Origin of the sequence: Kitasatospora sp. NPDC059827, assembly GCF_042731675.1 — a bacterium.
Classification (GTDB): domain Bacteria; phylum Actinomycetota; class Actinomycetes; order Streptomycetales; family Streptomycetaceae; genus Kitasatospora.
The window spans coordinates 1-51,222 of record NZ_JBHWIV010000061.1; the positions used below are offsets into that span (position 1 = coordinate 1).

Below are 51,222 nucleotides of genomic sequence, written 5' to 3' on the forward strand. Positions count from 1 at the left end.
CCTTCGAGGTCCGGGGCCGCCCCGGCTTCGTCGGGGGGCGGGGACGGTTCCGGACGGTGTCGTGACCGGCTTCGTCGGGGGTCGGGGGCGGCTTCGAAGGGGGTCGGGAGCGGTCCGGCTTCGTCGGGGTCCGGTGCGCTGCGAGGATGTGAGTTCAGGAAGTTCAGCCGGCCGAAGCGGGCCGGCCGGGGCCGCGGGGGACTACACCTGTATGGCGCCCCGGGAGAAGCAAGGGAGGAAGAACACGATGGTGGTCACGCTCGCCAAGGGCGGGAACGTCTCGCTCACCAAGGCCGCGCCGAACCTGACGCAGGTCCAGATCGGCCTCGGCTGGTCCGCCCGTTCGACCACGGGCGCACCGTTCGACCTCGACGCGAGCGCCCTGCTCTGCGGTGGCGGACGGGTGCTCGGTGACGAGTACTTCGTCTTCTACAACAACCTCAAGAGCCCCGAGGGCTCGGTGGAGCACCAGGGCGACAACCTCGTGGGCGGCGACGACGCGGGTGACGACGAGCTGATCCTGGTCAACCTGGAGCTGGTCCCGGCCCAGGCGGACAAGGTGGTCTTCGCGGTCTCGATCTACGAGGCCGAGGCCCGGCTGCAGAACTTCGGACAGGTGCGCAACGCCTACATCCGGGTCGTCAACTCCGTCGGCGGCGAGGAGATCGCGCGCTACGACCTGTCCGAGGACGCGTCCAGCGAGACCGCGATGATCTTCGGCGAGCTGTACCGGTACGCGGGTGAGTGGAAGTTCCGCGCGGTGGGCCAGGGGTACGCCTCCGGCCTGCGCGGGATCGCGCTCGACTTCGGCGTCAACGTACAGTGAGGGCGTAAAACGGACTTATCGCACCGATCGACGATCAGATGATCACCGATCAAACGATCAAGAGAACAGAGGGCAGTGCGGGGGTGACCTGACCGGGCCCGGCCCGGTCAGGCGTCTCGGGGCCAGGCCGCCCCCGACACGGCCAGAACCCGAAAGGTAGCCAACTCCCGTGTTCCTCCGCACATTCGGCTGGTCGTTCGCGATCACCGCCCTGGGCCTGATCGCGGCCGGACTGCTCTGGGGAGCCCAAGGCTTCGGCATCGTGCTGATCCTCTCCATCCTGGAGATCTCCCTGTCCTTCGACAACGCGGTGGTCAATGCCACGGTGTTGAAGCGGATGAACCCGTACTGGCAGAAGATCTTCCTGACGGTCGGTGTGCTGATCGCCGTCTTCGGGATGCGACTGGTCTTCCCGCTGCTGGTCGTCGGCCTCACCGCGAAGCTCAACCCCGCGACGGTGATCGACCTCGCCCTGCACTCCAACGCGACCCACGACGGCCTCACGTACGGCCAGTACCTGGAGGCGGCCAACCCGGCCATCGCGGCCTTCGGCGGCGTCTTCCTGTTGATGATCTTCCTCGACTTCGTGTTCGACGAGAAGGAGCACAACTGGCTCGGCTGGCTGGAGCGCCCGCTGGAGAAGGTCGGCAAGCTGGACGCCCTGTCCAGCGTCGTCGCCCTCGTCGCGCTGGTGCTGGCCTCGCGCTTCTTCGCGGCGGAGCACGCCGAAACCGTTCTGCTGGCCGGTGTGCTCGGCCTGGTCACCTACCTCGTCGTCGGCGGCCTCTCCTCGATCTTCGAATCGGGCCTGGAGGAGGAGGCCGAGCGCGAGGAGGAGGCGGAGAAGTCCGGCAAGTCCGTCGTCCAGGTGGCCGGCAAGGCCGCGTTCTTCCTCTTCCTCTACCTGGAGGTCCTGGACGCGTCGTTCTCCTTCGACGGCGTGGTCGGCGCCTTCGCGATCTCCAACGACATCTTCCAGATCACCCTGGGCCTCGGCATCGGCGCGATGTACATCCGCTCGCTGACCGTCTTCCTGGTCCGCAAGGGAACCCTGGACGACTACGTCTACCTGGAGCACGGCGCCCACTACGCGATCGGCGCGCTGGCGGTGATCCTGCTGGTCGGGATCAAGTACCACATCCCGGAGATCGTCACCGGCCTGATCGGCGTCGCCTTCATCGGGCTGGCCCTCCTCTCCTCGATGCTGCGCAACCGGCGCGAGGCGGCGGAGGGGGAGAAGGAACTCGTGGGCAGCGGGCAGTAGTCCGCCGCCCGCCACCCCCTCTCCGGCCGTAGGGCCGTAGGGCCGGGGAACGCGAACGGCCGCCTCCGGGGATCCGGGGGCGGCCGTTCGCGTTGTTCCTGCGCTGCTCCTGCGGGGTGCCGGGCGGGGCGTCAGCCCAGCTGCTGCTCGATCGCGCGCAGCTTGCGCTCCAGCGAGTCCAGCTTCGGCATCGACAGGGTGTCGTCGTCGGCCGTCAGGTCGATGGTCGAGCTGCGGTAGGACGAGGACGACACCGAGCTGCCGACCGAGCTTCCGGTGGAGCCGCTCGTGGCGGAGGCGTAGGACGACCCGACGGCGGCACGCGGGCGGCGGCCGGCGTCCAGGGCGGAGCGGTCCAGCGCGCTCGCCGAGAGGGACGGGGTGGGGGAGAGGTACGGGTCGTGCGCGGTAGGGGCGGTGCGGTCGCTCTCGGCGGCTAGGGCAGGCTCCGTAGCGGTCTGGCCGTCTCCGGCCGCCGTGAGCGCGGGCACCTGACGCCCGCCGCGGGCCCGGGCGAGCATGCCGCCCTGGCGGGAGATCGCCTTCAACTCGGCCCGCTCGCGCCGGTCGGCGGAACGGGCGCGCACCTTGGCGTCCAGCTTCGCCTGGCGCTCCTCGCGCACCTCCTCGACCGCCTCGTCCAGGCTGCGGACGTTCTCCAGCAGCATCAGCGACCAGGCCGCGTAGGTCTCGCGCGGGGCGCGCAGCCAGCGGACGATGCGGATCTGCGGCAGCGGACGCGGCACCAGGCCCTGCTCGCGCAGCGCGGCCTTGCGGGTCTGCTTGAGCGCCCGGTCGAACAGGATCGCCGCCGAGATCGACATGCCGGAGAAGAACTGCGGGGCGCCGGCGTGGCCCAGGCCGCGCGGGGCGTGCACCCAGTTGAACCAGGCCGAGGCGATCGCGAACACCCAGACCAGCAGGCGGGAACCGAGCGCGGCGTCACCGTGGCTGGCCTCGCGGACGGCGAGCACCGAGCAGAACATCGCGGCGCCGTCCAGGCCGAACGGGACGAGGTACTCCCAGCCGTTGGACAGGCCCAGGTTCTCGATGCCGAAGCCCACCAGGCCGTGGAAGGAGAGCGCGGCCGCGACGCCGGCGCAGCAGAACAGCAGGGTGTACGAGGAGATGCCGTAGATCATCTCCTTGCGGCGGCGGCGCTCCTCGCTGCGCTCCCAGGAATCGCCGGCCTCGTCGTGCTTCGTGCTCTTGAATCGCAGTGTCGCCATCAGGATGGCGATGAACAGCAGGGCTGCGCCGCCGACGACGGTCCAGACCAGCTGTATGGAGGTCAGGTTCATTGCGGGTCGGGCCTCGGGTTTCCGCAGGGGACAGGTTCACAGCGCGACACAGGTGGTCAGCTCCCGCGGGGCGGGTACCGCCTGACGGTTCGTTCGTCGCCGCACGACGTGCCCACCGCGCCCGCGCAGGGGCGGACGGGACACCTGTGCGGCTAGACGATATCGCGTCCGAAGGGGCGGCATGTTACGGGAGGGCGGCTTCCCCGGGCCAATCGACCCACCGGTTCGGGTCACGGGTTCGCGCCGCGGGTTCACGCCACGGGTACGCGCCACGGGTGGGCGTCAACGGCCGGGCGGGGTAGGGAAAGGAGGAGTTCGGGTATCCGTCGGCCCGGTCGATGCCCGATCATGGACCGGCGGATCGTCCATGGATCGGCGGATCGTCAGACCGCCGCACGGAGGCAGGGGGAGAGGACTGGATGGTCTCGATCTGGGAGTACCTGCGCGGGGACAAGAGCTACACCTTCGACAACCCGGGCGGGCAGCACAAGGTCACGCTCACCAAGTCGGCGCCGCAGCACGCGATCACCGGCTCGGCCGCCACCACCGGCTACCTCTACGTCAACCTGCACTGGACCATGCGCTCGGGCGCCGTCCGGCCGAGCACCCGGGACACCCTCAAACGGTTCTTCAGCCCGCGGATCCTCAGCCCGCTGGAGCCCGACTCGCCGGGCGGCAACGAGCAGCTGAACGTCGACCTCGACCTCGCCTGCATGTACGAACTCTCCGACGGCACCCGGGGCGTGGTGCAGCCGCTCGGTGAACTCTTCGGCGACCTGCGGGAACCGCCGTTCATCAAGCTCAGCGGCGACGACCAGTACGGGGCGCCCTCCGGCGAGACGATGTACGTCAACCTGGAGAAGAAGGACAAGTTCAAGCGGCTGCTGATCTTCGTCTACATCTACGACGGCACCCCGGCCTTCGAGCAGACCCACGCGGTGATAACGATCGTGCCGCAGACCGGGCCGCGGATCGAGATCAAGCTGGACGAACGGGCCCGGGCCGCCCGCTCCTGCGCGGTGGTGCTGATCGAGAACGCCGGGGACAACCAGCTGACCGTGCGCCGCGAGGTGCGGTACGTGAACGGGTTCCAGGCGGACATCGACCGGCTGTACGGCTTCGGGATGCAGTGGCAGCGGGGGTACAAGGGGCAGCAGCCGAGCGGGGGCGGGGACTGAGTCCCTGGCGGGGGGCGTGGTGTTGCCCGGGGCGGCGGCGGTGCTGCCCCGGGGCGGCCCCGCCGGGCGTCGGGCTCGGCGGGGCGGTGCGGGGTGCGCGCTGTGCGGTGGTTCCGGTGGGGGCGGCGCAGTGGGTCGGTGGGTCAGTGGGGCTGGAACTGCGGGCCCTGCGGGGGCAGTGCGAACTCCTCGGCGGGCGGGGCCTGGGTCGGTGCTGGTGCTGGTGCCGGTGCCGGTGCCTGGGGCTGCGGGTAGCCGTACCCGGTGCCGGGCTGGTGCTGGGGGTAGCCGTAGCCGCCGGAGTGGGTGCCCGGCTGGGGCTGCTGCGGCGGGTACGGCTGGTTGGGCTGCGGGTAGCCGTAGCCGGTCGCGGGCTGGTGCTGGGGGTAGCCGTACCCGGTGCCGGGCTGGTGCTGCGGGTAGCCGTAGCCGCCCGACTGGGTGCCCGGCTGGTGGGTCGGCGGCTGGTGGTTCGGCGGCACGGGCGGGGCCGGCGGGACGTTCGGGGGCACGGTGGGCGGGGCCACCGGCGGGGGCGGGGTGGCCGGGCCGTTCGCGGTGGCGGCGGCCGGGGCCGGGGCCGGGGTGGCCGGAGCGGCCGGGGGCTGGGCCGGAGGTTGGGGCGGGGACTGGGGGACGGCCGGGCTCAGGGTGAAGGTGCCGGGCTCGGGCCGGGCCCCGGAGCGCGGGTCGGGCAGCGGGGTGGCCCGCGGGTCGACCGCGCCGGTGGCGGTGGAGCCGGGAGCCGGGGTCGACCGGGCTGCGGCCGCGGCCGCAGCCGCGGCGGCGGCCTCCGCCTCGTCGTCGACCGTGATGCCGAAGTCGGTGGCCAGGCCGATCAGCCCCGACGTGTACCCCTGGCCGATCGCCCGGAACTTCCACGAGCCGTTGCGCCGGTACAGCTCACCCGCGACCAGCGCGGACACGTTCTCGGCGTCCACGATCGCGAACTCGGCGAGCGGAACCGCGCCGTCACCCGTGGCGGCGTCGAACAGCAGCAGCCGCAGTCCCGGGACGGCGCGGAACGAGCCGCCCTCGGAGGAACCGGCCAGCACCACCCGGTCCACCTCGACCGGCAGCTTGGCCAGTTCGACCTCGACCGTGTCGATGATCTCGGCGCCGCCCGCGGTGTGCTGCTTGGGCAGGTGGCGGACCAGGCCGGAGGGGTGGCGGGGCTGGTTGTAGAAGACGAAGTCGGCGTCCGAACGGACCTTGCCGTCGGCACCGAGCAGCAGCGCGGACGCGTCCACGTCCGGCGCACCGGGCGTGGCGCTCCAGCGCAGCACGGCGCGGACCGCCGCCGCCGGCAGTGCGATGTTGGCGCCCTTGGCCATCACGTGCGTCATAGCGGACCATCCTGCCCGTTCGCCACCCCTTCGGACAACGTGACCGGGACGGTCGGCGTGGGGACGGACTTTGCCAAGACTTGCGTCGGATCGAGGTTTGCGGCGGGCCTTCCCTGACCGGCGAGTGCTCCGCTCGCGCCGGGCCGCTGCCCGCCGGATGATCGTTCCGGATGGGTCGGGTGCCCACCGGATGTTCCGGGAGTTCAGTGCCCCGATGCCGGGAACGGCCGGAAATCGTCCGTACGATGGGCCTTCGAACAGGCCCCCGGAGGCCGGTGGAGGGGAGTCCGCCGGCGGTGCGTCCAGGCGGAAACCGCGGGCCGGAGGCCGTCCGTCCGGTCGGCGAGCCCGCCGTCCAGCCCCGAGGAGAGCACCATGCGACATTTCGGCCACCTCGCCGACGACGTCCGTGCCCGGCTGTTCCTGGAGCAGCCGCGGACGTTCACCGCGGGGAGCGAGCCTGCGGTGCTCGCCACCGCCCTCGGCGGCACCCTCTACAGCCCTGCGACCAGGCCCGCACTGGCCGCCGACATCCGCAAGCTGGCCGGGCAGGGCGTGGTGTCGATGGTGCTCTGCCTGGAGGACGCGATCGCCGACCACGAGGTGGACGCGGGCGAACGCAACCTGGTCGAGCAGCTGTCGGACCTGGTCAATGATTTCACCGATTGTGCACAGGATCATCCGCTTCTCTTCATCAGGGTCCGCACCGCCGAGCAGATCCTCGACCTGGCCGAGCGGCTCGGCCCGGCCGTCGGGCTGCTGAGCGGCTTCGTCCTGCCCAAGTTCACCCCGCGGACGGGCGGTGCCTACCTGGCAGCGCTCGCCGCCGCCGAGGCCGCCACCGGGCGGCGGCTGTTCGCCATGCCCGTCCTGGAAACGCCCGAGCTCGCCCACCTGGAGACCAGGCGCGAGCAGCTCTTCGGCATCGCCGACCTGCTCGCCGAGCACCGCGAACGGGTGCTCGCCGTCCGGCTCGGTGTCACCGACCTGTGCTCCGCCTACGGGCTGCGGCGCTCACCCGACCTCACCGCCTACGACGTGGCCCTGGTCGCGGCCGTGATCGGCGACGTGGTCAATGTGCTCGGCCGGGCGGACGGCACCGGGTACACCGTGACCGGGCCGGTCTGGGAGTACTTCCCGGTGCAGGAGCGGATGTTCAAGCCGCAGCTGCGCCGCACCCCGTTCGCCGCGACGGCCGGCACCGCCCGGGCCTCCGGCGAGGAGGTCCGTCGGAGGATCATCGAGCACGACCTGGACGGGCTCATCCGCGAGGTCGAACTCGACCGCGCCAACGGCCTGTTGGGCAAGACCTGCATCCATCCCAGTCACGTCCCCGCCGTGCACGCGCTGTCCGTGGTCACACACGAGGAGTACTGCGACGCGCGCGACATCCTGCGACAGGAGCAGGACGGCGGCGGGGTACTCCGCTCGGCGTACACGAACAAGATGAACGAGGCCCGGCCGCACCGCGCCTGGGCGGAGCGGGTGCTGCTGCGGGCGGAGGTCTTCGGGGTGGCCCGGGAGGACGTGAGCTTCGCGGAGCTGCTGTCCGCCTGCCTGTGCGGCTGACCCCGGCCCCTCGACCCGACTCGACATGACCCGACCGGACATGACCCGGCCCGAGCGGACACGACCGACACGGCCCGACACGACACGCGCGAACCGATCGATCAGCACCACCGAAGGCGGGACCAGCAGTGAAGAGAGCAGAGACAGCGGCGGTGGCGGCGGAGGGCGGCTGGACCGGGCGCTGGGTCGCCGAGCGGGCCGGGATCGCGCTGACCGGATCGGAGCGCCTGCCCGAACTGGTCGGCCTGGCCCTGCGGTCCGGCAACCCCAAGCGGGCCCACCTGCTGGTCTCCAGCGTGCTCGGCAAGCACGTCCCGCAGCGGCCCGCCGTGGTGCACGGCGCCGGCCTCGAACTCGGCCGCCGGGTCCGGGAGCTGCTCGGCCCCGCGGAAGCCGGCCGGGCCGTCGTGCTCGGCTACGCGGAGACCGCCACCGGCCTCGGCCACAGCGTCGCCGACGGGCTCGACGCGCCCTGCCTGCACTCCACCCGCCGCCCCGTCCCCGGGGTGCCCCCGCTCGGCGGCTTCGAGGAGGAGCACTCCCACGCCACCGGCCACCTGCTCCTCCCGGCCGACCCCGAACTCCTCACGGGTGACGGCCCGTTGGTGCTCGTGGACGACGAGCTCTCGACCGGCCGGACCGTCCTCAACACCATCCGCGAACTGCACCACCGCCACCCGCGCGGCCACTACGTGGTGGTCGCCCTGGTCGACCTGCGCTCCGCCGAGGACCGGCACCGGCTCGCCGCAGCCGCCGCCGAACTCGGCGCCCGGCTCGACGTGGTGGCCACCGCGAGCGGTGGCGTCGACCTGCCCGAGGACATCGTGGCCCGGGCCGAGCGGCTGATCGCCGCCGCCCCCCCGGCCGCCCCGCCGCCGGCCGTCGAGCCCGCCCCGCTGGTCCGGGTCGAGCTGGACTGGCCCGCCGGGCTGCCGGACGGTGGGCGGCACGGCTTCACGGCGCACGACCGCGAGCGGCTGGACGCCGTACTGCCCGCACTGGCGGGGCAGCTGGCGCAGGCGCTGGGGGCGGGCGCCGGGCCGGTGGACGGTGCGGCGGTGGGTACCGGCGCGGTGGTCGGTACGGATGCGGCGGTGGGTACCGGTGCGGCGGTGGACGGTGCTGAGCGGCAGCGGGTCCTGGTGCTCGGCTTCGAGGAGCTGATGTATGCGCCGCTGCGGCTCGCCGAGGCGCTCGCCCAGCGGTTCGGCGGCGACCGCATCCGCTACTCCACCACCACCCGCTCGCCCGTCCTCGCCGTGGACGACCCCGGCTACGCCATCCGCACCCGGCTGGTCTTCCCGGCCCACGACGACCCGCAGGACGGCGGCTCGCGCGAACGCTACGTCTACAACGTCGCCCCCGGTGCGGACGGGGCCCGCCGCTTCGACGCCGTGGTGCTGGTGGTGGACGACGTAGCCGATACCCCGGCCCTGCACCTGGGGGAGTACGCGCTGCTGCGCCAGCTGCGGCAGGTGACGGACCGGGTGGTCCTCGCGGTACTCCCCTCGTACCGCCCGATGCTGCCCTCCGTGTCGTCCTCCCCGCTGCCGGCTGCGCTGTCGACTCCGCTGCCTGCCGGGATGCCCGCCGCGCTGCCGACTCCGCTGTACGGGCCGGAGTTCTCCTCCTACCGCCCGGAGGAGGTCGCCTGGCTGCTCAAGGACCTCTCCGACGTCCCGCTGGAGGCCCCCACCGAGGAGCGGGAGGAGGCCGTCCAGCACGGCGGCGCCCACTACGCCGAGTCGCTGCCGGTCGAGTACTGCCCCAGCCCCGAGTACCAGGAGCTGTTCCACCAGGCGCTGCGCGGCTCGGCCCGCCGGATGGCGCTCGCCGTCGGCACCGTCGCCGAGACCCTGCTGCGCGAGCGGGGGCCCGGCCTGGTGCTCGCCTCGCTGGCCCGGGCCGGCACGCCGGTCGGCATCCTGGTCCGCCGCTGGCTGGCCTTCGCCCACGGCCTGTCCGTGCCGCACTACGCGGTGTCCATCGTCCGCGGCCGCGGCATCGACCAGGTCGCGCTGCGCTATCTGGCGGCCCACCACCGGGCGTCCGACGTGGTGTTCGTGGACGGCTGGACCGGAAAGGGCGCGATCACCCGCGAACTCACCGACGCGCTGGCCGGCACCGGCTTCGACCCGGACCTCGCGGTGCTCGCCGACCCGGGCCGCTGCGTCCGGACGTACGGCACCCGGGAGGACTTCCTGATCCCCTCCGCCTGCCTCAACTCCACGGTGTCCGGGCTGGTTTCACGCACCGTACTGCGCGCCGGACTGATCGGCCCCGGGGACTTCCACGGCGCCAAGCACTACGCCGAACTCGCGGGCGGGGATGTCTCGGAGACCTTCCTGACCGCGGTGGCCGACCACTTCGGGGAGGTCCGCGCCCTCGCGGTCGAGGCGGCCGGACGGCTCGCCGCCGACCCGGACCGCACGCCCGACTGGGCCGGCTGGGCCGCCGTCGAGCGGATCAGCGCCGAGTACGGCATCGACAACATCAACCTGGTGAAGCCCGGCGTCGGCGAGACCACCCGGGTGCTGCTGCGCCGGGTGCCCTGGCGGGTGCTGGCCCGGCGCGGCGCGGGTACCGACCTCGACCACGTACGGCTGCTCGCCGCCCAACGCGGCGTCCCGGTCGAGGAGGTGGACGGGCTGCCGTACAGCTGCGTGGGCCTCATCCACCCCCGCTACAGTCGGGGCGCGACGGGGGAGAGCGGCCGGGCCGTGACGGGGAGGGAGTCCTGATGGGTGCCGTGGACGGTGCGGGGGGCAGCGCGGGTGGTCCGGGCGGTGCGGGTGGTCCGGGCGGTGACGAGGGTGGCGTGCTGGTGGCCAGCGATCTCGACCGTACGCTCATCTACTCCGAGCGGGCCCTGGCCCTGGACGGCCCCGACCGGCTCGCGCCGCGGCTGCTCTGTGTCGAGGTGCTGGACGGCCGCCCGCTGTCCTTCCTGACCGAACGGGCCGGCGCCCTGCTGGTCGAACTGGGCCGCCGGGCCCGCTTCGTACCCGCCACCACCCGGACCGTCGAACAGTACCGGCGGGTCAACCTGCCCGGACCGACGCCCACTTACGCGATCTGCGCGAACGGCGGGCAGCTGCTGGTGGACGGCGAGCCGGACCGCGACTGGCGCCGCGAGATCACCGCGCGGATCGCCGCCGGCGCCGCTCCGCTGGACGAGGTGGTGCGCCAACTCGCCCTGAGCGCCGACCCGGAGTGGACGCGCAAACGGCGGGTCGCCGACGAGCAGTTCGCCTACCTGGTCGTCGAACGCGACCGGCTGCCCGACGGCTGGCTGCCCGAACTCACCGGCTGGTGCGCCGAACGCGGCTGGCGGGTCTCGCTGCAGGGCCGCAAGGTGTACGCCGTGCCGCAGCCGCTCACCAAGAGCGCCGCGCTCGCCGAGGCCGTCCGCCGCAGCGGCGCGCACACCGTCCTGGCGGCCGGCGACTCCCTGCTGGACGCCGACCTGCTGCTCGCCGCCGACGCCGGGTGGCGGCCCGGGCACGGCGAACTGGCCGACGGCGGATGGACGGCCCCCGGCGTCACCGCCCTGGCGGAGGTGGGGGTGGCGGCGGGGGAGGAGATCGCCCGCCGGTTCCTGGCGGCGGCCACCGCCTCGGTCATGCCCACCATGCCCGTCGGTCCTCTTGGCCCCGCCGACCCCGTCGTCGCCGGTTAGCCGCCTGTCCGCTCCGGTCAGCCGCAGCACCCGCCGCCGCAGCAGCCGCCCCCGCCTCCGCTCGGGGCCTGCTGCGGCGCGCCGCCCGCCGCGCCGGTGACGGCGACGGTGGACAGCAGCTTCACGGTGTCCGGGTGGCCCTGCGGGCAGACGGCGGGGTCGTTGGCCTGCGCCATCGCGCGGCGGAGCTCGAAGGTGGCGCCGCAGGAGCGGCAGCGGAAGTCGTAGCGTGGCATACCGGCAGGGTACCGACCGCGCTCAGCGGTGCGGGCCCAGATCGCCGCGGATCATGCCGATCACCCGCGCCGCCGTCTCCCGCACCGCCGCCAGCTCGGTCAGGAAGTGCCAGTAGTCGGGGTGCCGGCCCGAGGCCTGGAGGGTCTCCAGCGCCCGGTCCAGCCGGGCCACCGCCTCGTCCAGCGGGCCGGCGTGCCGCGGGTCCGGCGCGGTGCGGCCCGCCATCGCCAGCCGCTGGGCGTCCCGGACGGCGAAGCGGGCGCGCTCCACCTCCCGGTTCGGGTCGTGCTGCACCTCGTTCAGCTGCCGCAGCCGGTCGTTCACGGCCTGCACCGAGCCGTCCGCGGTCTCCAGCAGCGCGCGGACCGTACCGATCGCGGCCGTGGCGTCCGCCCACCGCTGCTCGTCCCGGGCCCGGGCGGCCTCGGCGAGCTTGCGCCCGGCGGCCCGGCCCGCCTCGGCGACCTGCTCGGGCACCCGCTGGAGGTCCTGCCAGCAGGCCGTGCTGAACCGGCGGCGCAGCTCGCTCAGTGCCGGATCGACCGTCTCCGCCTTGGTCTCCAGCGCCTGGATCCGGGTCCGCAGGCTGGACACCCGGCGGTCCAGCTCCCGGGCCCGCTCGGGCAGCTGGGCGGCGTCGGCGGTGATCGCCTCCGCCCGCCGCCGCACCTCCTCGGCCCGCTGCAGGGTGGCTGCCACACCGTGCCGCGCCGCCCCCTCGTTCAGCCGCCCCAACTCCGGCGCCAGCTCGGCCAGCCGGGCCGCCAGGTCGTCCGCCCGCAGCCCGGCGCCGCGCACCTCGTCCAGCGTGGTGGTCGCCCGCAGCAGTGCGTGCTTGGCCTGCTCCACGGCCGGTGTGACCCGCATCAGCTGCTGTTCGGCGTGGAGCAGGGTCGGCTGGAGACGGCGCAGGAAGTCGGTCAGCTCGGCGCGGGCCGAGCGGAGCTGGCCCTGCACGTCCACCAGCAGCCGCCGGGCCTGGGCCACCGAACCGGCGTCCAGGTCCTCCCGGTCCAGGTCATGGGCGTCGAGCGCGGCCAGGTAGTTCACCGTGACCTGCTCGACCCGGCCGGAGATCGCCGGCAGCTCGGCCAGCACCCGCTGCGCCGCCGCACCCTCCTCGACCGCCCGGACGGTCTCCACCGCCAACCGGAGCTCGCGCTGCGTCTCGTCCAGCTCGTAGAACGCCTCCTGCGCCGCGGCCCGCGCCTCCCGCGCCTCCGCCCGCACACCGTCCCCGGCACCCCGCCGCCCCCACCAGCCGCCACTGCCCGCCGACGCCAGCCCGACCGCCCCCAACGCACCCGCCAGCACCACCGGCAACACCAGCGCGTCGCCCAGCGCACTCCCCGCCCGACGCCGCCCCCGCCGCCCGCTCCCGCCGGCCACCGCCACTGCCCGCTCCCTGCTCCGACCCGCTGATCCGCGCCCATTCTCCCCGATCCCCCCGCACCACGGGCAGCCCCCTCCCACCACCCCACCCCGCCCGCACCACACCACCCCGCCGGACCAGGTACCCTAGGCACTCGTCGTACGCCCGAAGGGCCACGACCGGGGGCGCGTAGCTCAGTGGTAGAGCGCTGCTCTTACAAAGCAGATGTCGGCGGTTCGAAACCGTCCGCGCCCACCCCGTGAACAGCTGAGGCGCACACTGCGGCCCAGGTCAGGAGCATGATTCCGACCTGGGCCGCAGGCGTTCCGGCAGGCTGACAGCAGTCTTGGACAGTTTCGATGCACGAGTCCGACGCCCAGATTCCTCCTGAACGATCTTGGGGAGTCGGGGGGCGTTGTCGGCTCGGGCAGGGAGGCGCTCCCGGTCGTCGGTGCGAGGTGAGGGGCTCCACCTGGGGGTGGACGGGGGTGGAGCGGGGGTGGCTCCACCCGGGGGTGGTGGTGGGGTGGTGGGGTGGGGCGGAGGCTTGCGGGATGGGAGCTCTGCGATCGGCAATGGGTGTGTTGACCGGGACGTGCGTGGCGATCTTCTGCGTGGCCTGGGTCGCGGGTGTCGTCTACTTCGCTGTGGTGGGGAGGTCCGGGTTCCGGGGGTGGTTGGGCGGGTTGCGCCGTTCGCTGCTTCGGCGGGTCCTGTTGGCCGTGGGGGTGTACGTGGTGCTGGCGCTGGTGGACCGAACCCTGGGGTTCTGGCGGCAGTTGCGTTACTGGCAGCCGGAACTGGCGCTGCTGGGTGGGGTGTTGGTAGTGGCCTCGACGGCTTTGCTGCTGTGGGCCCGGTGGGTGCTGGGCACGATGTGGGCAAGTGTGCCGGCCGTTCAGGAGCGGCACGAGTTGCGGACCGACGGGCCGTACGGGCTGGTGCGGCACCCCATCTACACCGGGTTGCTCGGGTTGGTCGGCGGGGGCATGTTGGCCTGCGGCTTCGGGGTGTGGATCGCCTATCTGCTGGTCGTCGTCCCGTGGTTGCTGCTGAGGGTGCGGGCTGAGGACGGGATGATGGCCGGCCTGTTCGGGGCGGAGTACGAGGGCTACCGAGCCCGGGTGCCGGCGCTGGTTCCGCGGGGGTGGCACCGTCCGGGGCCGTCCGGGAGTTGAGGGCCCCCCGGGGTGCCGGGGCCGGGGGCCTGCTGTGGTAGGAGAAAAGGGTGACTACCAGGGCTTTCGACGCGGTGCTGTGTGATGTGGACGGTGTGATCCGGTTCTTCGACGGGGCCGGGGTGGCCGCGCTGGAGCGGGCCGCCGGGGTGGAGGAGGGGAGTACGGCGGCGGTCGGGTTCGCGCCGGTGAACGACCTGCCCTTGTTGTTGGGGCGGATCGGCCGGGCGGAGTGGGTGGATTCGATCGCGCGCGGGCTGGCCGGCCGGGTGTCGGAGGAGGCGGCCCGGGGCCTGGCGGAGGCGTTCGCGCACTCGCCGTTCTGGGCGGACGAGGTCGTGGTGGAACTGCTGCGGCGGGTGCGGGAGCACTGTCGGGTGGTGCTGGTGACCAATGCGACGGTGTGGCTGGACGAGGACCTGGCGCGCCTGGGGCTGACGGACCTGGCGGACGAGGTGGTGAACAGCTCCCGGGTGGGCAGCGCGAAGCCGGACCGCCGGATCTACGAGATCGCCGCCGGGCGGGCCGGGGCGAGGCCGGAGCGGTGCCTGTTCGTCGACGATCGGCAGGAGAACGTGGACGCGGCGGTGGCACTGGGGATGGCCGGGGTGCTCTACCGGGGCCTGGAGGACCTGCGGCGGGCGCTGGCACCGCTCCTGGGGTGACGGGTGACGGGTGACGGGTAGTGGGTGGTGGGTGGCGGGGCCGCAGGTGGCGGGCGAGGATCGGGGGGATCGTACGGACCCCTGAGGGCGGTGGGCGCGGATGGCGGAGCGGACGGGGGAACGGACGGGGGAGGCGGGGGAGACCCGGGCGGAGCTGTCGGCGCGGTTGAACTGGTTGCGGGCCGCCGTGCTGGGCGCCAATGACGGTGTGGTCTCGACGGCCGGGATCGTGACCGGTGTGGCGGGCGCGGCCGGGTCCCGCGCCGCGCTGTTGGCGGCGGGGGTGGCCGGGCTGCTGGCGGGGGCGATGTCGATGGTGGCCGGCGAGTACGTCTCGGTCAGCACCCAACGGGACACCGAGCGGGCCGCGTTGGCGAAGGAGCGGCGCGAGCTGGCGGAGGACCCGGAGGGGGAGCTCGACGAACTGACCGACTACTACCGGGACAGCGGGCTGGCCGACGGGTTGGCCCGGGAGGTGGCCACGGCGCTGACCGAGCGGGACGCGCTGGCGGCCCACGCGCAGACCGAACTCGGCATCGACCCCGAGGCGTTGACCAATCCCTGGGAGGCGGCGCTGGCGAGTGCGGCCGCGTTCACGCTGGGTGCGCTGGTGCCGCTGCTGGCGGTGCTGCTGCCGCCGGAGTCCTGGCGGCTGGGGGTGACGGTGGCCGCGGTGGTGCTGGCGCTGACGGCCTCGGGCTGGACGAGTGCCCGGCTCGGCGGGGCGGGGGCTGGGCGGGCGGTGGCGCGCAACGTGGTGGGCGGGCTGCTGGCGATGGCGGTGACGTACAGCGGCGGGGTGCTGCTGGACCACCTCACCGGCTGAGGCGCCTGTCGGCTGCCGCGCCTGTCGGCTGCCCCGCCTGTCGGCTGCCCCGCCCGTCGGCTGCCGCGCTCGACGGGCAGGCTCCGGCGGCCTGTGTTTGTGTGGCTGCAAACCGCTTGGGAGAGGTGAACCACCGTGACCATGCCCCCGTTCGGATCGAACGACCCGTTCTCCGACCTGCTCAGCCGGTTCTTCGGGATGAGTCCGCTGGCCTCCCCGCCCGCCGTGCAGCGGGTGCCGATCGGGCGGCTGCTCAGCGAGTCCTCCCAGGAGCTGCTGGGGCTCGCCGCGCAGCGTGCGGCCGAGGACGGCAGCAGCGACCTGGACACCGCGCACCTCGCCTGGGCGGCCACCCGGGTGGAGCCTTCCCGGCGGATGCTGGAGCGCGCGGGCATCGACCCGGACCAGCTCTCCGGGGACCTGGAGCACGCGCTGCCCTCCGGCAACCCGGAGGCGCTGGACGGGCGGCCCGCGCTGACCCCGTCGGCCAAGCGCGCGCTGCTCGCCGCGCACGCCCGTTCGCAGGCGGTCGGCGCCTCGTACATCGGCCCGGAGCACATCCTCGGTGCGCTGCTGGAGCAGGAGCGGTCCGGTGCGGGGACGGCGCTGCGCAACGCGGCGCCCTCGCAGGAGGCGTTGAAGTCGGTGCTGGACGGGCGCGGCACGGGCGGCGAGCGCAGCAGCACGGGCGGGCACCCGAGTGACACCCCGACCCTGGACGAGTACGGGCAGGACCTCACTGAGGCGGCGCGCGGGGGCCGGCTGGACCCGGTGGTCGGGCGGGCCGAGGAGATCGAGCAGACCGTGGAGATCCTCTCCCGGCGGACCAAGAACAACCCGGTGCTGATCGGGGAGCCGGGCGTCGGCAAGACCGCGATCGTCGAGGGCCTGGCCCAGCGGATCGTCTCCGGGGACGTTCCGCAGAGCCTGCGGGACAAGCGGGTGGTGACCCTGGACCTGACCGCGCTGGTGGCCGGCTCCAAGTACCGGGGCGAGTTCGAGGAGCGGTTGAAGAAGGTGATCGACGAGGTCACGGCGGCCGAGAAGAGCGTGATCCTGTTCCTGGACGAGCTGCACACCGTGGTCGGTGCGGGCGGTGGCGGCGAGGGGTCGATGGACGCCGGCAACATCCTCAAACCGGCCCTGGCGCGCGGGGAGTTGAGCGTGGTCGGCGCGACCACGCTGGACGAGTACCGCAAGCACGTGGAGAAGGACGCCGCGCTGGAGCGCCGCTTCCAGCCGGTGCTGGTGCCGGAGCCGAGCGTCGAGGAGACGATCGAGATCCTCCGGGGGCTGCGCGACGCGTACGAGGCGCACCACCAGGTGCGGTTCACCGACGAGGCGCTGGACGCGTCGGCGACCCTCTCCGACCGGTACGTCAGTGACCGCTTCCTGCCCGACAAGGCGATCGACCTGCTGGACCAGGCTGGCGCCCGGGTGCGGCTGCGCAGCCTGAGCGGCTCCACCGAGTCGACCTCGGTGCAGGACCGGATCACCAAGTTGAAGCGGGAGCTGGACGAGGCGGTCGCGGACGAGGAATTCGTCCGGGCCGCCAACCTCAAGTCCGAGCTGCGGCGCACTGAGGACGAGCTGGCGGCGATCGCCGAGTCCCGCGAGGAGGTCGTCGACGTGACCGCCGACGACATCGCGCAGGTGCTCTCCTCCCGCACCGGCATCCCGGTCGCGGAGCTGAACGCGACCGAGCGGGAGCGGCTGCTCAAGCTGGAGGACCACCTGCACGAGAAGGTGATCGGCCAGGACGAGGCGGTCACCGCCGTCGCCCAGGCGGTGCGCCGCGGCCGCGCCGGGATGGGCGACCCGGACCGGCCGACGGGCTCCTTCCTCTTCCTCGGGCCGACCGGTGTCGGCAAGACCGAGCTGGCCAAGGCCCTGGCGGCGCTGCTGTTCGGCGACCCGGACCGGATGATCCGCTTCGACATGAGCGAGTTCCAGGAGAAGCACACCGTCTCCCGGCTGGTCGGCTCCCCGCCCGGGTACGTCGGCTACGAGGAGGCCGGGCAGCTGACCGAGGCGGTCCGCCGCAAGCCGTACAGCGTGCTGCTCTTCGACGAGGTGGAGAAGGCGCACCCGGACGTCTTCAACCTGTTGCTCCAGGTGCTGGACGACGGGCGGCTCACCGACTCCCAGGGGCGTACGGTCGACTTCCGCAACACCGTGGTGATCATGACCAGCAACATCGGCTCGCAGCGGATCCTGGACCACTCGGGCAACGTGGACGAGATCAGGGACGACCTGATGCGGGACCTGCGCCAGCAGTTCCGGCCGGAGTTCCTCAACCGGATCGACGAGGTGATCGTCTTCCACGCGCTCACCCGGAAGGACCTGCTGTCGGTGGTCGACCTGCTGCTGGAGCGCAGCCGGCGGCGGCTGCGGGCCCAGGACGTGCGGCTGGAGGTCACCGAGGCGGCCAAGGAGTACCTGGTCAACCGCGGCTACCAGCCGGAGTTCGGGGCCCGGCCGCTGCGCCGGACGATCCAGTCGGAGCTGGACAACCGGATCTCCAACCTGTTGCTGGACGGGACGGTGCGGGAGGGGGACACGCTGATCGCGGACGTCGGCGACGGGGAGCTGACGGTGACGCTGGCGCGGCCGGAGGCGTCGGCGGCCTTCGCGGAGGCGTCGGCGGAGGAGAAGGAGAAGTCCGAGCAGAAGGCGTCGGCGGGGGCGCAGCCGGAGGAGTAGGCGCAGGGCTAGGCGGAGGGGTAGGCGCAGGGCGCGGGCGGTCGGGGCAGGGAGCTGACCGGTTCGGGCGTACTCCAGCGGGAGTACGCCCGAACGCCACTGGTGGAGGACGCGCCGGGGCCGGGTGCGGGTCTAGCCTTCCGGGCATGATGCCGCCCACCTCCCCACCGCCGGAGCAGGGGCCGCCCTCCCCGGAGGCGCCGCCCGAACCGTGGCGCCCGCCGTGGGCGCGGGGGGCCCGCTCGGGCCTGCCGGTGCGGCTGGCGGTGGCGGCCGCCGTGGTCCAGGTGGTCGGGTCGGGGTTCGCCGCCCGCCACCAGGACGGCCGGGCCCCGCTGGACGCCGTCGGCTACCTGCTGTTGCTGCTCGGCCCGGCGCTGCTGGCGGTGTTCGGCCGCCGTCCGGTCGCCGCGGTGGCGGGGACGTCGGTGGTCACCGCCGGGTACCTGGCCGCCGGGTACCCGTACGGCCCGGTGTTCGTGAGCTGGGTGATCGCCTGCTGCTTCGCGATCGGCTACGGACACCGCCGGGCGGCCTGGACGGGGGTCGCCGGGGTGTACCTGGTGCACGTCCTGATGTCCTTCGTCCTGCCGGACGACTGGCAGCGCGCCGCCAAGCCCCGGTTCGTCTGGCAGGTCGAACTCGGCCTGCTGGCCTGGCTGCTGCTGATGCTGGCGGTCGCCGAGCTGATCCGCTTCCGGCGCGAGCGGATCGCCGCCCACCGGGCCTACCGGCAGCAGCTGGAGCAGCGCCGGGCCAACGAGGAACGGCTCAGGATGGCACGGGAGTTGCACGACATCCTGGCTCACAGCCTGTCCCTGATCAACATCCAGGCCGGGGTCGCGCTGGCGCTGCTGGACCGGCGGCCGGAGGAGGCCCGCACGGCGCTGGTCACCATCAAGTCGACCAGCAAGGAGGCGCTCGGCGAGGTCCGCCAGGTGCTCGCCACGCTGCGCGGGCCCGACGCGGCGCCGCGCGGGCCAGCCCCGGGGCTGGGGCGGCTGGACGAACTCACCGAGCAGGCCGACCGGGTGGGGCTGACGGTCGAGGTGCTCGAGGACGGTGTCCGCCGCCCGCTGTCCGCCACCGTCGACCTGACCGCCTTCCGGATCGTCCAGGAAGCGCTGACCAACGTGATCCGGCACTCGGTGGCCCGGGAGGCGGTCGTGGTGCTGGACTGGCGGGACACCGCCGTCCTGGTGGTCCGGGTCGAGGACCCGGGGCCCGCGGTGGTCGCGGACGCCGGCGGGTCGGGCAGCGGGCTGGTCGGGATGCGGGAACGCGCCTCCGCGTTCGGTGGCACCATCACGGCGGGGCCGCTGCCCGGCGGCGGCTTCCGGGTCCGGGCGGAGCTGCCGACACCGAAGGCGGAGAGCGATTGATTCGGGTACTGCTGGCGGATGACCAACTGCTGGTCCGGGCGGGCTTCCGGGCCCTGCTGGACCTCCAGGACGACCTCACCGTGGTCGGCGAGGCGGACGACGGCGAGGCGGCGCTGCGGCTCGCCCGCGAACTGGTGCCCGACGTCGTGCTGATGGACGTCCGGATGCCCCGGATGGACGGGCTGGAGGCCACCCGGAGGATCGCCGGGGATCCGGCGCTGTCCTCCGTAAGGGTGGTCGTGCTGACCACCTTCGAGCTGGACGAGTACGTCTTCGAGGCGCTGCGTTCGGGGGCGTCGGGCTTCCTGGTCAAGGACACCGAACCGGCCGACCTGCTGCGGGCGATCCGGGTCGCGGTGGCCGGGGACGCGCTGCTGTCGCCGGGCGTGACCAGGCGGCTGATCGGCGAGTTCGCGGCCCGCTCCAAGGGACCGGAGACGGCCCCGGAAGGGCTCTCGGACGTCTCGGCGCTGACCGAGCGGGAGCGCGAGGTACTGGCGCTGGTCGGGATGGGGCTGTCCAACGAGGAGATCGCCCGGCGGCTGGTGGTCAGCCCGCTGACGGCGAAGACGCACGTCAGCCGGGCGATGGTGAAGCTCGGGGCGCGGGACCGGGCGCAACTGGTGGTACTGGCCTACGAGTCGGGGCTGGTGCGGCCGGGCTGGCTGGGCTGAGGCCCGGCGGCCGGCGGCCGGCGGGGCGGACCCCGGGCGTGCCTCCGTGCGCCGGGCCTCGGGCGCGCTTCCGTGCTCCGAGCCTCGGGCGTGCCTCCGTGCGGCTACTTCCGGCCCGGCGTGGCGCGGGGCATCCGTACTCTCCCGGGAGTACCCCAACTGCCGCTGCTGGTAGGACGCGTGATGAGACCCCTCGGCGGGACGCTCAAGGCACCTCGGGAAGACCCGGGGCCGTGGAGCCGACCGAGGAGATGAACCGTGATGAACACGCAGCTGGCGGAGCAACTGGCGGATTGGCACGGGCCGGGCCCCTGGATCCTGCTGGTGCCCCTGGTCTGGATCGCCGTGGTGGTCCTGGTGATCGCACTGCTGCGCCGGACGGTCTGGCGGCGGCGCGGCGCCTGCGGGTTCGGGGCCGGCGCCCCGGGCGGCGCGGAGCACCCGCTCGCCGTCCTGGGCCGCCGCTACGCCGAGGGCGACATCGACGCCGAGGAGTACCGCGCCAAGCGGGCGGTCCTCACCGAGCCGACGCGGGACGTCCCCCGGGGCGGTGGCGCCGCGTGACCACCCTCGACGTCGTACGCGGCACCGCCGCCCGGGTCGCCGACGCCGTGAAGGTCTACGGCGTCGGCGGCACCGAGGTCCGGGCGCTGGACCACGTGACGGTGGAGTTCCCGGCCGGGCGGTTCACCGCGATCATGGGGCCGTCCGGTTCGGGCAAGTCCACCCTGATGCACTGCGCGGCCGGACTGGACACCCTCACCGCCGGCAGCGCCTGGATCGGCGACACCGAACTCGGCCCGCTGAACGACCGGCGGCTCACCCTGCTGCGCCGGGAGCGGATCGGCTTCGTGTTCCAGGCCTTCAACCTGGTGCCCACGCTCACCGTCCGGGAGAACATCACCCTCCCGCTGGACCTCGCCGGAGCCGCCCCCGACCAGGCCTGGCTGGACACCCTGATCGGGGTCGTCGGCCTCGGCGACCGGCTGCGGCACCGCCCGAGCGAGCTCTCCGGCGGCCAGCAGCAGCGGGTCGCGGTGGCCCGGGCGCTCGCCGGGCGGCCGCAGGTGGTCTTCGCCGACGAGCCGACCGGCAACCTCGACTCCCGCACCGGCGGCGAGGTGCTCGGCCTGCTGCGCCGCGCGGTCGACGAGATGGGGCAGGCCGTCGTCATGGTCACCCACGACCCGACGGCGGCCGGCCACGCCGACGAGGCGCTGTTCCTCGCCGACGGGCGGCTGGTGGACCGGATGGCGCGGCCGAGCGCCGACCGGGTGCTCGACCGGATGAAGGCCTTCGAACGGGGGCGGTCATGACCGCGGCCGACGCCACCCTCCGGCTCAGCCTGCGCTCGCTGCGCGCCCACAAGCGCCGGCTGGCCGGCACCCTGCTGTCCATCCTGCTCGGCGTCGCCTTCCTGACCGGCACGATGGTGCTCGGCGACACCCTGCGGGCCAACTTCGACACCCTGTTCGCCGATGCCAACGCGGGCACCGACGCGGTGGTCCGCAGCGCCGACGTCCTGGACTCCCCGGCGGCGCCCGGCGGGGTGCGGGCCCCGGTCGACGCCGCGCTCGCCGACCGGCTGCGCGCGCTGCCCGGTGTGGCGGCCGCCGAGCCGTCCGTCCAGGGCGCGGGCCAACTCATCGGCAGCGACGGCAAACCGGTCGGCGGCCAGGGCCCGCCCACCCTGGCGGGCAACTGGCTCACCGACGCCCGGCTGAACCCCTACCGGCTGGCCGAGGGCCGGGCACCGGCCGCGCCGGGCGAGGTCGTGGTCAACCGGGGCGCGGCCAAAGCGGGCGGGCTGCACCTCGGCTCGACCACCGTGCTGCGCACCCCCGATCCGGTGCCCGTCACCGTCGTCGGCATCGCCACCTTCGGGGCGAGCGCGGACGGCATGGGGCCGAGCACCTTCACCGCGATGACCTTCGCCGACGCCGAGCAGCACCTCACGCCCAAGGGCTCGGGGCAGGCCAGCTCGATCCAGGTCCGGGCGGCGGGCGGGGTCTCCCAGCGGGAGCTGGTCGACCGGATCGGCCCGCACCTGCCCGCCGGCGTCCAGGCGGTCACCGGCGCCGCGGCCACCCAGGAGAGCACCCAGCAGGTGTCCGGGCGGTTCCTCAGCCTGTTCACCACGCTGCTGCTGGTGTTCGCCGGGATCGCCCTCCTGGTGGCGACGTTCACCATCCACAACACCTTCGCCATCGTGGTCGCCCAGCGGACCAGGGAGAACGCGCTGCTGCGGGCACTCGGCGCGGCGCGCGGCCAGGTGCTCGGGGCGACGCTCGCGGAGGCGTCCCTGGTCGGTCTGCTGGCCTCGCTCGGCGGGCTGCTCGGGGGGATCGGGGTCGCGGCCGGCCTCAAGGCGCTGTTCTCGGTGCTCGGCTTCGCCCTGCCGACCGGCGACATGGTGATCAGCACCGCCGCCGTGGTGCTGCCGCTGCTGGTCGGCACGCTGGTGGCGGTCGGTTCGGCGCTGCTGCCGGCCGTCCGGGCCGGCCGGACGGCGCCGCTGGCGGCCCTGCGGGAGACGGCGGTCGACGGGGCGGCCCGGGGCCGGGCGGGGCTCGTCCGGGTGGTGCTCGGGGGCCTGCTGCTGGCGGGCGGCGTACCGGTCGCCGCCCTCGGTGCCACCGACGGCCCGTCGGTCCTGCTGACGGCGGGCGGGGCGCTGGCGGTGCTGGCCGGCACGGTGGTGCTCGGGCCGGTCGCCGCGGCCGTCGCGGTCCGCACGCTGGGCGCACCGCTGCCCGGGCTGCGCGGGGTCTCCGGACTGCTGGCCCGGCGCAACGCGGCCCGCAACCCGCGCCGGACGGCGGCCACGGCGAGCGCGCTGATGATCGGCGTCGCGGTGGTCACGCTGTTCACCGTCTTCGGCGCCTCGATCAGGGCCACCCTGGACGACACGGTGGACAAGTCCTTCGCGGGCGACCTCGCCGTCACCACCGCCTCCTTCGGGGCGGGCGGCAGCGGGATCAGCCCCAAGGCGGCGGACGCCCTGGCCGCGCTGCCCGAGGTGCGGCAGACGGTCGGGCTCGGTCGCGGCGTCGCCCGGATCGACGGACACGGCCGCACCCTGGACGTCACCGACCCGGCCCGGCTGCCCGGCATCGTCGACCTCGGCCGGGTGGACGGCTCGCTCGCCGCGCTCGGCACGGACGGCCTCGCCGTCTCCCGCAGCGAGGCGCAGCAGCACGGCTGGCGGCTCGGACAGTCCGTCACCGTGGGCTTCACCGACGGAGCGAGCGGGCCGTTCACCATCCGCGCCCTGTACGAGGGCGGCGGGCTGGCCGGTGACTACCTGATGACCAGGCAGGCCTGGGCCCCGCACCGGGGGCAGGACGCCGACACCATGGTCGCGATCGGGCTGCGCGACGGCGTTTCGTTGGCCGCCGGAAAGGCGGCGGTGGTCAAGGCGCTGGTGCCCTACGGCAGTCCGCAGGTGCAGGACCGGGCGGAGTACGCGAAGAGCGCGGCCTCCGGGGTCGACATGATGCTCTCGGTGGTCTACGCGCTGCTGGCGCTGGCCGTCCTGATAGCCCTGCTCGGCATCGCCAACACCCTCACGCTGGCGGTGCACGAGCGGACCAGGGAGCTGGGGCTGCTGAGGGCGGTGGGCCAGACCAGGGCGCAGCTGCGCGCGATGGTCCGCTGGGAGTCCGTGCTGGTGGCGGCCTTCGGGACGGTGGGCGGCCTGGGGCTCGGGGTCTTCCTCGGCTGGGCGCTGGTGAAGGCCTCGGACAGCGCGGGGACGGGGTCGTTCGCGCTCCCGGGCGGGCAACTGGCCGTGGTCCTGGCGGCCGGGCTGCTCGCGGGAGCGGTGGCCGGGCTCCGCCCCGCCCGGCGGGCCGCGCGGCTGGACGTGCTACGGGCGATCGCGGCGGAGTAGGAGGGAGCGGTCGAGCAGGAGGGGCTACGGGAGCGGGGGAGGCCCCCTCGCAGAGGGCCTCCCCGAGGTCCCGAGGTTCGGCGGGTCGGCAGATCAGCGAGTCGGCGGGTCGGTGGATCAGCCGGCCGGCGGATCAGCTCACCGTGACCTGCGGGAACACCTCCCGCAGCAGCGGCTCCGGCAGCCCGCGCTTGCGCCACTCGCGCGGGTAGCCGAGCGAGACCTCCTCGAACGGGACGCCGTCGTAGGAGGTCTTGCGCGGAATGTGCAGATGCCCGTAGATCATCGCCGCGGTGTTGAAACGGCGGTGCCAGTCGGCGGTCAGCTCGGTGCCGCACCACTGGGCGAACTCGGGGTACCAGAGGACTTCGGTGGGGTGGCGCACCAGCGGGTAGTGGTTGACCAGGACCAGCGGGACGTCCGGGTCGCAGGCCGCGAGCCGCTGCTCGGTCAGCCGGACGCGCTCGCGGCACCAGGAGTCGCGGTCCGGGAACGGGTCCGGGTGGAGCATCCGCTCGTCCGCGCAGACGATGCCGCTCTCGTACGCGGCTGCCAGGGACTCCTCCTTGGTGGTCGTCCCCGGGGCACGGAAGGTGTAGTCGTACAGGAGGAAGAGCGGGGCGATCCGCACCGGGCCGGCGGGGCCGTGCCAGAGCGGGTACGGGTCCTCGGGGGTGACGACGCCGAGGGCGCGGCACAGTTCCACCAGGTGGTTGTAGCGGGCCACGCCGCGGAGCTGGACCGGGTCCTCGGGGTGGGTCCACAGCTCGTGGTTGCCGGGGGCCCACACCACGCGGGCGAAGCGGTCGGCGAGCAGGCCGAGCGCCCACTCGATGCTGGTGGTGAGTTCGGCGACGTCACCGGCGACGAGCAGCCAGTCGTCGGGGTGGGTGGGCCGGAGCTTCTCCACCAGGTCGCGGTTCTCCCGGTAGGAGATGTGCAGGTCGCTCACCGCGAGCAGCCGCCCGCCCCCGCCCGCCCCGGTGGGCCTCGGCTGTGCGTCGCTGCGGATCTCGGTACTCACTCCTGCCCCCTGTGGTCACCCGGCCGATGTGGCCACCCTACGTGGCGGGCGGGGGTCGTGGGCAGGGTTGACATGATCGACTGTTCGGCCCGGGGCGCCCGGGAGTTGAAGCCCGGTCAGGAGCCGAGGTCGATGAGCACACCGTGGGAGGTGGCGGTGGTGACGGCGAGGATGGCCAGCGAGGCGATGCCGAGGGCCAGGCCGAGGAAGGCGCGGCCGCGGCGGCTGGTGCCGCGGACCAGGGCCAGGGTGGCCAGGGTGATGGCGATCGGGCCCAGCACGAGGTTGAAGAGCAGCAGGCCCGGGAGGCCGAGCAGGAAGGAGGCGACGGCCAGGTTGTCGGCCTCGGCGGTGCCCTGACGCTCGTCGGCGGCGCGCTCGGCGCTGTTGCGGACGGCGGCGGTACGGCCGGCGCTGTTACGGCTGGTGGCGGCGCGGCTGGTGACGGCGTTGCCGGTGACGGCGCGGCTGATGGCGGCGCGGCTGGTGACGGCGTGGTCGGTGACGGTGCTCATGGCGGTGGCGGTCCTCTCGGCGGTCGACGGGAGTGGACGGTGCGGCGGGCTCAGCGGTGCCGCAGGCGGGCGACGCCTTCGCGGGCGCCGAAAGCGAGCAGCCAGGCGGAGATGGCGGCGGAGGCGGCGAGGAACACCGGGAGGGGGAGGTGGGCGGCGGTGCCGATCAGGACTCCCATGGCGACCAGTGCGGAGAACAGGATCACGGCTGGCTCCTTCGGCTGCGGATGCGGCTGCTGCCGCGCCGATTTCGGTTGACAAGTGTTCACTGACTTCGAGGCCCACTGTACGCCCGGCTGGCCAAGTTCGGCAAACGACTGTTTACTGAATGGCGTGAATCACACCGTGGGGGCCAGACAGGCCCAGAAGCAGCAGAGTCGGCGGGCCTTGCTGGACGCCGGCCTGCACCTGCTGGCCGATCAGAACCTGGCGAGCCTGGGCGTCCGCGAGGTCACCCGGGAGGCGGGGCTGTCCCCGGCCGCCTTCTACCGGCACTTCCCGGACCTCGCCGCCCTCGGCGTCGCCCTGGTCGAGGAGTCGCTGGCCAGCCTGCACGTCATGATCCGCTCGGTGCTCGCCGAGGCCGGCGGCGCCGAGGAGCTGATCGACCGGGCGGTGGACGTCATCCAGCGGCACGTGCGCGAACACCGGCCGCACGTGCGCTTCCTGTCGCGCGAGCGGCACGGCGGGGTCCGGCAGGTGCGCGAGGCGATCGACGCCGAACTGGGCCGATTCGCCGCCGAGGTGGGCTCCGCCCTGGCGCTCCAGCCGGTCTCGGCGGGCTGGAGCGAGCAGGATCTGCGGATGCTGGCCGAGCTCTACGTCGACCACATGGTGTCGACGGCCTCCGCCTTCCTGGAGGCCCAGGAGGCGGACCCCGCCCGCGAGCAGCGGATCGCCGCCACGGCGCGCTCGCAGCTGCGCCTGATCAGCCTCGGCCGGCGGCACTGGCAGGGGAGTTGACCGCGGCAGGGCCCTGAGCGCCGGGCCGAGCACCCGCCCGGGCGTCGGGCGGTCGATTCCATGACCAGGGGTGTTCTCTTGGTCTGGTTTTGACTCTTGACAGTAAGTCATGTCCGCGACAGCTTTGGGGGACCCCCACACCGAGAGGTCTCTCATGAAGAAGCCGCTCATAGGCATGCTCGCCACGCTCCTGGTCGCGGGAGCCACCGCCCTCGGCGGTGCCGCCCCGGCGCAGGCCGCCGCCCCGGCGCAGGTCACTGCCCTGACGGAGGCCGCCGCCCAGGCCGAGGGCTCCGCCCCGGCGGCCAAGCCGGCCGCCGTCAGCTTCGCCGGGACGGTCGCGCTCAGCAACTGCTCCGGCTCCCTGGTGCGGATGCCCGGCTCGGCCGCGACCGACCCGGCCCTGGTGCTCTCCAACGGCCACTGCCTGGAGTCCGGTATGCCCGGCCCCGGCGAGGTCGTCCTCAACCAGCCCTCCAGCCGGACCTTCACCCTGCTCAACTCGACCGGCGGCCGCCTCGCCACCCTGCGCGCGACCAAGGTGGTCTACGGCGCGATGACCGACACCGATGTGTCGATCTACCAGCTGAACACCACCTACGCCTCGATCAAGTCGAAGTACGGGATCTCCCCGCTGACGATCGCCGACACCCACCCCAACCAGGGCGCGGACATCCGGGTCGTCTCCGGTTACTGGAAGAAGATCTACTCCTGCTCGATCGACGGCTTCGCCTACCAGTTGAACGAGGCCGACTGGACGTTCAAGGACTCGGTCCGCTACACCTCGGGCTGCAACGTGATCGGCGGCACCTCGGGCTCGCCGGTGGTCGACGCCTCGACCGGTCTGCTGGTCGCCGTGAACAACACGATCAACGAGAGCGGCGAGTCCTGCACCCTGGACAACCCGTGCGAGGTCGACGAGTCGGGCGCGGTCACGGTGCACCAGGGCATCGGCTACGCCCAGGAGACCTACGGCATCCCGGCCTGCTTCGCACCCGGCAACCGCCTCGACCTCACCCTGGCCGGCTGCACCCTGCCCCGCCCGTAGGCCCTGCCGGTAGGACCGCTCGCAAGCCCTGCCCGTAAGCCCTGCCCGTAAGCCCCGGCCCGGCCCGCGTGCCCCGGCCCGCCCGCACCGCACCCCCTCGGCGGGCGGGCCGACCCACCGGGCCTCCGGGCCTCCGGGCCGTCGAAGGAACCGCAGCGACCCCCTTGACCAGCACCTTTTCCCCGATGGGCCACCCGCGACCAGGCGGGTGGCCCATTCGGCCGTCCTCCGGGCGGCCACCGCACCACCCGCACCGCAGAGTAGTGCCGATGAGGCACGTCATGTCCGTTGACCAGATGGAGAGTTGATGACCACCAGGTTCAAGAGGCTGCTGGTATCCGCCCTGCTGATACCGATGTTCGCGATCGGCGGCCTGGCCGCCCCGGCCTCGGCCGACACCGGCCGCGGGGCCGAGGCGTCCGGTGCCGCGCACGGCCGGAGCCCCGCCGACGACCCGACCGCCGACATCAAGGACCGCCTGGCGGCGATCCCCGGCGTGACGATCACCGAGGAGAAGCCCACCACCACCGGCCACCGCTACTTCCTGGCCACCTACACCCAGCCGATCGACCACCTCCGCCCCTGGCTGGGCACCTTCCAGCAGCGTTTCAGCGTGCTGCACCGCGGCTACGACCGCCCGACCGTCTTCTACACCAACGGCTACACGCTGGGCACCACGCCGTCCCGCACCGAGCCGACTCGGCTGGTGGACGGCAACCAGGTCTCCATCGAGTACCGGTACTTCACCCCCTCCCGCCCCGAGCCGGCCGACTGGTCCAAGGCGGGCATCCGCCAGCAGGCCGCCGACTCGCACAAGCTGGTGACCGCGCTCAAGCGGATCTACGACCAGGAGTGGCTCTCCACCGGCGCCAGCAAGGGCGGCATGTCGTCGACCTTCTACCGCCGCTTCTACCCGGACGACGTGGCCGGCACGATCGCGTACGTCGCGCCGAACAACACCGACGTCAGCGACTACGCGGCGTACACCGAGTTCTTCCGCAACGTCGGCACCCCGGAGTGCCGTGCCAAGCTGAACGCCGCCCAGCGCGAGCTGCTGGTGCGCCGTGACCGCCTGGAGGCGCGCTACATCGCCGACAACAAGGCGGCGGGTTCCACCTTCAACACCCTCGGCACCCCGGACCGCGCCTACGAGGCCGGCGTGCTCGACGTGGTCTGGGCGTTCTGGCAGTACAGCCTGGAGTCGGACTGCGCGAAGGTCCCGGTGGCCGCGACCGCGACCGACGACGAGCTGTACGCGTGGTACGACGCCCAGTCGGGCATCACCGGCAACAGCGACCAGTCGCTGGCGAAGTACACCGCGTACTACTACCAGGCCGCGACCGAGCTGGGTGCGCCGTTCTTCGACGTCTCGTACTTGAAGGACCAGCTGCACTACGACTACAAGGACCTCTACTCGGCCCGCTCCTACGTGCCGAAGGAGATCCCGACCGTCTTCAACCCGAAGGCGATGCCCGACATCGACCGCTGGGTGAAGCGCGAGGGCGAGCGGATGATGTTCGTCTACGGCGGCAACGACCCGTGGGGCGCCAAGCCGTTCCACCTCGGCCGGGGCAGTGACGACAGCTACGTCTACGTCGTGCCCGGCGGCAACCACGGCTCCAACATCGGCAAGCTGCCGGCCGACCAGTCGGCGGAGGCCACGGCCAAGGTGCTGGAGTGGGCCGGTCTGGGCGACCAGGCCGCCGCCCGCTCGCTCGCCAAGTCGCCCCAGCCGGGGGCGCCGTTCGGCCCGCTGGACGTCGAGGGCCAGCGCCTGGAGCAGGAGCGCCGCCCGCTGTAGCGCTGCGTAGCCAGGAAGCAGAACCAGGAGCAGAACCAGGAGGCCGCCCCACCCGGGGCGGCCTCCCGTCGTTCCCGCTGCCGTCTCCGTCTCCGTATCCCGTCTGCTCGCCCCTTCCCGCTCCCTCCCCGCTCCCTCCCCTCTCCGTCCCCCCTCCCCGAAGCAGTGAATCGGTGCTTCAATGCTTCCATGGCCTACCGACGCACCCCCGCCGTCCAAGCCCGCCTGGACGCCCAGCGCGAGGCGGTGCTGCAGTCGGCGGTCGGCCTGCTCGCCGAGCGCGGTTACGGCGGCTGCACCATGGCCGCGGTGGCGGACCGCGCCGGGATCGCCACCGGCAGCCTCTACCAGCACTTCGCCAACAAGGCCGAGCTGTCGGTGCAGTTGTTCCGCCGGGTGGTCACCCGCGAGATGGCCGCGGTGAACGCCGCCGTCGCGCTGCGGGACACCCCGCGGCAGCGGATCGCCGCCGTGGTCGAGACCTTCGCCACCCGCGCCCTGCGGGCCCCCCGACTGGCGTACGCGCTGCTGGTCGAGCCCGCCGACACGGTGGTGGACGGCGAGCGTCTGGTGTTCCGGCGGGCGTTCCGGGACGTGATCGCCACCGAGATCGCCGCTGCCGTGGCGGCCGGCGAACTCCCCGAGCAGGACCCGGTGCTGACCGCCGCCGCCCTGGTCGGCGCGGTCGGCGAGGCCCTGGCCGGCCCGCTCGCGGCCCAGCCCTCGGGCCCCCAGCCCCCCGACGCCCAGCCTTACGACCCTCAGCCCTCCGGCCCCCAGCCCCACTCCGACCCCCGGCCCCACTCCGACCCCCAGCGGGCCACCGCCGAGGTGGTCCCCGCCCTGGTCTCCTTCACCCTGCGTGCCCTGGGAGGACGCGATGACAGCGACGCATGAGGTCACCAACCAGGTGCCCCTGCCGTACGGACACGACACCGCCGCCGATCCGACCCTGCTCGCCGCCCTGCACCGGGCCGGCGCCGGCTGGGCCGAGCCCGAGCTGCGCGACCTCGGCCGCCTGGCGGGTTCCGAGCAGGCCGCCGACTGGGGCCGGCTGGCCAACGAGAACCCGCCGGTGCTGCGCACCCACGACCGCTTCGGCCACCGGATCGACGAGGTCGAGTTCCACCCGTCCTGGCACGAGCTGATGCGCACCGCCGTGTCCTACGGCCTGCACGCCGCGCCCTGGCGGGACGACCGGCCCGGCGCCCACTCCGCCCGCGCCGCCAAGTTCTTCGTCTGGAGCCAGGTCGAGGCCGGTCACACCTGCCCGATCTCGATGACCTACGCCGCCGTCCCGGCCCTGCGCCAGAACCCGTCCCTGGCCGCCGAGTTGGAGCCGCTGCTGGCCGCCACCGAGTACGACTACGGGCTGCGCGAGCCGCGCACCAAGCGCGGGCTGATCGCCGGCATGTCGATGACGGAGAAGCAGGGCGGCTCGGACGTCCGCACCAACACCACCACCGCCGTCCCGCAGTCCGACGGCAGCTACCGGCTCACCGGGCACAAGTGGTTCACCTCGGCGCCGATGTCCGACCTCTTCCTGACCCTCGCCCAGGCCCCCGGCGGGCTCAGCTGCTTCGTGCTGCCGCGCGTCCTCCCGGACGGCAGCCGCAACCGGTTGCACCTGATGCGGCTCAAGGACAAGCTCGGCAACAAGTCCAACGCCTCCGCCGAGCTGGAGTACGACGGCGCGGTCGGCCTGCTGGTCGGCGAGGAGGGCCGGGGCGTGCCGACCATCATCGAGATGGTCAACATGACCCGCCTGGACTGCACGATCGGCGCCGCCGCCGGGATGCGCTACGGCGCCACCCGGGCGGTCCACCACGCCCTGCACCGGCGGGCGTTCGGCAAGGCGCTGGTCGACCAGCCGCTGATGCGCAACGTGCTGGCCGACCTGGTGGTGGAGTCCGAGGCGGCCACGGCCGTCGCGATGCGGCTGGCCCACGCGACGGACCTCACCCTCGCCGGGGACGGGAACGAGGCGCTGGTGCGGCGCTTGGGCCTGGCGGTGGCCAAGTACTGGGTCTGCAAGCGCGGTCCGGCGCACTCCGCCGAGGCGCTGGAGTGCCTGGGCGGCAACGGCTACGTCGAGGAGTCCGGGATGCCCCGGCTCTACCGTGAGGCGCCGCTGGTGTCGATCTGGGAGGGCTCCGGCAACGTCGCCGCCCTGGACGCGCTGCGGGCCATGGCCAAGCGGCCGGAGACGATCGAGGCCTTCATGGGCGAGCTCGACGCGGCGGCCGGGGCGGACCGCCGGCTGGACGCCGCCGTCGCCGGACTGCGCAAGCAGTTCAGTGATCCGACCGACCTGGAGTACCGCACCCGGCGGCTGGTGGAGTCGATGGCGCTGGCCCTCCAGGGTTCGCTGCTGGTCCGGTACGGCAGCCCGGCGGTGGCCGACGCCTTCTGCGCGAGCCGGCTCGGCGGCGACCACGGCGCCGCCTTCGGCACCCTGCCGTCCGGCGTCGACACCGCCGCGATCATCGACCGCGCCCGCCCGGTGCCCGCGTGAACGATCGGGAGCACGACCCCGCGAACGATCAGGAGTCCGCAGGCGTACGGGAGTTCTGGCAGGGTCTGGGCCTGCCCGGGCTGATCGACGTGCACACCCACTTCATGCCGAAGAACGTCCTCGACAAGGTCTGGGCGTACTTCGACGCGGCCGGTCCGCTGGTGAACCGCCCCTGGCCGATCACCTACCGCGAGGCCGAGGAGCAGCGGGTCCGGCGGCTGCGGGACTTCGGCGTCCGGGCGTTCACGTCCATGCTGTACCCGCACAAGCCGGGCATGGCCGGCTGGTTGAACGCCTGGGCCGCCGAGTTCGCGGCCCGCACCCCGGAGTGCCTGCACACCGCGACCTTCTTCCCCGAACCCGGGGCGGCCGGTTACGTGGCCCGCGCGATCGAGGACGGCGCCCGGGTGTTCAAGGCGCACCTCCAGGTCGGCGGCTACGACCCGACGGACGACCGGCTGGACGAGGTCTGGGGGCTGCTCGCCGACACCGGCACCCCGGTGGTCACCCACTGCGGATCCGGGCCGGTGCCGGGCAAGTTCACCGGTCCCGGCCCGATCGGCGCGGTGCTGGACCGGCACCCGGGCCTGGTCCTGGTGGTCGCCCACCTCGGCATGCCCGAGTACCGCGACTTCCTCGACCTGGCCGAGCGCCACCCGGCCGTCCGGCTGGACACCACCATCGCGTTCACCGACTTCGCCGAGGCCGACGTGCCCTTCCCGCGCGACGAACTGCCGCGCCTGCGCGGGCTCCGGGAGCGCGTCCTACTCGGCAGCGACTTCCCCAACATCCCGTACCGGTACGTCCACCAGCTGGAGGCGCTGGCCGGACTGGGGTTGGGGGAGGAGTGGCTGCGGGCGGTCTGCCACGACAACGCGGCCGCGCTGTTCGGTCTCACCTGAGGCCTCACCCGAGGCTTCACCCGTGAGGCCTCACCCGAGGCCTCACCCGAGAGCTCGCCCGAGACCTCGCCCAGGTCCCACCCCAGGCCTCACCCGACCGCGCGCAGCACCCCCACCGCGTCCGCGTGCAGTCCGGGCGCGGCGGTGAGGAAGCCGTCCGAGCCGGCCGTCCAGGCCGACCCGGCGGTGTCCGTCACCGTCGCGCCCGCCTCGCTCGCCACCAGGGCGCCCGGCAGCAGGTTGCCCGCGTCCTGCCCGTACTGCCAGAACAGCGCCAGGTGCCCGGAGCCGACCTGCGCCACCTGGAGCGCGGTCGGGCCGAGGTTGCGCACCGCGAGCACCGCGCCCGCCATCGCGGACAGCGACTCGCCGGCCCGGCGCAGCGCCACCGGGTCGGCGGCCACCAGCGGCGGCTGGCTGGTGGCGGCGACGGTGGCCGCCAGCTCGCGCTCCAGCGGCGCGATCGGCCGCCCGTCCAACTGGGCGCCGCCGCCCAGCACCGCCCGGTAGGTCCGGCCCGCGCCGAACAGCTCCGGGGCGTGCACCACGGCCAGCACCGCCGCGCCGTCGCGCACCAGCGTGGCCGTCACCGCCCAGTGCGGCTGCCCGAGCAGGTACTGCACCGCGCCGTCGGTCGCGTCACAGACCCACCACTCGCCCTCGGCGGGCACCGAGCCGTCCAGTTCCTCCGGCACCCACCCGGCCTGCGGGCGCAGCGCGGTGAGCCGCTCGCGCAGCTCGGCGGCGGCCGGGCCGTCCAGCTCGGCGAACCGGGCCATCGCCTCCTCGACCGTCCGCCCCGGGGTCGGCTCGACCGGCCGGGCCGCCGCCAGCCCCGCGCCGACCTCGCGCACCGCCGCCTCCACGGCCTCCGTCAGCGCCCACAGCTCCGCGACCTGTCCCTGTCCGTCCATGTCCTGCCTCCTCGGTTCCGCCCTGCTCCGCCCCGGTCCGGTGCGTTCCCGCCGCGTTCCGGCCGGGCAGGACAAGGAGTACCGTCAGGGCTGCCGAACAGGACGTACGAGCAGCCCAGAACGACGGAGGTCGGACACCATGGACCTCGAAACGACGGATCCGGACACCGTGCTGGACACCCTGGACCGCCGCCTGGTCTGCGCCCTCCAGGTGGACGGACGGGCCGAGCCCGGCCGGATCGCCGAGGTGCTGGGCGTCTCCGCCCGGACGGTCACCCGCCGGCTGGGCCGGATGCGCGAGGCCGGAGTGCTCCGAGTGGTGCGGCTGCCGGACGTCGAGGACGCCGCCGTGGGCGCGCTGCTGCTGCGGGTCCGGGTGCTGCGCGGCCGGGTGGACGCCCTCGCCCGGGCGCTGGCCGACCGCTCGGACGTGCCCTTCGTCGACGTGATGCTCGGCGGCCACGAGGTCGGCGCCGTGATGCTGGGCGACGCCCACGGCCGGGACCGCCTGCTGTACGGGCAGCTGCCCGCGACCGGTGCCGTCGTCGAGACCACCACCCACGCCGTCCTGCACGCCTTCGCGGACGCCGGGCAGTGGCGGGCCGGTTGGCTGACCGACGGGGAGGCCGCCGCGCTCGCCCGGCCGCTCGCCCCGCGCCCCGCCGTGCCCCCGCCGCTGGACGACCTCGACCGCGCCCTGCTGGGCCGGCTCGGCGAGGACGCCCGGCAGTCCCACGCGGTGCTGGCCGGGGCGGTCGGCGCGCCCGAGTCGACCGTACGGCGCCGACTGCACCGGCTGGACGGGCTCGGCCTGCTGCGAACCCACGCCACCGTGGACCCCCGGCTGCTCGGCATGGCCGTGGACGCCAACCTCTGGCTGGACGTGCCGCCGGGCCGGCTCGCCGAGGTCGGCGCCGAGCTGGCCCGCCACCCGCAGGTGCACGGCGTCTTCGCCACCAGCGGCCCGACCAACCTGCTGGCCACGCTGTTCTGCCCGGACCACGGCGGCCTCTACCGCTTCCTCACCGACACCCTGGGCCCGTTGGGGGTCACCCGCGCCGAGACCACGATCACCGCCCGCGCGGTGAAGCGGGCCGGGGTGCTGCTGGACCGGCCGTCGCGCGCACGGTGAGCGACGCGCGCCCGGGCCGGGCGCCTCGCCCGTGCGGCGGCCGGGCACTTGACCCGCGGGGTAATCGACGGGCGCCGTCCGGCCCGGCAGGGTTGGAGGTACCCGGGCGGGCGGTCGGCGCCACCGGGACACCACCCCGGTCAGGAGACGATCCGCATGCGTGCGAACGCACACCCCGTCACCCCCGCCCGGCCCGCTGCGGCGTTCTCGCCGTGGACGGTCCGCGGGGTCCTCGCCCTGGACGCGGTGGTCACCGCGGGCAACGGCCTGGCCTATCTGGCCTTCGCCGGGCCGCTCGGCGGCCTGCTCGGGGTCGGTCGTCCCACCCTGCTGGTCCTCGGGCTGCTCCTGACCTGCCACGGCCTGGTGCTCGGCGCGCTGGCCGCCCGCCGCCCGCCGCGGCCCGCGGTGCTGGCGGTGGCGGGGATCAACGCCGGGTGGGTGCTGCTCAGCCTGGTCGCGCTCGCCGTCCGGTTCGCGCCGACCGCGTCCGGCACGGTCTGGGTCCCGGTGCAGGCCGCCGCCGTGGCGCTGTTCGTGGTGCTCCAGCTCGCGGCCCTGCGCCGCAGCGGTGCCCGGCGGTAGGGCCGACCCACCGGGCCGGGCCGCCGTTCCGGACCACCATTCCGGGCCGCCGGTCCGGGCTACCGGTCCGGGCCGACCACGGACTGCAGGTGCTGCACGGTCTCCCGATCGGCGGGCAGGAAGGTCTCCAGGGCGAGTTCGGAGACGGTCACGTCCAGTGGTGTGTTGAAGGTGGTGACAGTCGACAGGAAGGAGAGCACCCGCCCGTCGTGCCGGACCCGCAGCGGCAGCGCGAAGGGGTTCCGCTCCTCGGCGGCTTCCGGGGTCGGCTCCTCCTCCGGTTCGGGGTAGCCGAGGACCTCCTGGTACAGCTGCCGCAGTGGTTCCGCGTGGATCCCCGGCTCCAGCCGCTCCTCCAGCCGGGAGAGCAGGTGCCGCCGCCACTGCCGGAAGTTGACGATGTGCCGTGCCAGCCCGTCCGGGTGCAGGGCGACCCGGACGGCGTTGAACGGCGGCCGGAGCAGCTCCGGGGCGACGCCGTCCAGCAGCAGGGTGAGCGAGCGGTTGGCCGCCAGCACCCGGAAGGTGCCGTCGACGACCACGGCCGGGTACGGGTCGTGCGCGGCGAGCAGTCGTTCGACGCCGCCGCGCAGCGCGTCCATGGACGGGGCGTCCAGCGGTGTCTCGGGGTAGTGCGGGGCGTAACCCGCCGCCAGCAGCAGGGAGTTGCGTTCGCGCACCGGGACGTCCAGGTGTTCGGCCAGGCGCAGCAGCAGCTCCCGGCTCGGCCGGGCGCGGCCGTTCTCGACGAAGCTGAGGTGTCGGGCCGAGGAGTTCGCCCGCAGGGCCAGCTGGAGTTGGCTGAGTTGCCGTCGCTCCCGCCAGCCGCGCAGCAGCGGTCCGACGCCGGTCCCTGTCGGGCCGCCCATGCCCGCCATGATCGTCATGGGCAAGGACGGTACTCGAACCGACCCCGTCCGCGGGAGGGGGCCGGGAGGCCGGGTGCCGCGTGTACGGGTATCAGGAGGTCGGGTGCCGGAGGTTCAGGCGCCGGTGGTCGAGCCGGGGCGGATCACCATCAGCACCACGACCACCGCCCACAGCAGGTTGAACACCCCGGCGGTCATCGGCAGCAGCCGCAGGCCGCTGACGGCCTTGGTGCGCTGCTCGTCCGCCGGGTCGAGGCCGAGCGCGTCCACGGCGGCCTGCTGGCCGGGCAGCACGAAGAGCAGCAGGGAGAGCGCGGCGACCGCGGTGAGCACCATGGAGGCGATCAGCCAGGACTGGCCGAGCACGTCCATCACCTGGGCCACGCCGATGCCCAGCAGCGGCACCGCGACGCCGAGCAGTGCGTAGACCTGGGTGATCCGGTGCAGGACGCGCAGCACGCCCGCGTCCGAGGCCTGGTCCGGGCCGCCGGCCAGGGCGGCCTTCGCCCGGCGCGGGAACATGCTGACGGCCACCGCGACCGGGCCTATGAACAGGACCGACGCGAGGACGTGCAGGCTCAGCAGGAACTTGGCCATGGCGGGGCACCCTTTGATCCGGTGGGCAGCGGGGGGACGGCGGGCGTGCGCGCTCGGCGTGCCCACGACCAGGCACGCTAACACCGCTTATCCACCGGCCCCGCGCTCGGGTGCCCGGCCCGGTGCCCCGCTCAGCCCGCCGGGACCAGCTCCACGATCCGCGGCGGGGCGGTGCTGACGGCCGCGACGGCGGTGCCCTGCCCGGGGTCGGTCCAGTCGAGCAGGTGGAGGTCCTCGAAGCGGCTGTGCAGCGGGGCGCCGGGCGGGACGTCCAGCGGCAGGGCGGAGAGGTCGACCTGCCCGAGGGTGTCCAGGGTGACCCGCCCGATCTTGATCAGCGACTCCTTGCGCACCCACTGCCGCAGGAACGCCCGGTCCGGCTCCGGGGCCGCCTCGACCAGGGCCAGCTCGGCGGGGGTGAGCACCCGGCGGGCCACGGCGCGCAGCGAGCCGCCCCGGCCGGCCAGCTCGACGTCCACGCCGATCGGGCGACGGCCCGCGCCGGCCGCGACCACGCCGCGGGTGTGCGACAGGCTGACCTCCACCCCGGGGTGGTCGGGCAGGTAGGGCTTGCCGTGGTCGGCGAGGCCGCAGTCCGGGCACTCCTGGGCGAGCACCAGCCCGGCGACCGGGACGCCGAGCAGTCGGGCGGCGCAGAGCCGGACCAGCACGTGCCCGGCGACGAAGTCGGTCCGCCCGGACTCCTGCCGGAAGCGCGCGGCGCGGGCCCGCTCGATCTCGGTGAGCAGGTGCTCGCCCGCTTCGGGGTGCCGCAGTACGGCGTCGGCGGACGCGACGGCGACGAGCGGCGCGTCCTGCTCCTGGGCCTCGGTGGTCATGCCCTCCAACCTAGTCCGCCCAGCCGTCGGGCGGGGAGCCGGACCCCGGGGGGAGCGGGCGGGACGGCGGTCCCGGCGGCGGGCGGGTCGGGCGGAGCGACGAGCCGTCCGCTGGGTGCTCGGATCCGATCTGAGGGTCTGCAGGGTGTGAATAGTCCGTTTTAGGATTGAATGTCTCAGATCTATGGGATCGTCAGGAGATATGAAGGAATCTGGCAGGTCGTCCGGACCTGCCCTTTTCTCTGCGCGGAGGAATTGTCGATGGGTCAGGCCACCGGTTCGCCGGATCACCGAGCGACCGCCGTGAGAAGAACACCCGCCACCGGCCGTCGCCGGGCCGTCCGGATCGCCGTGGCGACCGCCGTCGCCGCCGTGCCGATGGCCGCCGTGCTGACGGTCGGTTCGGCCGCCCCGCTCGCCCCGCCGCTGGGCGCCTGCTCCGGCCCCGGCTGCCCCGCCACCTGGCCGCCGCCGAACAACGGCGACTTCACCGGGCGGGACGCCACGATCAACGTCTTCACCGGCGGTGACTACACCGTCAACGGCCGTGCGGCCGAGGCCGAGGGCAAGATCGTCACGCTGGGGAACCTGACCGTCGACAAGAACGGCGGCGGCGTCTACAACATGGGCGTGGTGGGCGTCGGCTCGCGCGTCGTGCCGCCCGACGGCAGTGACTTCGTCACCACCGGCGGCAACGTCGACGTCAGGACCGGCAACTCGATCCTGATCGGCGGCAGCGACTCCCACGGCCCGGCCTTCGGCAACCTGCGCCACGCGGGCGGCGTCACCGGCACCGTCAGCATCGACCCCACCGGCCAGTCGATCCAGGACCCGAACGCCGCCGCGCCCTACCAGGACGTGCTGACCCAGATCGAGGAGGTCTCCGACTGCGTCGGACGGGCCACCGCGACCGGCACCGTCGACGTCTCCTCCAGCCAGGCCACCTTCACCGGTGACGGCGTCAGTATGAAGCAGGTCTTCAACGTCAGCCAGAACCTGGCCTCGCCGAGCGGCGGCCAGATCGGCCTGGTCTTCCAGAACATCCCGGCCGGGGCCACCGTCGTGGTGAACATGCTCGGAGACAGCCCGGTCATCAACACCTACACCGGCACCGGCCTGGCCGGCGACCAGACCACCGACCTGCGCTCCAAGCTGATGTACAACTTCCCGACCGCGACCTCGGCGCAGATCAACGGCAGCGCCCAGTTCCAGGGCTCGGTCATGGCCGGCAACCCGGGCGGCACCACGACCCTCGCCCAGCCGGGCATCAACGGCCGGGTCTACCTCGCGGGCAACCTGATCCACACCGGTACGGGCGGCTACGAGATCCACAGCTACCCCTTCGACGGGGACCTGCCGGACTGCCGGGTGACGCCGAGCCCGACGCCGACCTCCCCGTCCCCGACCTCTCCGTCCCCGACCTCGCCCTCCCCGACGTCGCCGTCCCCGACGTCGCCCAGCCCCACCTCGCCGAGCCCGACTTCCCCGTCGCCGACGTCCCCGAGTCCGACCTCGCCGCGTCCGACCCCGACCTCCCCGAGCGCGAGCACCACCTCGGCATCGGCAAGCTCGTCCACATCGAGCGCGGGCCCGGCCCCGACCAGCCACCACCCGAGCGGTCACCACCCCGATGGCAACGGCGAGTTGCCCTCGACCGGTGCGGGTAACGCGCCGGTGGTCTTCGGTCTGGCCGGTGTCGGCCTGCTCGGCCTGGGCGGCCTCGCTGTGCTGGCGGCCCGCCGCCGCGGCCGCCACAGCTAGCGCTCCGGCCAGTGCCCCTCGGGCCGCCCGCCCTCGTGGCCGGGCGGCCCGAGTCGTGTCAGTGCCCCAACTCGGCGCCCCAACTCGGCGCCCGGCTCAGCCCCCCGACGGGTATCCGGCGAGTCCGGAGGCGAGCAGCCCGAAGGCCCGGTCCACCGCCGCCGCGACCCGTACCCGCACCTCCTCGGCCGGCTCCCCGGCGACCATCGCCCGCCGCACCTCGCCGAGTGCCGCCCGGTGGGCCCCGGCGAGGGCGCCGGCCACCACCCGGGGGAGCGGGTCCGCCGGTCCGGCGTCCGACTCCTCGGCCAGGGCGGCGGCCAGGGCGGCCTCGGAGCGTTCGCCGAGTTCCAGCAGCCGGGCCCGCAGGGCCGGGCTGTCCGCGATGATCCGCCAGAACGCTGCCATCCGGGGGTCGAGCCCGATCGTCGGCTCCCCGTCGGCGAGGCCCGCCAGCAGGTCGGCCCGGACGGCGTCGACGGCCGAGCTGCCGGCGGGCCGGCGGCGGACCACTTCGGCGAGGTGGCCGACGACCTCGTCCTGCCGGTCGAAGAACAGGTCCTCCTTGGTCGGGAAGTAGTTGAACACCGTGTTGGGCGAGACCCCGGCGGCCCGGGCCACCTCGACGACGGTGACCCGGTCGAAGCCGTGTTCGGCGAACAGGCCCATGGCGGTGTCGGAGAGGAGCTCCCGGGTCTGCTGCTTCTTGAGTTCGCGAAGTCCCATGGCCGCATCGTAGCGCCAAATCATGGTGTCACTTAAAACTTGCAGTGACACCAAAAATATCGGCTACGGTGTCGCCATGACCTTCACCTTCGGCATCTACCCCGGTGGGCTGCTCGGCGACGAGGCAGGGCTGATCCCTCCCGTCCGCCCCGACGATCCCGCGGAGATCACCGCCGCCCTGCGCGAACTCCAGGGGGAAGCGGCCGAGTTGCTCGTGCGCGCCTACCGCCTGTACCCGGACGGCGCGCACACGCCGGAGCGGCCCGAGCGGTACGCCGTCGAGGGGCGGAAGCTCGACCTCGTGCTCCAGTTCCGCGAGCGCAGCGGGGAGTTGGCGGGCTGGCTGGACTTCGTCCGGCGGACCGTCCGGGCCGAAGGCCCCCGCCTCGCGCTCCTGCAGATCTGCGAGGAGCCCAACCTGGACCTGCCCGTCCTCGACGGCAGCACCCCGAACGTCCGCCGGGCGCTGGTCGAGGGTGTCGTCGCGGCCAAGGAGGAGGCGCTGGCCTGCGGTTACGACCACCTGGCGGTCGGTTTCAACGCGGTGCCGAGCTTCGACCCCGCCGACACCTTCTGGCCGGAGCTGGGCCGGCTCGCCGACGAGCGCTTCCACCGCGCCCTGGACTACGTCGGCCTGGACTTCTTCCCGGACGTCTTCCGTCCCGTCCCGGAGGGGCGGCTCGCGGACGCGGTGCGGGCGGTGCTCACCGGCTTCCGGAACGACGCGCTGCCCCGGGCCGGGATCGGGCCGGCCGTCCCGTTGCGGATCTGCGAGAACGGCTGGCCCACCGGTCCGGGGCGGAGCGAGGCCCGGCAGGCCGAGGTGGTGGAGCAGGTGGTCCGGGCGGTGGCCGGGCTGGCCGGTGAACTCGCCGTCCGGAGCTACTCGTTCTTCTCCCTCCGGGACGCCGACAGCGCCGGCCCGGGTCCGTTCCACCACTTCGGACTGCTTCGCGACGACTGGACGCGCAAGCCGGCCTTCGGCGTCTACCGCCAGTTGGTGGCCGAGTTGACGATCGGTCAGTCGATCGACTGAGCGAAGAACCGCTCCACCGTGCGGCGTTGGGAGGCGACGGTGTGCACCGGTTCGCCGACCACCCGGCCGGCCAGCACGATGGCCAGGTCGCCGACGTCCTCTCGCAGTACGCCGGCGGCCTGCGTCCGGTCGGCGGCGATCCGGGCGCGGCCCGTGGCGAGGAGCAGTTCGCGGTCGCGGACGCCCTCGGCGCGGGCCGCCGCGATCGCCGCCGTGCCGCGCTCGGTGTACTCCTGGCGGATCCGGGCCGCCTCGTGCCGGGCCTCGGTGATCTCGTGCAGCGCCGCGTCCCGGACCGCCTCGGCCTCGGCGCGGACGGCCTCCGCCCGTTCGGCGCGCCCCTCGGTCGCGTCCCACCGCTGGGCCCGCACCCGTTCGATGCGCGGGAGCAGGACGACACCGAGGGCGAACATGAGCAGGAAGAGCTGGGCCAGGCCGAGGACCAGCATGGAGGGATCCGGCTTGAGCGGGCCGAGTTCGATGTCCACGCCAACCTCCCCAGGGTGTGACGGATCGTCAAGGACGAGGTTTCCCCGGCGCGATGGCGGTCGAACTCCCGCTCGGGCATGAGCTGCGTCACGTCGCCTGGCGCGCGTGCCTCCGGTCCCGCTGCGGGCTACTGCCCCATGACGTACCTGACGGTCGGCCCGGTGGTCCAGCCGCCGTCCACCGCCAGCTCGGCGCCGGTGACGTAGGAGGAGTCGTCGGAGAGCAGGTAGACCACGGCGGTGGCGATCTCGGGCGCCTCGCCGACCCGGCCCATCGGGGTGTTGGGGTAGTTGCCCTCGCCGCGCCGGATGCCGACCGAGGCGGTCATCGGGGTGTAGGTCATGCCCGGGTGCACCGAGTTGACCCGGATCCGCTCGGCGCCGAGCTCCACCGCGCCGATCTTGCTGAGGCCGCGCACGCCCCACTTGGAGGCGCCGTAGCCGGCGGTGAGCGCCAGGCCCATCAGGCCGGCCGCCGAGGAGATGTTGACGATCGAGCCGCCGCCGGCCGCGCGCATCGCCGGGACGACGGTCTTCATCCCGATGAACACGCCGGTCAGGTTGATGTCCAGGACCTTGCGGAAGTGCTCGACGCTCTCGTCCGTGAGCAGTGAACCGGTGGAGATCCCGGCGTTGTTGACCAGGCCGTGCAGCGCGCCGAACTCCGCCACCGCGAAGTCCACCACGCGCTGCCAGTCCGCCTCGGAGGTCACGTCGTGCCGGACGAACCGGGCCCGCTCGCCGAGTTCGGCGGCGGTGGCCGCACCGTCCTCCGCCAGCACGTCGGTGATCACCACGTTGGCGCCGGCCGCGACGGCGAGCCGGGCGGCCTCGGCGCCGAGGCCGCGGGCGCCGCCGGTGATCAGGACGGTCCTGCCGGTGAGGTCGTTCATGACGTGCTCCTTCGGGGGGTGGGGGCGGAGAGCATGGCGGCGGACACCGTCACCAGGTCGGCGAGGAAGGTCTCCTCGTCCGTGAGGGGGGTGGACCCGGTGAGGTACTGCTGCGCCCGGTCGGCCAGGGCTGCGCCGACCAGGGTGAGGGCCAGGTCGATCCGTTCCAGCCGGATCGGCTCCGGGAGTGCGGCGATCCGCTCCTCGACCAGCTCGATCAGCCGCCAGTAGCCGCCGCCCGCGAGGGTGGGGTGCGGGGTCCGGGTGCGGACCCCGCTGCTGTGGCTGACCTGGGCGGAGATCCGCAGGCAGTACCGGCCCTGCTCGGTGCGCAGTTCGGTGGCCTCGGCCGCGACCAGCGCGTCGAGCAGTCCGGGCAGGTCCGCGTCCGCGAGTGCGGGCAGATGCGGCGCGAGGGCCCGCTCGGTGCGGTCCTGGCGGCCGGCCATGATCGCGTCGAGCAGGCCCTCGCGGGAGCCGAAGTGGTACTGCACGGCGGACGGGTTGCCCTGTCCGGCCAGCCGGGTGATGTCCCTGGTCAGGGCACCTTCCACGCCCCGGGTGGCGAAGAGCTCCTCCGCCGCCCGCAGCAGCCTGTCGCGGGTCTCGTGGCCCGCCGATGTCCTTGCCATGCGCACCAGATTAATACTGCGCATTATTAACGGCAAAGGACCCCCGCCGCCGGCCGCTTGCCCCGGTCAGGTCACCTCGCCCCGACGGGAGAACCGTTCCTCCCGCCACTCACCGCTCGCCAGCACCTCGGCCAGCTGCCGGGCCGCGTCCCACACCTCGGTGTACGAGAGGTACAGCGGCGTGAAGCCGAAGCGCATCAGGTCCGGTGCGCGGAAGTCCCCGATCACCCCGCGCGCGATCAGCGCCTGGACCACCGGGTACCCGTCCGGGTGCCGCAGCGCGACCTGGCTGCCCCGCCGGGCGTGCTCGCGCGGGGTCACCACCTCGATCCCGTTCAGGCCCTCCACCAGCGAGACGAACAGGTCGGTCAGCGCCAGGCTCTTGGCCCGTACGGCGGCCAGGTCGGCCCGCTCCCAGATGTCCAGGGAGACCTCCAGCGAGGCCTGGCCGAGCAGCGAGGGCGAGCTGGTCAGGAAGCGCCCGATGCCCGGCTTGGGGTCGTACCCGGGCTCGAAGGCGAACGGGCGGGCGTGCCCGAACCAGCCGCTCAGCGGCTGCCGCGGACCGGCCGCCAGGTGCCGCTCGGCGACGTACAGGAAGGCCGGCGAGCCGGGGCCGGAGTTCAGGTACTTGTAGGTGCAGCCGACCGCGAAGTCGGCGCCGGCGGCGCCGAGTTCGACCGGCAGCGCGCCGACGGAGTGGCAGACGTCCCAGATCATCAGGGCGCCCGCGGCCTGCACCCGGGCGGTGATCCCGGGCATGTCCAGCAGTTCGCCGGTGCGGTAGTCCACGTGCGAGAGCACCACCGCGGCGACGTCGCCGTCCAGGTGCCGGTCCAGCTCCTCGGGGCGGATCAGCACGCTGCGCCCGCCCTCGACCAGGCCGGTCACGCCCTCGGCGATGTACAGGTCGGTCGGGAAGGCCTCGACGTCGCCGAGCACCGTGCGCCGTCCCGGGCGCAGCTGGAGCGCGGCCGCGAGCACCTTGAACAGGTTCACCGAGGTGGTGTCGCAGACGACCACCTCCGCCGGATCGGCCCCGATCATCGGCGCGATCCGCCGTCCCAGCCGGTACGGCTGCTCGAACCAGCCGGCGTCGTTCCAGCTGCGGATCAGCTCCCGGCCCCACTCGCGCTCGACCACCCGGGCCACCCGCTCGGGCGTGCGCACCGGCAGCGCGCCCAGCGAGTTGCCGTCCAGGTAGATCACCCCGTCCGGCAGGGCGAACTCCTCGCGGAACGCCGCCAGCGGGTCGACGGCGTCCAGCGCCGCGCAGTCCTCGCGCGTGGTCATGCCCGTTCTCTCCTTCGCCACCGGCTCGGTCACAGCTCGTCCCGGATCGTCCACAGCTCCGGGAACACGTCCTGCTCGGCCGCCTTGCGCAGCCAGGTCAGTCCGCTGGAACCGCCCGAGCCGGGCTTGGCGCCCATGGTCCGCTTGACCGAGCTGAGGTGCCGCTGGCGCCAGCGGGTGACCCGCTCGGCGACGTCCAGCAGCGTCTCGGCGAGCGGCTGGAGGTCGGCGTACTCCGGCTCGGTGTAGACCCGGCGCCAGGCCGCGGCGACCTCCTCGGAGGGCCGGTAGCGCTGCTCCGGGACGGCCGCGGGCACCGCCAGGCCGCGGCGGGCCAGCAGGCCGAGCACCTCGTCGTACAGGCCGGGGGAGCGCAGCACCTCGGCCAGCTCGGCCCGGGTCTGCGGCATCCCCTCGTACATGTTCAGCAGCGCGGCGTTCTTGTTGCCGAGCAGGAACTCCAGGTGCAGGAAGGCCGAGGACTGGAAGCCGGAGGCCTCGCCGAACAGGGCGCGGAAGGAGTTGAACTCCTGCGGCGTCATGGTGGCCAGCAGGTCCCAGGACTCCACCAGCACGTCCTGGACGTGGGTGCCGCGGCGCAGCGCGGCCCGCGCGGCGGTCGGGTCGTCCTCGCGCAGCGCCTGCCGGGCGATCGTCCACTCGTGCCGCAGCAGGTCGAAGAGCAGCTCCATCACCTGGGTGGTGACGATGAAGGACAGCTCGGCCGGCTCCTTGCTGCGCGGGTGCTGGAGGCTGTGCAGCTCCTCCAGCCGCACGTACTGCGCGTACGGGGTGCCCCGACCCGGCCGGCCGTCCCCACCGAACGACAGGCTGGGTGTCTCCACCGTGTCGTGCCCCATCCCGATCCCTCCTGCTCCGTCCGGGCCGCGTCGCCCGGGTCCGGTGGAGCGGACGGACGTCCTGGTTCCACCGGGGTGCCCATTGTGCGGCGCCGCGGTCCCCCGCTTGAATGGCCGACGAGCACCGCAACAGGGCTTCGGGTTGTCGTTCGCGAGGCGTTCGGTCGATCTGCTTTACGAATGAAAAACCGCTGATCACACCCGCTGATCACCATCGCTCCGGGAGCCCCCATGGACGCCGTCGACCGCCGACTGCTGGCCGAACTCCAGGCCGACGCCAGACTCTCGTACAACGAACTCTCCCGCCGGGTGAGCCTGTCCGCACCCGCGGTGGCCGAACGGGTCCGCCGCCTGGAGGCGGACGGCGTGATCAGCGGCTACCACGCCCACGTGGACCCCACCCGGGCCGGGCTGCCGATCACCGCGCTGGTCCAGGTGCAGTGCTACGGCCCGCGCTGCGTGCTGCGCGACCCCGAGGTGGCGACCTGGCCGGAGGTGCTGCAACTGCACCGGGTCACCGGCGGGGCCTGCTGCGTACTGCTGGTCGCGGTCGCCACGATGGCCGGGTTCGAGGCGCTCTGCGACCGGCTCGGCGGGTACGGGCCGCCGGCCAGCTCGATGATCCTCTCCAGCCCGGTGCCCTGGCGGCCGCTGCTGCCGAGCTGACCGGCGCGAGCCCGCCTGCCCCGGCGCCGGCCCGTCCTCGGCGCCGGTTGGCCTTGGCGTCGGCCTGCCCTGACGCCGGTTGGCCTTGACGCGGACGTCAGGGAGTAGGTTCCTCGGCATGCCGAACGAGCGCCACATCCTGCTGCTGCCCGGGAGCCTGCGGGCCGGTTCCGCCAACGAGGCCGTGCTGCGCACCGCCGCCGCGGTGGCCGACGACCTGCCCGGCGTCCGGACCACGTACTACGCCGACCTGGCCGGGCTGCCGCACTTCAACCCGGACCACGACACCGACCCCCTGCCGGAGCCGGTGGCCGCGCTGCGGGCGGCGATCGAGGCGGCCGACGCGCTGCTCGTCTGCACCCCCGAGTACGCCGGGACGCTGCCCGGCTCGTTCAAGAACCTGCTGGACTGGACGGTCGGCGGGATCGAGATCTCGGACAAGCCCGCGGCCTGGATCAACTGCGCCGGGCCCGGCCGCGGCCAGGGCGCCGAGGCCACCCTGGGCACCGTCCTGGGCTACACCGGCGCGGCCGTGCTGGCGCAGGCCTGTGTGCGGATCCCGCTGGAGCGCGGCGCGGTCGGCCCGGACGGGCTGGTCGCCGACCCGCTGGTGCGCGGGCGGATCGGCGAGGTGCTGACCCTCCTGGCGGCCGGCTGAGCGCCCGCCCGGGGCTGCGGCTGAGCGCCCGTCCGGGGGCTGCGGCTCAGTGCCCGGCGGGCAGCGGCACCCCGAGCCCGGCCAGGCCCTCCAGGAAGAGCTCGACGCCGACCGCCGCGAGCAGCAGCCCGAGCAGCCGGGACGCCACCTCCAGTGAGGTGCTGTGGGTGCGCCGCATCAGCGGCGCGAGCACGGCCACGCAGAGGTAGTTGAGCACTGCGACGGCCACGTACGCCCCGGCGACGGCGGCCTTCCAGCCCCAGTTGTCCTGGTTGAGCGAGGCGACCAGGACGGCGGTGATCGCGAGCGGGCTGGCGATGTACGGCAGCAGCAGTTCGCGGATGCCGTCCGCGAGCGGGTTGCCCAGGTGCTCGTCGTCGTCGCCGTCCGCGCCGAGGTGGAGGCCGAAGACCAGCGCGACGGCGTAGACGAAGAAGATCGCCCCGCCGGCGAGCTGCAGCGACTGGTCGCTGATGTGGAAGAGCGTGGTCACCTCGTCCGCGCCGAAGCCGAGGACCAGGCCGATCAGCGCCGAGACGGCCGTGCTCCAGGCGGCCAGCCGCCGGAGCTCCCGGGTGCTGCGGTCCCCGGCCAGCCTGGCGAAGGTCAGCAGGGTCTTCGGCGGGCCGACCACGGCGAAGAAGGTGATGAAGGCGCTGCCCAGGTTGAAGACGAACATGGGCCCAGCATTCCTTGTCGGGGCCGGATTCGCCCGGATGGCGGCCCCGGGTCGAGCCGACGGGCGCTCTCGGGTGCCATGGAGGTACGGACGACCACTCCCCCGGCGGAAACGAGGATGCGACATGTGCCTGAACCGTAGGGACCTGGGCCTGCTGGCCCTGCGCAGCGCGGTCGGCGGGGTGCTGATCGCGCACGGGACCCAGAAGCTGTTCGGCTGGTTCGGCGGTGGCGGCCTGGAGGGCACCACCCAGGCGATGGACCACATGGGCTTCCACCCGGCCCGGGAGAGCGCCGTCGCGGCGGGCGTCGGCGAGGCGGGCGGTGGCGCGCTGCTGGTGGCCGGGCTGGCCACCCCGGCGGCCGGTGCGGTGGTGGCCGGGACGATGGCCGGGGCCGTGGCGGTGCACGCCCCGGCGGGCTTCTTCGCGATGTCCGGCGGCTACGAGTACCCGGCGTTCCTGGGCGGGACCGCCCTGGCGATGGGCCTGGCCGGCCCCGGGCGGTACTCGCTGGACCACCTGACCGGGCACGTCTTCGACCGGCCGTGGGTCGGCGCGCTGGCCTTCGTGGCGAGCGCGGCGGGCGCGTACGGGGTGGTGGCGCGCCGCCGGCACCTGGTGCGGCTGCGCGAGGAGCGGGCGGCGGTGGAGGCGGACGAGCAGGAGGGCTCCGGACTGTCCTGAGGTCAGGCCCTGTCCGGCCGATCCTGCCGGGCCCGCGACAAGATCGACCGGACAGGGCCCGGTCCCGGAAGGCCAGGGCCCGGTTCCGGAAGGCCGCGGCCTCACCCGGAGGCACCACCCCTGCTGGCGGGTGCGGCGGGCGGCTCGGAGGGTGGGCGGGAGGTGTGCCGGGCAGCCCGGCGCCGGAAGGAACGAGGACCCGCATGGACCGCCAGCCGCTCACCCGGGCCGCCTCCGGGCCGCGCCGCACCGCACCGCGCCCGACCGTACCGACGAACCGTCACCATCGGCTGGCCGCAGGGGTGTTGGCGGCCGCCGTGCTGGGTTCGGCGGTGCTGGCCGGCTGCTCCTCCGGCAAGAGCGCGCGCGGTGAGGCCTCCGCGGCGGCCGGGGAGGTGCAGAAGGCGGCCAGCGCCGCCGCCTCCGCCGCGTCGGCGCTGGCCTCGGCGGCCGGCGGCGTGGGCGGGCTGCTCGGCTCGGCGCAGGCCGAGGCCTCCGCGGCGGTCTCGGCGGCCTCCTCGGCGGTCGCCGGGATCAAGGGCGGGCTGGACGCCAAGGGGGACGTCTCGGTCGGCGCGGTGTCGACCGGTCCGGACGGCAGGCCGCAGGCGCAGCTGACCGTCACCAACCACGGCCAGGAGTCGTACCGGTACGTGGTCCAGGTGAACTTCACCGACGGGAGCGGCACGTTGCTGGACGCGACCGCGGTGACCGTCCAGGACGTGGCGGCGGGCCAGAGCGCCCAGGCCACCGCGCAGGCCAACCGGGAGCTCAGCGGCACGGTGAAGGCCGAGGTGGCGAACGCCGTCCGGTTCTGAGCACCGGGGCGCGGGGAGCCCGTTCCGGCTCCGGGCGCCGCCGTTCCGGGGCGGGTGCGGAACCTTAAGCGGGTCTCAAGGCCAACAGGACCCCTTGACGGGCGAGTTGGTCTAGTCCATTTTTATTCCCCAGGTGCAGGGAGCCCCTGAACCGGCGTCACCGGCCTCGTGCCGGGGGCGCCGGTTCGGCACATCCCGGTGTCCGTCATGGCCTGTCCGCTCGATTCCCACCCCTGATCTGTCATGTCCCGGTCGTCCGGCCCCACCCCGGACGCGCCACCCCACCGGGCGACGGAACCCCCACACCCAGGAGTCACGCACCCATGCTGCGCTCACGCATTGAAAGGGCCGGGACCCCGGCTCCGGACGGGCCCCGCCGGCGCCGCCCGAAGAGCCTGGCCGCCATCGCGGCCGGCACCACCGCCTCCCTGCTGCTCGGCGCCGGCCTCGCGCTGTCCGGCGGCGGCGCGGCCAACGCCGCGACCACCAACTCCACCGGCGCGACCGCCACCAGCGGCGGCATCAAGGTCGCCTACTACGACCAGTGGTCGGTGTACGCCAACGCGTACTACCCGAAGACGATCCAGGACACCGGCGTGGCCGGGAAGCTGGACTACCTGATCTACGACTTCGCCAACATCTCCCCGTCCGACCTGGGCTGTTTCGAGGCGACCAAGGCCGCCGACACCAACGACAACAACCCCAACGCCGGTGACGGCGCGGCCGACGCCTTCGCCGACTACCAGAAGAGCTTCGGCGCGGACATCTCGGTGGACGGCGTCGGCGACGTCTGGAACCAGCCGATCGCGGGCAACTTCAACCAGCTCAAGAAGCTCAAGGCGAAGAACCCCAACCTCAAGATCCTGCTGTCGATCGGCGGTTGGACCTACTCCAAGTACTTCTCGTCGGCGGCCGCCACGGACGCCTCGCGCAAGCACCTGGTCTCGTCCTGCCTCGACATGTTCATCAAGGGCAACCTCCCGTCCGACGCCGGCTACGGCGGCCCGGGCACGGGCAAGGGCGTCTTCGACGGCATCGACATCGACTGGGAGTACCCGGGCGGCGGCGGCCACACCGGCAACATCTCCAGCCCGGCCGACAAGCAGAACTTCACCCTGCTGCTGCAGGAGTTCCGCAACCAGCTGGACGCCCAGGGCAAGGCCGACAACAAGACCTACGCCCTCTCGGCGGCGGTCGGCGCCGGCCAGGACAAGATCATGAACGTCGAGACCGACAAGATCGGTCAGTACCTGACCTTCCTCGACGTCATGACCTATGACATGCACGGCGGCTGGGACCCCCAGGGCCCGACCAACCACCAGGCCCCGCTGTACTCCGGCCCGAACGACCCGTCGACCCCGGCCAAGCCGGGCAACGGCAAGTACTCGATCGACAACGCCATCAAGGCGTGGACGGTCGGCGACGCCCAGTACGGCATCCCCGGCGGCTTCCCGGCCAACAAGATCAACATGGGTGTGCCGTTCTACTACCGCGGCTGGACCGGCGTCCAGAACAACGGCAAGAACGGCCTCTTCCAGCCCGCCACCGCCCCGGCCACCGGCGCCGCGATGTCCGGCAACGTCCCGGGCATCCAGATGTACAAGGAGCTGGCCGGCTTCGTCGACAACCCGTCCAAGACCTTCTGGGACGACGACGCCAAGGCCGCCTACTTCTACGACGGCACCACCTTCTGGAGCGGTGAGAACGCCAAGTCCGTCCAGGCCAAGCTGGACTACGCGCACTGCAACGGCCTCGGCGGCTCCTTCGCCTTCTCGCTGTACGACCTGGGGACCAACACCAGCCTGTTCGACACGATGGTGAACGCCACCAACGGCTCCGCGGCCGGCTGCCCGGCCCCGCCGACCGGCACCCCGACGCCGACCCAGACCCCGACCGGCACGCCGACCGGGACCCCCACCGGCACCCCGACGGGCACCCCGACCGGCACGCCCACCGGGACCCCCACCGGCACCCCGACCACGCCGGCCACCTGCTCGGCCGCCCCGAGCTGGGACCCGAACGCCACCTACGCGGCCGGCGGCACCAAGGTCTCCTGGAAGGGCCACTACTACACCAACAAGTGGTGGACCAAGGGCGACGACCCGGCCCAGAGCGGCCAGTGGGGCGTCTGGACCGACAACGGTCCCTGCTGACCCGCTGACCTGCTGACCGCCCGGGGACCGACGGACCCCGCGGCACCTGAACGAGAACGGAGTCCGGCCCGCCGGGGG

48 protein-coding genes and 1 tRNA gene are annotated in these 51,222 nt (G+C 73.6%); 31 read left to right on the plus strand and 18 right to left on the minus strand.

Annotated features, from left to right (window positions below; all coding sequences use genetic code 11):
* Positions 1–247: 247 nt before the first annotated feature.
* The gene (locus tag ACFV8H_RS29790; RefSeq protein WP_375887786.1) at positions 248–826 is read left to right on the plus strand and encodes a TerD family protein; all 579 of its coding nucleotides are present in this window, start codon (positions 248–250) and stop codon (positions 824–826) included.
* 169 nt (positions 827–995) lie between these two features.
* Positions 996–2,090 carry a DUF475 domain-containing protein gene (locus ACFV8H_RS29795; protein ID WP_375887788.1) on the plus strand — a complete coding sequence of 365 codons (1,095 nt, stop codon included), beginning with the start codon at positions 996–998 and terminating at the stop codon, positions 2,088–2,090.
* Between the two features lie 131 nt (positions 2,091–2,221).
* Here ACFV8H_RS29795 and ACFV8H_RS29800 read toward each other — a convergent pair whose 3' ends face one another.
* Positions 2,222–3,391 (minus strand): DUF2637 domain-containing protein, encoded by a 1,170-nt coding sequence (locus ACFV8H_RS29800; protein ID WP_380406099.1) that lies wholly within the window; start codon positions 3,389–3,391, stop codon positions 2,222–2,224.
* Positions 3,392–3,810: 419 nt separating this feature from the next.
* Between ACFV8H_RS29800 and ACFV8H_RS29805 the strand changes: the two genes are divergently transcribed.
* Positions 3,811–4,569, plus strand: coding sequence for a Tellurium resistance (locus tag ACFV8H_RS29805; protein ID WP_380406102.1), 759 nt, complete (start codon positions 3,811–3,813; stop codon positions 4,567–4,569).
* A gap of 143 nt (positions 4,570–4,712) precedes the next feature.
* On the opposite strand, the gene ACFV8H_RS29810 is transcribed toward ACFV8H_RS29805, so the two are convergent.
* Positions 4,713–5,915 carry a TerD family protein gene (locus ACFV8H_RS29810; RefSeq protein WP_380406104.1) on the minus strand — a complete coding sequence of 401 codons (1,203 nt, stop codon included), beginning with the start codon at positions 5,913–5,915 and terminating at the stop codon, positions 4,713–4,715.
* A 375-nt stretch (positions 5,916–6,290) separates the two neighbouring features.
* Here ACFV8H_RS29810 and ACFV8H_RS29815 point away from each other — a divergent pair, with 375 nt between their 5' ends.
* From ACFV8H_RS29815 to ACFV8H_RS29825, 3 genes are all read left to right on the plus strand, one after another.
* Positions 6,291–7,484: an HpcH/HpaI aldolase/citrate lyase family protein gene (locus ACFV8H_RS29815; protein ID WP_380406107.1), complete on the plus strand. Its 1,194-nt coding sequence runs from the start codon at positions 6,291–6,293 to the stop codon at positions 7,482–7,484.
* A gap of 128 nt (positions 7,485–7,612) precedes the next feature.
* Positions 7,613–10,225: a phosphoribosyltransferase gene (locus ACFV8H_RS29820; protein ID WP_380406110.1), complete on the plus strand. Its 2,613-nt coding sequence runs from the start codon at positions 7,613–7,615 to the stop codon at positions 10,223–10,225.
* A gap of 80 nt (positions 10,226–10,305) precedes the next feature.
* Positions 10,306–11,163 (plus strand): HAD family hydrolase, encoded by an 858-nt coding sequence (locus tag ACFV8H_RS29825; RefSeq protein ID WP_380406201.1) that lies wholly within the window; start codon positions 10,306–10,308, stop codon positions 11,161–11,163.
* 17 nt (positions 11,164–11,180) lie between these two features.
* Here ACFV8H_RS29825 and ACFV8H_RS29830 read toward each other — a convergent pair whose 3' ends face one another.
* Complete coding sequence (locus ACFV8H_RS29830) at positions 11,181–11,399, minus strand: zinc ribbon domain-containing protein (protein ID WP_375887805.1); 219 nt, start codon at positions 11,397–11,399, stop codon at positions 11,181–11,183.
* Positions 11,400–11,421: 22 nt separating this feature from the next.
* A complete protein-coding gene (locus ACFV8H_RS29835; RefSeq protein WP_380406113.1) occupies positions 11,422–12,795 on the minus strand; it encodes a hypothetical protein in 1,374 nt (457 codons plus the stop codon).
* Between the two features lie 160 nt (positions 12,796–12,955).
* Here ACFV8H_RS29835 and ACFV8H_RS29840 point away from each other — a divergent pair.
* The 10 genes from ACFV8H_RS29840 (at position 12,956) to ACFV8H_RS29885 (ending at position 24,092) form a co-directional block, all read left to right on the plus strand.
* Positions 12,956–13,027, plus strand: a tRNA-Val gene (locus tag ACFV8H_RS29840).
* Positions 13,028–13,371: 344 nt separating this feature from the next.
* Positions 13,372–13,950 carry a methyltransferase family protein gene (locus ACFV8H_RS29845; protein ID WP_380406115.1) on the plus strand — a complete coding sequence of 193 codons (579 nt, stop codon included), beginning with the start codon at positions 13,372–13,374 and terminating at the stop codon, positions 13,948–13,950.
* A gap of 50 nt (positions 13,951–14,000) precedes the next feature.
* Positions 14,001–14,615, plus strand: a complete 615-nt coding sequence (locus ACFV8H_RS29850) for an HAD family hydrolase (RefSeq protein ID WP_380406118.1) — start codon at positions 14,001–14,003, stop codon at positions 14,613–14,615.
* Between the two features lie 100 nt (positions 14,616–14,715).
* Positions 14,716–15,441 carry a VIT1/CCC1 transporter family protein gene (locus ACFV8H_RS29855; RefSeq protein WP_380406119.1) on the plus strand — a complete coding sequence of 242 codons (726 nt, stop codon included), beginning with the start codon at positions 14,716–14,718 and terminating at the stop codon, positions 15,439–15,441.
* 141 nt (positions 15,442–15,582) lie between these two features.
* The gene (locus ACFV8H_RS29860) at positions 15,583–18,144 is read left to right on the plus strand and encodes an ATP-dependent Clp protease ATP-binding subunit (protein ID WP_380406204.1); all 2,562 of its coding nucleotides are present in this window, start codon (positions 15,583–15,585) and stop codon (positions 18,142–18,144) included.
* Between the two features lie 146 nt (positions 18,145–18,290).
* A complete protein-coding gene (locus ACFV8H_RS29865) occupies positions 18,291–19,526 on the plus strand; it encodes a sensor histidine kinase (protein WP_380406122.1) in 1,236 nt (411 codons plus the stop codon).
* Positions 19,523–20,200: a response regulator transcription factor gene (locus tag ACFV8H_RS29870; protein WP_360228400.1), complete on the plus strand. Its 678-nt coding sequence runs from the start codon at positions 19,523–19,525 to the stop codon at positions 20,198–20,200. The genes ACFV8H_RS29865 and ACFV8H_RS29870 overlap by 4 nt, the downstream gene beginning before the upstream one ends.
* Before the next feature lie 261 nt (positions 20,201–20,461).
* Positions 20,462–20,764, plus strand: a complete 303-nt coding sequence (locus ACFV8H_RS29875; RefSeq protein WP_380406125.1) for an SHOCT domain-containing protein — start codon at positions 20,462–20,464, stop codon at positions 20,762–20,764.
* Positions 20,761–21,516: an ABC transporter ATP-binding protein gene (locus ACFV8H_RS29880; protein WP_375887825.1), complete on the plus strand. Its 756-nt coding sequence runs from the start codon at positions 20,761–20,763 to the stop codon at positions 21,514–21,516. The genes ACFV8H_RS29875 and ACFV8H_RS29880 overlap by 4 nt, the downstream gene beginning before the upstream one ends.
* A complete protein-coding gene (locus tag ACFV8H_RS29885; RefSeq protein ID WP_380406128.1) occupies positions 21,513–24,092 on the plus strand; it encodes an FtsX-like permease family protein in 2,580 nt (859 codons plus the stop codon). Before ACFV8H_RS29880 ends, ACFV8H_RS29885 begins: the two co-directional genes overlap by 4 nt.
* Before the next feature lie 133 nt (positions 24,093–24,225).
* Here ACFV8H_RS29885 and ACFV8H_RS29890 read toward each other — a convergent pair whose 3' ends face one another.
* The 3 genes from ACFV8H_RS29890 to ACFV8H_RS29900 form a co-directional block, all read right to left on the minus strand.
* Complete coding sequence (locus ACFV8H_RS29890) at positions 24,226–25,104, minus strand: metallophosphoesterase family protein (protein WP_380406207.1); 879 nt, start codon at positions 25,102–25,104, stop codon at positions 24,226–24,228.
* Between the two features lie 128 nt (positions 25,105–25,232).
* Positions 25,233–25,631 carry a hypothetical protein gene (locus ACFV8H_RS29895; protein WP_380406131.1) on the minus strand — a complete coding sequence of 133 codons (399 nt, stop codon included), beginning with the start codon at positions 25,629–25,631 and terminating at the stop codon, positions 25,233–25,235.
* Positions 25,632–25,681: 50 nt separating this feature from the next.
* Positions 25,682–25,837: a hypothetical protein gene (locus tag ACFV8H_RS29900; RefSeq protein WP_375887834.1), complete on the minus strand. Its 156-nt coding sequence runs from the start codon at positions 25,835–25,837 to the stop codon at positions 25,682–25,684.
* 127 nt (positions 25,838–25,964) lie between these two features.
* Between ACFV8H_RS29900 and ACFV8H_RS29905 the strand changes: the two genes are divergently transcribed.
* The 6 genes from ACFV8H_RS29905 (at position 25,965) to ACFV8H_RS29930 (ending at position 32,860) form a co-directional block, all read left to right on the plus strand.
* A complete protein-coding gene (locus tag ACFV8H_RS29905) occupies positions 25,965–26,594 on the plus strand; it encodes a TetR family transcriptional regulator (RefSeq protein WP_380406134.1) in 630 nt (209 codons plus the stop codon).
* 154 nt (positions 26,595–26,748) lie between these two features.
* On the plus strand, positions 26,749–27,642 hold the full coding sequence (locus ACFV8H_RS29910) for a trypsin-like peptidase domain-containing protein (RefSeq protein ID WP_380406136.1): 894 nt from the start codon (positions 26,749–26,751) through the stop codon (positions 27,640–27,642).
* Between the two features lie 307 nt (positions 27,643–27,949).
* A complete protein-coding gene (locus ACFV8H_RS29915; RefSeq protein ID WP_380406139.1) occupies positions 27,950–29,443 on the plus strand; it encodes a S28 family serine protease in 1,494 nt (497 codons plus the stop codon).
* A gap of 189 nt (positions 29,444–29,632) precedes the next feature.
* Positions 29,633–30,340, plus strand: coding sequence for a TetR/AcrR family transcriptional regulator (locus tag ACFV8H_RS29920; RefSeq protein WP_380406142.1), 708 nt, complete (start codon positions 29,633–29,635; stop codon positions 30,338–30,340).
* Complete coding sequence (locus ACFV8H_RS29925; protein ID WP_380406145.1) at positions 30,324–31,958, plus strand: acyl-CoA dehydrogenase family protein; 1,635 nt, start codon at positions 30,324–30,326, stop codon at positions 31,956–31,958. The genes ACFV8H_RS29920 and ACFV8H_RS29925 overlap by 17 nt, the downstream gene beginning before the upstream one ends.
* Complete coding sequence (locus tag ACFV8H_RS29930) at positions 31,955–32,860, plus strand: amidohydrolase family protein (RefSeq protein WP_380406148.1); 906 nt, start codon at positions 31,955–31,957, stop codon at positions 32,858–32,860. The genes ACFV8H_RS29925 and ACFV8H_RS29930 overlap by 4 nt, the downstream gene beginning before the upstream one ends.
* An 89-nt stretch (positions 32,861–32,949) precedes the next feature.
* Here ACFV8H_RS29930 and ACFV8H_RS29935 read toward each other — a convergent pair whose 3' ends face one another.
* Positions 32,950–33,774, minus strand: coding sequence for an inositol monophosphatase family protein (locus ACFV8H_RS29935; protein ID WP_380406150.1), 825 nt, complete (start codon positions 33,772–33,774; stop codon positions 32,950–32,952).
* Between the two features lie 139 nt (positions 33,775–33,913).
* Between ACFV8H_RS29935 and ACFV8H_RS29940 the strand changes: the two genes are divergently transcribed.
* Both ACFV8H_RS29940 and ACFV8H_RS29945 read left to right on the plus strand, forming a co-directional pair.
* Positions 33,914–34,906 carry an Lrp/AsnC family transcriptional regulator gene (locus tag ACFV8H_RS29940; RefSeq protein WP_380406153.1) on the plus strand — a complete coding sequence of 331 codons (993 nt, stop codon included), beginning with the start codon at positions 33,914–33,916 and terminating at the stop codon, positions 34,904–34,906.
* A 156-nt stretch (positions 34,907–35,062) separates the two neighbouring features.
* Entirely contained in the window at positions 35,063–35,491 is a 429-nt protein-coding gene (locus ACFV8H_RS29945) for a hypothetical protein (protein WP_380406156.1), read from the plus strand.
* A gap of 59 nt (positions 35,492–35,550) precedes the next feature.
* On the opposite strand, the gene ACFV8H_RS29950 is transcribed toward ACFV8H_RS29945, so the two are convergent.
* The 3 genes from ACFV8H_RS29950 to ACFV8H_RS29960 form a co-directional block, all read right to left on the minus strand.
* A complete protein-coding gene (locus ACFV8H_RS29950; RefSeq protein WP_380406159.1) occupies positions 35,551–36,378 on the minus strand; it encodes a helix-turn-helix domain-containing protein in 828 nt (275 codons plus the stop codon).
* 96 nt (positions 36,379–36,474) lie between these two features.
* Positions 36,475–36,957 carry a DUF2269 family protein gene (locus tag ACFV8H_RS29955; RefSeq protein WP_375887856.1) on the minus strand — a complete coding sequence of 161 codons (483 nt, stop codon included), beginning with the start codon at positions 36,955–36,957 and terminating at the stop codon, positions 36,475–36,477.
* A 131-nt stretch (positions 36,958–37,088) separates the two neighbouring features.
* Positions 37,089–37,796, minus strand: a complete 708-nt coding sequence (locus ACFV8H_RS29960; RefSeq protein WP_380406162.1) for a 4'-phosphopantetheinyl transferase family protein — start codon at positions 37,794–37,796, stop codon at positions 37,089–37,091.
* 303 nt (positions 37,797–38,099) lie between these two features.
* Here ACFV8H_RS29960 and ACFV8H_RS29965 point away from each other — a divergent pair, with 303 nt between their 5' ends.
* Positions 38,100–39,557 carry a choice-of-anchor A family protein gene (locus tag ACFV8H_RS29965; protein WP_380406165.1) on the plus strand — a complete coding sequence of 486 codons (1,458 nt, stop codon included), beginning with the start codon at positions 38,100–38,102 and terminating at the stop codon, positions 39,555–39,557.
* A 96-nt stretch (positions 39,558–39,653) separates the two neighbouring features.
* Here ACFV8H_RS29965 and ACFV8H_RS29970 read toward each other — a convergent pair whose 3' ends face one another.
* Entirely contained in the window at positions 39,654–40,283 is a 630-nt protein-coding gene (locus tag ACFV8H_RS29970) for a TetR family transcriptional regulator (protein WP_380406168.1), read from the minus strand.
* 76 nt (positions 40,284–40,359) lie between these two features.
* On the opposite strand from ACFV8H_RS29970, the gene ACFV8H_RS29975 reads away from it, so the two are divergent.
* On the plus strand, positions 40,360–41,319 hold the full coding sequence (locus tag ACFV8H_RS29975) for a hypothetical protein (protein ID WP_380406170.1): 960 nt from the start codon (positions 40,360–40,362) through the stop codon (positions 41,317–41,319).
* Here ACFV8H_RS29975 and ACFV8H_RS29980 read toward each other — a convergent pair.
* The 5 genes from ACFV8H_RS29980 to ACFV8H_RS30000 all read right to left on the minus strand — a co-directional run bounded on the left by ACFV8H_RS29980 (position 41,304) and on the right by ACFV8H_RS30000 (position 45,485).
* Positions 41,304–41,807 carry a hypothetical protein gene (locus tag ACFV8H_RS29980; protein WP_380406172.1) on the minus strand — a complete coding sequence of 168 codons (504 nt, stop codon included), beginning with the start codon at positions 41,805–41,807 and terminating at the stop codon, positions 41,304–41,306. The two genes, ACFV8H_RS29975 and ACFV8H_RS29980, sit on opposite strands and share 16 nt — an antisense overlap.
* Before the next feature lie 128 nt (positions 41,808–41,935).
* Positions 41,936–42,700 carry a glucose 1-dehydrogenase gene (locus ACFV8H_RS29985; protein WP_380406175.1) on the minus strand — a complete coding sequence of 255 codons (765 nt, stop codon included), beginning with the start codon at positions 42,698–42,700 and terminating at the stop codon, positions 41,936–41,938.
* Positions 42,697–43,332 (minus strand): TetR/AcrR family transcriptional regulator, encoded by a 636-nt coding sequence (locus ACFV8H_RS29990; RefSeq protein ID WP_380406177.1) that lies wholly within the window; start codon positions 43,330–43,332, stop codon positions 42,697–42,699. The genes ACFV8H_RS29985 and ACFV8H_RS29990 overlap by 4 nt, the downstream gene beginning before the upstream one ends.
* A gap of 66 nt (positions 43,333–43,398) precedes the next feature.
* On the minus strand, positions 43,399–44,625 hold the full coding sequence (gene kynU, locus ACFV8H_RS29995; RefSeq protein WP_380406180.1) for a kynureninase: 1,227 nt from the start codon (positions 44,623–44,625) through the stop codon (positions 43,399–43,401).
* A gap of 29 nt (positions 44,626–44,654) precedes the next feature.
* A complete protein-coding gene (locus ACFV8H_RS30000) occupies positions 44,655–45,485 on the minus strand; it encodes a tryptophan 2,3-dioxygenase (protein WP_375887877.1) in 831 nt (276 codons plus the stop codon).
* Between the two features lie 231 nt (positions 45,486–45,716).
* On the opposite strand from ACFV8H_RS30000, the gene ACFV8H_RS30005 reads away from it, so the two are divergent.
* A complete protein-coding gene (locus tag ACFV8H_RS30005; protein WP_380406183.1) occupies positions 45,717–46,151 on the plus strand; it encodes an Lrp/AsnC family transcriptional regulator in 435 nt (144 codons plus the stop codon).
* 118 nt (positions 46,152–46,269) lie between these two features.
* Positions 46,270–46,809: an NADPH-dependent FMN reductase gene (locus tag ACFV8H_RS30010; protein WP_380406186.1), complete on the plus strand. Its 540-nt coding sequence runs from the start codon at positions 46,270–46,272 to the stop codon at positions 46,807–46,809.
* A 46-nt stretch (positions 46,810–46,855) separates the two neighbouring features.
* Here ACFV8H_RS30010 and ACFV8H_RS30015 read toward each other — a convergent pair whose 3' ends face one another.
* The gene (locus ACFV8H_RS30015) at positions 46,856–47,488 is read right to left on the minus strand and encodes a MarC family protein (RefSeq protein WP_380406189.1); all 633 of its coding nucleotides are present in this window, start codon (positions 47,486–47,488) and stop codon (positions 46,856–46,858) included.
* A gap of 124 nt (positions 47,489–47,612) precedes the next feature.
* On the opposite strand from ACFV8H_RS30015, the gene ACFV8H_RS30020 reads away from it, so the two are divergent.
* The 3 genes from ACFV8H_RS30020 to ACFV8H_RS30030 all read left to right on the plus strand — a co-directional run bounded on the left by ACFV8H_RS30020 (position 47,613) and on the right by ACFV8H_RS30030 (position 51,144).
* A complete protein-coding gene (locus tag ACFV8H_RS30020) occupies positions 47,613–48,173 on the plus strand; it encodes a DoxX family protein (protein WP_380406192.1) in 561 nt (186 codons plus the stop codon).
* 203 nt (positions 48,174–48,376) lie between these two features.
* The gene (locus ACFV8H_RS30025; RefSeq protein ID WP_380406195.1) at positions 48,377–48,991 is read left to right on the plus strand and encodes an FxLYD domain-containing protein; all 615 of its coding nucleotides are present in this window, start codon (positions 48,377–48,379) and stop codon (positions 48,989–48,991) included.
* Between the two features lie 323 nt (positions 48,992–49,314).
* Positions 49,315–51,144, plus strand: coding sequence for a glycosyl hydrolase family 18 protein (locus ACFV8H_RS30030; RefSeq protein ID WP_380406198.1), 1,830 nt, complete (start codon positions 49,315–49,317; stop codon positions 51,142–51,144).
* Positions 51,145–51,222: the final 78 nt, after the last annotated feature.

What these genes read in the sequence shown, in the direction of transcription:
- ACFV8H_RS29790 (WP_375887786.1), top strand. Translation starts at nt 248, where the DNA reads ATGGTGGTCACGCTCGCCAAGGGCGGGAACGTCTCGCTCACCAAGGCC.
- ACFV8H_RS29800 (WP_380406099.1), bottom strand. Translation starts at nt 3,391, where the DNA reads ATGAACCTGACCTCCATACAGCTGGTCTGGACCGTCGTCGGCGGCGCA.
- ACFV8H_RS29805 (WP_380406102.1), top strand. Translation starts at nt 3,811, where the DNA reads ATGGTCTCGATCTGGGAGTACCTGCGCGGGGACAAGAGCTACACCTTC.
- ACFV8H_RS29810 (WP_380406104.1), bottom strand. Translation starts at nt 5,915, where the DNA reads ATGACGCACGTGATGGCCAAGGGCGCCAACATCGCACTGCCGGCGGCG.
- ACFV8H_RS29815 (WP_380406107.1), top strand. Translation starts at nt 6,291, where the DNA reads ATGCGACATTTCGGCCACCTCGCCGACGACGTCCGTGCCCGGCTGTTC.
- ACFV8H_RS29830 (WP_375887805.1), bottom strand. Translation starts at nt 11,399, where the DNA reads ATGCCACGCTACGACTTCCGCTGCCGCTCCTGCGGCGCCACCTTCGAG.
- ACFV8H_RS29855 (WP_380406119.1), top strand. Translation starts at nt 14,716, where the DNA reads ATGGCGGAGCGGACGGGGGAACGGACGGGGGAGGCGGGGGAGACCCGG.
- ACFV8H_RS29860 (WP_380406204.1), top strand. Translation starts at nt 15,583, where the DNA reads ATGCCCCCGTTCGGATCGAACGACCCGTTCTCCGACCTGCTCAGCCGG.
- ACFV8H_RS29865 (WP_380406122.1), top strand. Translation starts at nt 18,291, where the DNA reads ATGATGCCGCCCACCTCCCCACCGCCGGAGCAGGGGCCGCCCTCCCCG.
- ACFV8H_RS29875 (WP_380406125.1), top strand. Translation starts at nt 20,462, where the DNA reads ATGAACACGCAGCTGGCGGAGCAACTGGCGGATTGGCACGGGCCGGGC.
- ACFV8H_RS29885 (WP_380406128.1), top strand. Translation starts at nt 21,513, where the DNA reads ATGACCGCGGCCGACGCCACCCTCCGGCTCAGCCTGCGCTCGCTGCGC.
- ACFV8H_RS29895 (WP_380406131.1), bottom strand. Translation starts at nt 25,631, where the DNA reads ATGAGCACCGTCACCGACCACGCCGTCACCAGCCGCGCCGCCATCAGC.
- ACFV8H_RS29910 (WP_380406136.1), top strand. Translation starts at nt 26,749, where the DNA reads ATGAAGAAGCCGCTCATAGGCATGCTCGCCACGCTCCTGGTCGCGGGA.
- ACFV8H_RS29915 (WP_380406139.1), top strand. Translation starts at nt 27,950, where the DNA reads ATGACCACCAGGTTCAAGAGGCTGCTGGTATCCGCCCTGCTGATACCG.
- ACFV8H_RS29920 (WP_380406142.1), top strand. Translation starts at nt 29,633, where the DNA reads ATGGCCTACCGACGCACCCCCGCCGTCCAAGCCCGCCTGGACGCCCAG.
- ACFV8H_RS29925 (WP_380406145.1), top strand. Translation starts at nt 30,324, where the DNA reads ATGACAGCGACGCATGAGGTCACCAACCAGGTGCCCCTGCCGTACGGA.
- ACFV8H_RS29935 (WP_380406150.1), bottom strand. Translation starts at nt 33,774, where the DNA reads ATGGACGGACAGGGACAGGTCGCGGAGCTGTGGGCGCTGACGGAGGCC.
- ACFV8H_RS29940 (WP_380406153.1), top strand. Translation starts at nt 33,914, where the DNA reads ATGGACCTCGAAACGACGGATCCGGACACCGTGCTGGACACCCTGGAC.
- ACFV8H_RS29945 (WP_380406156.1), top strand. Translation starts at nt 35,063, where the DNA reads ATGCGTGCGAACGCACACCCCGTCACCCCCGCCCGGCCCGCTGCGGCG.
- ACFV8H_RS29950 (WP_380406159.1), bottom strand. Translation starts at nt 36,378, where the DNA reads ATGACGATCATGGCGGGCATGGGCGGCCCGACAGGGACCGGCGTCGGA.
- ACFV8H_RS29955 (WP_375887856.1), bottom strand. Translation starts at nt 36,957, where the DNA reads ATGGCCAAGTTCCTGCTGAGCCTGCACGTCCTCGCGTCGGTCCTGTTC.
- ACFV8H_RS29960 (WP_380406162.1), bottom strand. Translation starts at nt 37,796, where the DNA reads ATGACCACCGAGGCCCAGGAGCAGGACGCGCCGCTCGTCGCCGTCGCG.
- ACFV8H_RS29970 (WP_380406168.1), bottom strand. Translation starts at nt 40,283, where the DNA reads ATGGGACTTCGCGAACTCAAGAAGCAGCAGACCCGGGAGCTCCTCTCC.
- ACFV8H_RS29975 (WP_380406170.1), top strand. Translation starts at nt 40,360, where the DNA reads ATGACCTTCACCTTCGGCATCTACCCCGGTGGGCTGCTCGGCGACGAG.
- ACFV8H_RS29985 (WP_380406175.1), bottom strand. Translation starts at nt 42,700, where the DNA reads ATGAACGACCTCACCGGCAGGACCGTCCTGATCACCGGCGGCGCCCGC.
- ACFV8H_RS29990 (WP_380406177.1), bottom strand. Translation starts at nt 43,332, where the DNA reads ATGGCAAGGACATCGGCGGGCCACGAGACCCGCGACAGGCTGCTGCGG.
- kynU (WP_380406180.1), bottom strand. Translation starts at nt 44,625, where the DNA reads ATGACCACGCGCGAGGACTGCGCGGCGCTGGACGCCGTCGACCCGCTG.
- ACFV8H_RS30000 (WP_375887877.1), bottom strand. Translation starts at nt 45,485, where the DNA reads ATGGGGCACGACACGGTGGAGACACCCAGCCTGTCGTTCGGTGGGGAC.
- ACFV8H_RS30005 (WP_380406183.1), top strand. Translation starts at nt 45,717, where the DNA reads ATGGACGCCGTCGACCGCCGACTGCTGGCCGAACTCCAGGCCGACGCC.
- ACFV8H_RS30010 (WP_380406186.1), top strand. Translation starts at nt 46,270, where the DNA reads ATGCCGAACGAGCGCCACATCCTGCTGCTGCCCGGGAGCCTGCGGGCC.
- ACFV8H_RS30015 (WP_380406189.1), bottom strand. Translation starts at nt 47,488, where the DNA reads ATGTTCGTCTTCAACCTGGGCAGCGCCTTCATCACCTTCTTCGCCGTG.
- ACFV8H_RS30020 (WP_380406192.1), top strand. Translation starts at nt 47,613, where the DNA reads ATGTGCCTGAACCGTAGGGACCTGGGCCTGCTGGCCCTGCGCAGCGCG.
- ACFV8H_RS30025 (WP_380406195.1), top strand. Translation starts at nt 48,377, where the DNA reads ATGGACCGCCAGCCGCTCACCCGGGCCGCCTCCGGGCCGCGCCGCACC.
- ACFV8H_RS30030 (WP_380406198.1), top strand. Translation starts at nt 49,315, where the DNA reads ATGCTGCGCTCACGCATTGAAAGGGCCGGGACCCCGGCTCCGGACGGG.